The organism is Porphyrobacter sp. MBR-155, from assembly GCF_040547625.1.
In the GTDB taxonomy this organism is placed as follows: Bacteria; Pseudomonadota; Alphaproteobacteria; order Sphingomonadales; family Sphingomonadaceae; genus Erythrobacter.
Genome location: NZ_JBEPQB010000003.1, coordinates 113,149 through 162,500 on the forward strand (window position 1 = coordinate 113,149; position 49,352 = coordinate 162,500).

Here is a 49,352-nt window from a genome sequence, read left to right on the forward strand (position 1 = left end):
TGTGGCAGAGGCCAATCAGGGCGGGGCGATGGTCGAAAGCGTGCTGCGCGCCGCCGATCAGGCGCTGCCGATCAGGCTGGTGCACGCTGCCCGCGGCAAGGTTGCCCGCGCCGAACCCATCGCCGCGCTCTACGCCGCCGGGCGGGTGCGCCACGTGGGGATGTTCGCACGGCTCGAAGACCAATTGTGCGGGCTGCTGGCGGGCGGAACCTACGCCGGCCCCGGCCGCAGCCCCGACCGCGCCGATGCGCTGGTGTGGGGATTGAGCGAATTGATGCTGGGGCGGAGCGCCCGCCCCAGCGTGCGGCCAATCTGACGCGCCGCGACCAAGACAAAGGAAATCCGATGGCATTGCTCGACACTCTCCTCTCCGCCTTCAAGGGCGGGGAGCGCGCCCGTGTGCCTTTGGCGCCCGGCATGATGCAGGGGTGGCACCCGGCGTTTGCGGCTGGGCCTGGGCCGCGCAGCTATGATTATGCCCGCGCGATTGGCGAAGGCTTTCTGGCCAACCCGATTGCCCAGCGATCGGTCAGGATCGTGGCCGAGGCGGTGGGGCAGGCCCCGCTCGCCTGCAATGATCCGCGCCTCGCCGCGCTCGTCACCGCTACCAGCGCCGGGCAATCGCTGATCGAAACGCTGGCCGCGCAATTGCTGCTGCACGGCAATGGCTATGTGCAGATCCTGAAGGATGCGAGCGGCACGCCGGTGGAGTTGTTCGCGCTGCGGCCCGAACGGGTGAAGGTGGCAACCGGGCCGGATGGCTGGCCGTGCGGCTATGATTACACGGTGAATAACCGCACCGCGCGGATCGCGGTGGAGGATGAGGATGGCTGGCCGGGGATCATCGCGATCCGGACGATGCATCCGCTTGACGATCACTGCGGCGCGGGCGCGCTGGAGGCGGCGTGGCAGGCGGTGCTGATCCACAATGCCGCAACCCACTGGAACCGCGCGCTGCTGGAAAACGCGGCGCGGCCTTCGGGCGCGCTGGTTTACGAGCCGGGGGACGGCGCGAGCCTCGCTCATGAACAGTTCGAACGGTTGAAGCGCGAGCTGGATATCGCCTTTTCGGGCGCAGCCAATGCGGGGCGACCGATGTTGCTCGACGGCGGGCTGAAATGGCAGAGCATGGCGCTGACCCCGGCGGACATGGACTTCGCGACGCTGAAAAGCGCGGCGGCGCGCGATATCGCGCTGGCGTTCGGGGTGCCGCCGATGCTGCTCGGCCTGCCGGGCGACAACACCTATGCCAATTACCGTGAGGCCAACCGCGCGCTGTGGCGGCTGACGCTGCTGCCGCTGGCGGAGAAACTGTTTTCCGCGCTGCGTCAGGGCCTCGCTCCGTGGTTCCCCGGTGCCGAAATCGGGGTCGATCTCGACCGGGTCACGGCGCTGTCGGAAGACCGCGAGCGATTGTGGTCGCAGGTGTCCGACGCCGATTTCCTGACCCGCGCGGAAAAACGCCAGATGCTGGGCCTGAGCCCTGAAGAACAGCCAGAGGAGAATACCGCATGAGCCGCGCAGATGTGCTTGCCAGCCTGATGGTGCAGGCCCGCAATGATGGGGCAGCGCTGGTGACTTTACGCGCTATTGTCGAGGAATCGAGCGCGCTCGCCACCGACCGGGTGCTCGAACGGCTCGGGCTGGGCGATGCCGGGGCCGAGAGCGATCTGGTTCAGCTGCGCGAACTGCTGCGGGCGTGGCGCGATACCAAGGCCAGCGCGTGGAAAGCGTTGATGGAATGGATCATCCGCGGCGCACTGGCGTTGCTGCTGATCGGGATCGCGGTGCGCCTTGGCGTGTGGGACCGGCTATGAGCGCGCGGGCCATGCGTTTTGCCGGCTATGCCGCGCTGTTCGATATTCCCGATGCAGCGCGCGACACGATCCGGCGCGGAGCGTTCGCCAAGACGCTGGCGAGCCAGAATGCGCCCTTGCCGCTATACTGGCAGCACCGCCCGGATCAGCCGATCGGCGTGATCGAGCAGGTGTCAGAGGACGCGCGCGGTTTGCGGGTGATCGCCCGGATCGACCGGCCCGATAGCCGCGCGGCGATGCTGCTGGCGCAAGGCGCGGTAAGCGGCCTCAGCTTCGGCTTCCGCACCCGCGCGGCGCGGCAATCCGATCAGGGGCGCGAACTGATCGAGATTGACCTGTTCGAAGTCAGCCTGGTCACCCACCCGCTGCAACATCGAGCCAGGGTGCATTTTGTAAGCTGACCGAGCCGACCAAACCACTTTCCACCGGCCGCCATTGGGGCGGCCTTTTTTCTGCCCAACCGAAAGGCCAATGCCCCATGGAACATACCCAACCTGCGATGACCACCACCGATCCGCTGGACGCCAGCTTTGACATCATTGCCCGGCAGGATCAGGCCGATGCGGCCATTTCCGGCCTGCGCACCGATGTCGACGAGGTGAAAGCGCGGCTCGACAAAGTCGCCCGCGCCGCCACCCGCCCGGCGATGGGCGGCACCCCGGCGAGCGACGCTCCTGAAGTCAAAGGCTTCGTCGATGGCTATCTGCGCCGTGGACGTGAAACCGAACTCAAGTCGATCAGCGGCACCGCCCCCGGCGATGGCGGCTATGCCGTGCCGCGCCAGATCGACGCGGTGATTGCCGCTGAACTCGCCGAAATCAGCCCGATCCGCGCGATTGCTCAGGTGGTGCAGACCGGCACGTCTGGCTATCGCAAGCTGGTTGCTACCGGCGGCACCGCGTCAGGCTGGGTCAGCGAAGCCGCCCCGCGCCCGGAAACCGCAACCCCGCAATTTGCTGAAATCGCCCCGCCATCGGGCGATCTCTACGCCAACCCGGCGGCGAGCCAGGGGATGCTGGATGACGCCGCTTTCGACATCGAAACCTGGCTGGCCAGCGAGATCGCGCTGGAATTCGCGCGCGCCGAAGGCACGGCATTCGTCAACGGAACCGGGATCAACCAGCCCGAAGGCTTCCTCAACGCTCCAACCGCCACTGCCGAAGACGGCGTGCGGGCATTCGGGACGATGCAATATATCGGATCGGGAAGCGCCGCCGGGTTCGACGCGGCGCCCGATGCGCGGCTGATCGACCTGATCCACTCGCTCAAATCGGGCCACCGTCAGGGCGCGGTGTTCGTGATGAATTCGTCAACGCTGGCAACGGTGCGCAAGCTCAAGACCGCCGATGGCGCGTTCCTGTGGCAGCCGGGCATGGTCGAAGGCCAGCCTGACCGCCTGCTGGGCTATCCGGTGATCGAGGCGGAGGATATGCCCGATGTCGCAGGCGGGGCCTTCCCGATCGCGTTCGGCAATTTCCGCCACGGCTATCTGATCGCTGAAAACGGCGCGACCCGGGTGCTGCGCGATCCGTTCACCAACAAGCCCTTCGTGCACTTCTACGCCACCAAGCGGGTGGGCGGCAAAGTGCTCGATTCCAACGCGATCAAGCTGCTGAAGATCGAAGCCTAGGTGTTAACTTAGGCTTCGATCCCCCGGCAAGGTCGAGTCCCCCCTTGCTCCCTTGCCGGTGTCTCGCGCCCGCATCGCTTCAGGCCCCCTTCCCGCCTGACCCAGCGATGCGGGCGCATTTTGTCTCGAACACAGAATTGGAGAACCCGCGATGGAGCGGACTATCTTGCAGCCAGCAGCGCTTGACGGCGCGGCGCTGGCGGAGCTCAAGCACTGGCTCGGGATCAGCCGCCCCAATGACGATGCGGCCCTGATCGGGCTGATCGATGCCAGTCTGGCCATCTGCGAAGCCTTCACCGGCAAGATGCCGCTGGCGCAGACGGTCGAGGAAATCATCGCGCCGCACGCGGGGTGGCAGGAACTGGTATCGCGCCCGGTGCGCGAAATCACTGGCGCGGCATGGATCACTGCCGATGGCACGCGTGAAGCATTGCCGCTGCCAACCGACGCGCTGGAGTGGCGCATCGCGGTCAGCGCATGCGTGCAATTGCTGCGCCCGTTCGAAGGGCGCGGGATCGCCTTGCAACTGGTCGTCGGGATTGCCGATGACTGGGACAGCCTGCCCGCATCGCTGCGTCATGGGATCATCCGGCTGGCCGCGCATCTCTATCGTGAGCGTGACCGCGATGGCAAGGGCGGCGCAGCGGTGCCCGCCAGCGTTACCGCGCTGTGGCGGCCATGGCGCAGCACGAGGCTGGCATGATCCGCGCCGCAGCAGCCAGCGCCCGGCTAGTGCAGCGCCTGCGCGCGCGGGCCGAACAGATCGCCGCCAGCCGCGCAGTTGATCGTCGCAGGGAACGCCGCGCGCCGGGTGCGGAGTGGCGTTCTGCCACCGCGCTGTGGCCCGATTTCACCGCCGATATCGCTTCAACAGACAGAACAGGGAATTGACCACCATGGAAAATGACCTGCGCGCCGCACTGATCGCCTGGCTCAGGGCCGATCCCGCGCTCGCCGCGATCAATGCGATCGAGGAAGAATCCCCGCTCAGCGTCAGCCCGCCGTGGCTCGGCATCGCGGCAAGCGCTTCGATCGATTGGGGCTCCAAAGACCGGCAGGGCCGCGAAACGCGGATCGCGCTGGAGCTGGAAACCCGCATTGATCTCACCGCCGCCGACGCCCCCTTGCTCGCCGCGATTGAACGCCGGGTGCTTGACCTGCCGCCGTTTCAGCCTGGTTTCGAACTCGCCTCAATCCGGTTTCTGCGTTCGCGCAGCGAAGCCCGCGCCGACAATCGCCGGGCCGCGCTGATCGAATTTCGTTTCCGCATCCTTGAACAAAATTAGGAGTAACGCCCATGCCCGCCCAATCCGGCGCCGCCTTCCTGCTCAAGATCACCGATGGGGCCTCACCCCCCGCCTATCAGACCGTCGCAGGCCTTCGCACCACGCAAATGTCGATCAATGGCGACACGGTAGTCATCACCCACAAGGATTCGGGCGGCTGGCGCGACCTTTTGTCCGGCGCGGGCACCCGATCAGTGTCTGTCAGCGCTGCGGGAATCTTCCTCGGCAGTGCAGCGGAAAGCGCGGTGCGCAGCCATGCGCTGGCCGGGACGCTTGCCGGTTATGAATTGTCATTCGAGGATGGCGAGCGGCTGCGCGGACGGTTTCTGGTGCAACGGCTCGATTATGCCGGGGATTTCAATGGGGAGCGCAATTATACGCTCCAGCTCGAAAGCTCCGGGCCGGTCGTGCCAGCATGACCGCCGCCGCCAATCCCCTGCGCGGGGAAAGCGTGCTGATGGTGGCGGGGATGGGCTATGTGCTGCGACCGACCTTTGAAAGCCTGGTGCTGGCCGAAGCCGAACTGGGATCGCTGTTCGCGCTGGTCGAACGCGCGGCGGCGGGCGCGCTGACCCTGACCGAGATGACCGCGCTGCTGTGGCATTGCTTGCCGCCGGAATCGCGGCCTGACCGTGCAGCCGTGGGTCAGGCAGTGCTGGCAATGGGGCTAGTGGCCGCCACCCAGCCGGTGCGCGCAGTGCTGGCGCAGGTGCTTCAGGGTGAGACGTGACCTCGACCTTCGCCGCCTGCGCCGCGCGCTGGTGCAGCCTCTCGGCCCGCCTGCTCGGCTGGCGCCCGGTTGAATTCTGGAACGCCACCCCGGCCGAATTGGCGATGGCGCTGGCCGCGCCTGATGATCCCGCCTGCCCACCCCCACCCAGCCGCGAGATGATCGCCCGCATGATGGAGCGCGACGCTGATGAACGATAATTTCGAAGAACTGGTGATCGACGTGCGCGCCCGCACCGATGGCTTTACCACCGATCTGGAAACCATGCGCCGCTCGCTCGACACGTCGTTGCTCGACGGGTTCGGGCGGGCGGGCAATGTGCTTGAAAACGGACTGCTATCAGCGCTGCGGCGCGGCAGTCTGGGATTTGATGATCTGAAGCGCACAGCGTTCAATGCGCTCAACGAAATCGCCGCCCATGCGCTGCAATCGGGCATCAGCAACCTGTTCGGCGGTGCGAGCAGCGGCGGGGGCGGGGGCGGGGGCCTGGGGGGACTGATCAGCCAGTCACTCGGCGCACTGTTCGGCTTGCCGGGCCGCGCGACCGGCGGCCCGGTCAGCCCCGGGCGGGCGTTTCTGGTGGGTGAGCGCGGGCCGGAAGTGTTCGTCCCCACTTCATCGGGCCGGATCGACAACGGCATCGCCGCACAGGGCCGCGATGTGCGGGTCGCCATTCAACTCGCCGTTCCGCGCGGGGTGGCCGCGCCCACCGCGATGCAACGTTCATCCCGGCAAATCGCCAGCGCGGTGCGCCGCTCCTTGCAACAGGCCTGATCGGGGGAATTATCATGGCATTCTGGCTCGCACGCGAACGCCGCACGCAGGAAAGCAGCTTTATCCAGCGGTTCGACCCGCGGTTCTGGACGGTCAATTTCCCCCGACCTGCGATGGCTTCGGCGGTGACGATTGCGCCTGATGCGCTGCGGGTCGAGGTTGAACTGCACCACGCAGGCGAACTGGTCGGGCTGATCTGGGACAGCGTCGACACGCTCGATCATCCGCTGCTCGCCTATGAAACCGATCGCGATTACGCGCACACCACGCTCAGCTTTCGCTGGCAGTCCGAAGGCGTGATCGCGCTTGATCTGCCCAACGGGCCAACGCTGACGATCGAAGGGCGCGATGCCGCTGGCACGCCCCGGACGTGGTTTGTAAGGCTATGGAATTATGCGCAAGGCACCCCCACCGATGCCCGCATAACCTTGCCGTTCTCCGATCTTCAAGCGGGCTTTGGCCTGCCGGGTGAGCCTGTCCACCCCGGCGACATCGACCGCATGTTCATCTCGCTGGTCGCGCCCGGCCACGTTCCGGGCAGCGCCGCGCCGCTGCCTGCGCGCTTCAATGGTGCGGTGACCGTGTCCGATATCGTCGCCGATGGTGCCCGCGCCATGCTGGAGGTCGGCGATGTTCTGCTGCCGCCGCATGGCACGAGAATCGCTACCGCCTACGACGATGCCTTCAACCAGACCCCGGCCCGCCTGCTGCGCGCGGTGACCGGTCTCGGCTATCGTCAGGATCTGATCCACTATGTCGGCATGAGCCATTTCATGCGGCTCGCGCAGCAGCCGACTGGCAAGGTCAAGGTGACAACCGCAGGAGAACTTAGTGCGCCAGCGGTTGCCTGGCACCGCAATTACTTCGAGCTTGCGCAGGCCGGAGCCTTCGAAGTCATCGCCTCGCTCTCGTATGAATTGTTCGATGCCTATTGCCCGGATGCCTGGAAGCAGCGCACCGCAAGCGGCGCCCCTGCATTAACCGGCTGGGTGCCACCATCGACCTTGCTGTCTCCGGCAAATACGCAAGCGATGGCATGGCTGATGGACGTGGCCCGCGACTTCGTGGCGCTGCTTAGGCAGGCAGGTCTGCCGGTGCGCTTCCAGATAGGCGAGCCGTGGTGGTGGGTGACATCGGCAGGAGAAATCTGCCTGTATGATGACGCTGCAAAGGCAGCATTCGGCGGCACCCCGCCGATAATCACCGATGTCGGCGGCCCACTGACCTTCGCGCAAACCGCCTTGCTCGATGAAGCAGGCGTGCTGCTGGCACAATCGACCGCGAACCTGACCGCCGTCGTTCGCAACGCCGCGCAGGGGCCGTCAGAGGTGCTGCTGCTGACATTCACGCCGACCATTCTCGACCCGAACAGGCCTGAACTGTTTCGGGCGAACCTGCCATCTGGCTGGGCGGCACCGGCGTTCGACCGGCTGCAAATCGAAGACTACGACTGGCTCACCGGCGGAGCGGATGCGGCGCGGCGCGCGGCCTATGCCTTTGTCGATTCCTGGCTCGGCTACCCGTCTGCGCTTCAGGATTATCTCGCCGGTTTCGTGCTCGATCCTGCCGATGCCGAACTTTTCTGGCTGCGGATCGACAATGGGATCGATGAAGCAGCCGAGCGCGGCATCGCCCGCCGCTATGTCTGGGCGCTGCCGCAGGTCAACCGCGATGGCTACACCCGCCTCGCCCCATCCCCGGAGCAAGCCATGGATCCGTTCGACAACGTGCTTTACCCCTTTGCACTGGGGCGTAATGCCTCGGTCGCGCCGGAATTCTCGACCTCGATTGCGGTGACCGCATCGGGGCACGAACGGCGCAATTCGCTGTGGTCGGATGCGCGGCTGCATTTCGATGTCGGCCCCGGCATCCGGTCAGAGACGGAACTGTCCGAACTCGTCGCTTTCTTCCGCGCCCGGCGAGGCCCGGCGCGCGGGTTCCGCATGATGGATCCGTTCGATAACAGCTCCAACGCGATGACCGGCACGCCAACCATGTTCGATCAGTTGATCGGCATTGGCGACGGCGCCACGGCGGATTTCCAGCTGATCAAGTCCTATGGGACAGGCGAGCCGCAAGTGCGCCCAATCACCCGGCCGCGGCCGGAAACGCTGCTGGTCAGCATCGGCGGCGGCGCGAGCACTGGCTGGACGCTGAGCGAGAAAGGCGTGCTTCGGTTCCTCGCCGCACCGCCTCCCGGGGCAGAGGTGCGTGCTGGGTTCCTGTTCGATGTTCCGGTACGATTCGCCGAAGACCGACTTGACGTGTCCGCAGTGGATTTTGCAGCCGGGGAGGCACCATCAATCCCGCTGATCGAACTGCGGGAGACAGCCTGATGCGGGTGTTCTTCGACCGCGAGCTTGATACGGTCGCGACCTTCTGGCGCATTTATCGCCGTGATGGGGCCGCACTCGCCTTTACCAGCCATAACCGCGATCTGACCTTCGGCGGCATAACCCACCGCGCCGCGCCCGGCATGATCCCTGCCGCGATCCGACTCACGGTTGAACTCAGCAACGACAGCGCCGAAGCACAAGGTGCGCTGCACCATGATTCGATCCGCGAAGAAGAACTTGCCGCCGGACTGTTCGATGAAGCCGCGATCGAAATCGGCGCGGTCGACTGGATCACGCTTGATCATTCCACGCTCTATTCAGGGCAAATTGGCCGGATCGAGGACAATCAGACGCAGTTCACCGCCGAGCTGCGATCAAACAAAAGCCTGCTCGAACGCGACCTTGTTCCGCGCACCAGCCCGACCTGCCGGGCCGAGTTCTGTGGCCGGGGATGCGGGCTTTCGGCGGTGCGTTTCACTACCTTCCGCTTGCTTGATGCGATTGACCCCGAAACGAACCGGGTGCGTTTTGCTGGCCTGATCGGGGAAAATTACGTCGACGGTAAATTGCGGTTCCTGTCTGGGCCGCAGACTGGCTTGGATTTCGGTATCATCGATGCGGACGCGGACTGGCTCACACTCGATCGGCCGCTGGTGGCGGGAACCGCTATCGGCACCCGCGCTGAACTGCGCGAAGGATGCGATCATACCTTTGCCACCTGCGTGGGCCGGTTTGCCAATAGTATCAACTTCCGCGGTGAACCGTTCCTGCCGGGCAATGATCTGCTGTCGCGTTACGGCCAACCATGATTGGGGCGGGCGCGCCAAATCCGGGCGTTGCGCTGGCCGAGGCAGCGGCAAAGCTGGTCGGCAGCCCGTTCCGGCTTCACGGACGCGACCCTGCAACTGGTCTCGATTGTGTCGGGCTGGTGGTCGCAGCGCTATCCGCGACCGGAGCAACTCCGCGTGCGCCCAGTGGTTACGGCTTGCGCAACCTGTCGGTGGACCATTGGCTACATTTTGCCGACCGATCAGGACTGACGGCGTCGCCCGGGCCAATCCGCGCGGGCGATGTGCTGTTGATCGCGCTTAGCCATTGCCAGCATCATCTGGCCATCGCCGCGAGCGCGGCCAGCATCATTCATGCCCATGCCGGGCTGCGAAAAGTGGTGTGGCAACCGCTTGATCCCGCTTGGCGGCTCCACATCAAGTGGCAGGTCGCACAACAAATGGAAGGCTGATTTTATGGCAACATTGGTGCTTACAGCCATCGGCACCGCCGTTGGTGGGCCGATTGGCGGATCGATTGGCGCGTTGGTCGGTCAGCAGGTCGATGGGCTCATTTTTGGCGGCGGCACCCGCCAAGGGCCTCGTCTGCGCGAAGTGACGATCAGCACGTCGAGCTATGGCCAGCCAATCGCCCGCCACTTCGGGCGGATGCGGGTGCCCGGTTCGGTGATCTGGTCAACCGACCTGATTGAAAACAGGCGCAAGGAAAAGGGACGCAAGGGCCAGCCATCGACTGTCACCTTCTCCTATACGGCCTCCTTCGCGGTCGCATTGTCCAGCACCCCGATTGCGCGGCTCGGGCGGGTCTGGGCCGATGGCAACCTGCTGCGCGGAAGCCTTGGCGACCTCAAGGCAGGCGGGAGCCTGCGCATCTATAGCGGCCACGGCGACGACCCGGTTGATCCCCTGATCGCGGCCGCCAAAAGCGGTCAGGCACCAGCCTTCCGGGACTGTGCCTATGTGGTGTTCGAAGATCTTGAACTGGGAGATTTTGGCAACCGTATCCCGGCGCTCAGCTTCGAAATCTTCGCCGAAGGGGGCGATGACACTGTTTCTCTGGAACGGTTGGTGCCTGGGGCGGTTCCGGCTGCGATGCCGGTCATGCTGGCCCATGCCCGGGGCTTTGCCGATGAAGGCGGGCCGCTTGCCGCAAGTTTGGCAGCAATTGATCAGGTCATCCCTCTGATCTGCACATCAGGCAAATATGGCCCGATCATTGCCCCTCGGGCGGTCCCAGATGGCGAAATCATAACTCTGCCCGCCCAACTCGCGCTGCGCGACAATGGCACAGACGAAGCCCGGCACAAGCAGCGGTCAGGTGTCCCGACCCAGGAACCGGCGGCCCTGCGCTATTACGATGAAGATCGCGATTACCAGCCGGGCGTTCAGCGCGCGATTGGCACGCGGCAGGTGGGCCGCGAATTGATGGTTGATCTGCCCGCCACCATGAACGCGAGCGGAGCACGGCAGCTGGCCAATGACAGTGCGAATCGTGCACGCTGGCAGCACGAAACGGTGCTCTGGCGCACCAGCGAAATCGACCCGCGCCTATCCCCCGGCACCATCGTGCGCATTCCCGATGCTCCCGGATACTGGCTATTGCGCAGTTGGGAATGGCTCGACCGCGGGATTGAGCTCGAATTGGAACGGCTCGCGCCCGGCCTTACAACGGCCCGCATCAGCGATCCGGGCGAGCCCTTGCCGCCGTCAGATCTGGTGATCCCGAATACGAAGCTGGCCGCCATAGAAGTTCCGGCAGACGGCAATGCCAATCCCGCTGCATCTCTGATTTTCGCAGCCGTTTCGGCCGAAAATAATGCTTGGCGCGGTGCGGCGCTGTTTGCCGTTCAAGGCACCGCGATGGTCGATCTGGGCACCAGCGGATCGCAGCGCGCCATTATTGGCACACTTTTTGAACCCCTGCCCCCTTCGCGGGCTTTACTGTTCGAGCCGGAAGCCAAGGCTGTAATCGAACTCGTCGCAGACGACATCGCCTTCACTGAAACAAGCATTGATGGCCTCGCCGCAGGAGCCAACCGTTTGCTGGTCGGCAGTGAGGTCATCCAGTTTGTGCGGGCCGCCCCCTTGGGCAACCGCCGGTGGGAATTGTCAGGATTGCTTCGCGGACGCGGCGGCACCGAGCACGGCGCGGCGCAGGGCCATCCTGCGCAGACCCTTGCCGTCCTGCTGGATGACAGTCTGGTAGCGCTCGATCAGGAGCTTGTTCCACCGCTGCCGACCACGCGGATCGCGGCAATCGGGAGAGGCGATACCGAAGCGGTGCTCGCCCCGCTCGCCAATCCCGGTCTCTCGCGTCGCCCACCGTGCCCGGTTCACCCGCGTCAACGAATCGATCCGGACCAGACCCGGCATTTCAGCTGGACCCGGCGCGCGCGCGGGCAATGGCGCTGGGACAATGCGGTCGAGGTGCCACTGGTCGAAGAACGCGAACTTTATCAAATCGGCTACGGCCCGACCGCCGCGCCGCACGTCACATGGACGCGCAGCGAACCGCAGCTGTCGCTGACTCAGCCAGAAATTGCGAGCCTGCGGGACACGCATGGCAATGCCGATCTGTGGGTCATGCAGGTCGGAACATTTGACCGCTCACCGGCGCTGTTGCTCGCGTCGCTTTAACCAAGCTCAGGAGTTTTGCATGTCCGAACCTTTTACCTTCACCTCCTCCACGCCGAACATCGGCTTGCCATTGCTGATCGCAGGCCAGGCACAAAAGGAATTCTTCCTCAATCAGTCGCTTGTTATTGTGGATTCGCTGCATCGCCGCTCTGTGATAGCCTCGCAGCCTGCACCGCCGACGAATTCCAACGAAGGCGACTGCTTCCGGATCACTGCCACTGCAACGCAGGAGTGGGAAGGTTGCGAAGACCATATCACCATTCGGATTGGCGGCAGTTGGCACTTCATTGCACCGCGCGAAGGCATGTTCATGTTTGACAGCGCGGCGGATCAGTTCCTGCTTTATCAATCAGGCTGGCGGGTCGCTTCTACACCTGCAATCCCGGCGTCCGGCGCCGTAATTGATGCCGAAGCGCGCGCCGCGATCAGTGAGTTGATCGAAGCTCTGCGTGACATCGGGATTTTTGCACCCGTGACAGACTAAAATGGACGCACATCACCCGGCGATCATAAGTGCATTTTTGGACGCGACCGCCCCATCGCGACATTCTTGCAACACCCTTGTGTGATTGATGGCTTGCCTCAGACATAGGGAAAAGATAGAGACAGTCTGTGCCTCAAGTCTAATATAAAAGGGGAATCTGAGTATGCGCAAACTCGTCATTGGAATGGCGATGGCTTCGACCGCGCTGACAACGCCTGCCATGGCCCGCGACGGCCAATGGTACATTCAGGGCGATGCTGGTGCCATGATTGTCGAAGACCAGGATCTCGATGTCAACGGTGTGAAAGACAATGCAGGCGTCGGCTACGACACTGGGTTCGATTTTGGTGCCGCAGTCGGCTACGACTTTGGGGTTTTCCGCCTCGAAGCCGAAACCAGCTATCGCGCTGCTATCGATCCGGAAGATGTTACCGCCGGCAGCCAAGGCCTCGCGCTCTTTCCTCCCAGCGTCAACACCTTCAATGGGAAGCGTAGTGCGTTTGGGGAAATGAATGCGCTCAGTTTCATGTTGAACGGCCTGGTAGATTTCGGCGACGACGATAGCCTTCAGGCATTTCTCGGCGGCGGCATCGGTGTGGCCCGTGTGGACATGGACGCCAGCGTGGATGTCAGAGGCCCCGGTGTCTGGAACGACTCCGATACAGGTTTGGCTTGGCAAATTCTCGCAGGTGTTCGGCTTCCTGTCAGTAAAGCGTGGGATATCGGTCTGAAATATCGGTACTTCAATGCCCCTGACATGAAACTTGTCGACCCGTTGGGGCGCACCCTCGATACCGAACTTGTCACGCACTCGCTGCTGGGTTCGATCACTTACAACTTCGGTGGTGAAGAACCTGTTGTGGCACCGGTGGCACCGCCGCCTCCGCCTCCGCCACCACCGCCTCCGCCGCCACCTCCGCCGCCGCCGCCACCACCGCCGGTGCCGTGCAACACGGGTCCGTACATCGTGTTCTTCGACTTTGATAAGTCGGACATCACGGCTGAGGCTGCAACCATCCTCAACAGCGCCGTCACTGCCTACGCCAATTGTGGTTCGGCAAACGTGATGCTGGCAGGTCACACTGACCGTGCGGGTAGCGTCAAGTACAACATCGGCTTGGCTGAACGGCGTAACGCATCGGTCCGCAGCTACCTGAACGGTCGCGGGATCCCTGATGGCCGCATCACGGGTGAAGCGTTTGGCGAATCGCAGCCGCGCGTCCCGACCGCCGACGGTGTGCGCGAAGCGCAGAACCGCCGCGTGGAAGTGACTTATGGTCCGGGTTCGGGCATGTAAGTCACCCCACTAAGGGTATTGAAGAGGGGCCGGAGCAATCCGGCCCCTTTTTTGCTGGTGTCTCGTCAAATGAGTGTCGTTGAAGTGGCGAGACCTTGCGCACTCAGGGTCGCCATAGCGAGATCCTGCCTTGTGCTGACATCACAAGTTCGATCGGGGATCAGCTATGTGGTTAAGTCGCCGACGGTAGCTCCACTTCGGCCAGGATCAAATGATTGGCGCGTCATCTGCTCGGCGCTCTTGCTTCCTAACTTGAAGCATATTGCAGCCTAGTGGAAGCAGATGGCTACTCAGAAAACGCAGTGCTTCAAAGACATGAAGTGTTGATTCTGATGAGGTCAGGATGGAATCTTTTCCGCAGCTCCGGTCATCCCGGTTCACCGTTTCTGTGACGGTAAGCCCGATGGCAAGGCGTGAAGTGAAGCGAAGTGAAGCCTCAGGCTAGCCAACGTCGCAACACAGACTAGCAGAGCCTCCACACGCAACCGCTTGGTGGCGGGCAGAATCCGCCCTCCATAACATCTCGGCCTGCACCTGATTGCTATACCCCGGAATGATCGGGGGAAACACTCCCGGTTCTGGTGTTGGCACTCACTCGCCCATTGCTGCCCGGGCGCGCTGCCCGATGGTCGCTTCGGCAACTGGTAGCGCACGGTAAGCGTAGATCAGCAGAATGAGCGATATCGGTGCCACCGCGATCAGCGAAAGAACGCCCATCCGCATGCTTCCGGTCAACTCTGAAATCTGTCCGACCATGTAAGGCCCAATCGCGAGGCCAACCAGCGTGGTCGCAAGAAAGAATGAGGCCGTCGCAGTACCTCGCATCCGCGGGAGGACCAGATCCTGCGTGGTCGCCGCCGCCGCGCCCAGAGCGGTCGCAGCGAACAGGCCAGCGAGGAAATTCATTACATAGAACAGCGCCGCGTTCTCTGTGGTGAAGCCAACCCAGATCGGGATCACCGGGGCGATGATGCCGAACATGATGACGAGAATGCGTCCCGATGGATTTCGGACCCGCAGCCAGTCAGACATGCGCCCGCCCAGGATCACTCCGAGGAAACCGGACACCGCGCCACTGCCGCCGAGCACGAAGGCGAGTTCTTCCTTCGGCAGCTTGAGCACAGTCTCCGCATAGGGCGCAGCCCAGAACGCCAGCGCATAGGCGCCGAGCGATACGAGCCCATATCCCAGAGCCGTGCAAATGAAGGCCGGCGTACCCCAGATCAGGCTGAAGGTAGCAGGATCGTGGCGCCGGAGCGTCGCAGCCCAGGAAAACACCGCATAATAGCCGAACGCCATGGCCGACCATTGTGGCAAATTGTTAGTCAGCTTGGTCATGATCACAGCAAGGATGATCATGGCCGCCGCCATCGCCAGGTTGATCAGCACCGCCATTGGGCCACGGCGCATGGCATGGATCACTGTAAAAGGCGGCAGCAGCATCGACAGGTCGGTGAAGAAATCAAACAACGGATGGCGGCCACTTGCATTTTCTTCGGGCGGTCGTGCGGGTTCACGCAGCGACGCTACCCACAGCGCAAGCAGTAGGCCGGGCAGGCCTACCGCCATGAATGCGGCCTGCCAGCCAACCAACCCACCGATTCCGCCGCCCGGATAGGCCGCGTCCCAGACCTGCGAAATCTTGGCGCCAATAAAAAGTGAGACCCCACCGCCAAGATACAGGCCGGACGAATAGATTGCCAATGCAGTAGCGCGCTGGCGGGTGGGAAAATAATCTGAAATCAGCGAATAAGCGGTCGGGCTCGCGGTTGCTTCGCCAACCCCTACCCCCATCCGTGCCAGTGACAGCGTAAAATAATTGCGCGCAAGCCCGGATAGCGCGGTCATGGTTGACCACAAGACCAAGCCGATAGTCAGCAGGCGGACACGATGCCAACGGTCCGCCAGTCGGCCCAACGGCACACCAAACAACGCATAGAACACCGCAAAGGCAGCCCCGCCCAAGAAACCCAACTGTCCATCGGTCAGGTCGAGGTCGCGCTTGATATCGACAGCGAGGATCGAGAGGATCTGCCGATCGATGAAATTGAGGATATAGACCACAACCAACACGCCCAGGACATACCAGCTATATGCGGACGCTGGCGCATCCTCACGGGCCTGCGCCGCAGTTGCTTCCTCGCTCAAGAATGATCCCCTATCGGTATGGTCTGGTTAAAGGTCGGCCGGATGGCTGCCGTCAGGCGCTGTAAGCCGTGCTATCGACTATTCCGGCTTCGGCAAAACCCTTTTTCCGCAAACGGCACGAATCGCACAATCCGCACGCCGTGCCATCGGGCGTCGGATCGTAGCACGACCAGCTCCACGCCGGGTCAAGTCCGAGCCGTGCGCATTCGCGGGCGATATCGGCTTTGGTCATGTGCTGGAGCGGGGCGTGGATCGTGAAGGGCGCGCCCTCAACCCCGGCCTTGGTGCCGAGCCGCGCCGTTTCGGTAAAGCTGGCGATGAATTCGGGCCGGCAATCGGGGTAGCCGGAATAGTCGAGCGCATTGACCCCGATGAACACGTCGCGAGCACCCGCTGCTTCGGCGCAGGCTGTGGTCAGCGCGAGAAATACGAGATTGCGCGCAGGCACATAGGTGACCGGAATATCGTGTCCCACCCCGCCTTTGGGCACATCAATGGCAGCGGTCAGCGCTGATCCACCAAACGCCCGCAGATCAAGCGCAATGCACGTTTGCCGGGCCAAGCCCAGCCGCTCTGCAATCCGCGCGGCGGATTCCAGCTCCAACCGGTGGCGCTGGCCATAATCCACCGACAGCGCGTGAACCGCAAAGCCGCGTTCCTGCGCCAGTGCGGCGGTCACCATCGAATCCAGCCCGCCGGATAACAGCACCACAGCAATCGGATAGGTGGGATTGTCTTGAGAACCAGTCATGATGCGCGCCCTAACATGGGTGCGCGCAAACGCAATCCGGCCTGCTCAACAGCTGCTGGTGCGGCGTGCCTCAGCCACTAGTTGAAACGGCATTCCATCATGAATGCCCTGGCTTTCGATCTGCACCAGCGCCCCGGTTTCGCGGCGAATGCTGGTGCGGCCATAGCCATTCCCGGGACAGGTGTACTGCACCGTGACGCGCGCGGCTCCATCTTCCACTACGAATTGATTGCAGCCATTTTCCTGGTGCATGATCTGGATCAGCTCCGCCCCTGACCGCAGGCAGATTTTGCGATCAGGCGCGCCATCGCGCTGTTTAATCGTCCATTCGCCCTTGGTCAGCGTGCCCAGCATGGCCAGACCCTTGCCCTGCGCCAGCCCCGGCACGGCCAGCCACAGCGCCGCTCCAGCCGCAAGACTGCCAAGCGCAAACGCGCGCATCCAGCTGATCGAAATGAGCTTCATAATTCCCTCAATATCCGCTGTTAGCTTAACCACGGATGGCACAATTTAGGCATACGCGCATAATATAGCGAATTTTTGACTGGCTGTCAGACGGCCAGCGCAAAGGCGCGCGAACAAAACGCGCAGTCGACCACGATAATGCCGTCGTCATTGCGCATCTCCTGCTGCTCCTCGGGCGGAAAGCGCGCGATGATTGATGCGTAATGTTCGCTGCTGCACCGGCACCCACGCGATAGTGCCGCCCCGGTCTGCACACGCACTTCGTCTTCCTCGTGGAATAATCGCCAGATAATCGCTTCGAGCGACAGCGCAGGATCGAGCAATTCGTCATGGCTGATGGTTCCGGCCAGCACCGCGACATGTTCCCAATCGGGATGGTCAAGCCGCACGTGCAGCCGCTCGCGCCCTTCCTCGCCATCGGCCAGATGCTGCACCAGCAGCCCGGCGGCAGCGCGGCCCTTGGCCCCGGCGCGGCTGGCCACGCGGATTAGTGTCGGGATCTGTTCGGACTGGCTGAAATAGCTCTCGCACGCTTCGGCAAGGCTCGCACCTTCCAGCGGCACGATCCCCTGATACCGCTGATTGCCCTCAGTCTCGAAGGTGATGGCAAGGTAGCCTTCGCCGAACAGAGCCTCAAGCGTGGGGTTAGCCCCAAGGTGTTCAAGCCGCTCTCCATCGAAATCGACGTAGCCGCGCACCGCGCCCGCGCGGTAATCGCACACCAGCAGTTTCACGATCCCGCCGCTGGTCTGCGCCTGGATCGTCATCTGCGCGGTTTCGCCTTTGAGCAATCCGCCCATCAGCGCGCCCAGCACCAGCGCTTCACCCAGCAGATGCGTGATCGGCGCAGGGTAATCATGCGCCGACAGCACCGCATCGAGCACGCCGTCCATCCGCACCACCCGCCCGCGCGCACTGCGGCCGGGAAGGGTGAAGCCCATCAGCTTGTCGGAATAGGTCTCTGTCATTGCGGTCATATCAGCCATGGCGGCGCATATGGGGATTGCGGGCAGCCGAGCCAAGCCCCCCGGGCGGCAGGCTTAATCGTCGCCGATGCGTCCGAAACTCCACAGCAACACCGATTTTTGCGCGTGGATGCGGTTTTCCGCTTCATCGAACACGACCGATTGCGGGCCTTCGAACACATCCTCGCTGACTTCATCGCCAACGTGTGCGGGCAGGCAGTGAAGGAACACCGCGTCGGGCTTTGCCGCAGCCATCAGCGCAGCGTTGATCTGAAACGGCACCATCGCGGACTTCTTTTCCGCAGCATCGGCCTGCCCCATCGAAATCCACGTATCGGTGATCAATACATCGGCCCCGCGCGCCGCAGCTTGCGCATCCTGCGTGAGCGTCACTACCGCCCCGCCTGCCCGCGCCATGGCAACGAAGGCCGGATCGGGTTCATACCCCGCAGGCGTTGCAACCCGCACGTTGAACTTGAACAGGCCTGCCGCTTCAAGGATCGAATGCAGCACGTTGTTGCCATCGCCAAACCACGCGACCTCCAGCCCGGGCAGCGCCTTGCCATGTTCGATCATGGTCAGCAGATCGGCGACGATCTGGCAGGGATGCGATTTGTCGGTCAGGCCGTTGATCACCGGCACGGTCGCATGGCGAGCCATTTCCTCGATCTTGGCATGATCGTCGGTGCGCAGCATGATGGCATCGACCATCCGGCTCAACACGCGGGCGGTATCGGCGATGCTCTCGCCGCGCCCCAGCTGGCTGGAGGCCGAATCGAGGATCAGCACGCTGCCACCCAATTGCCGCATCGCGATGTCAAAGCTGACACGGGTGCGGGTCGAATTCTTCTCGAACACCAGCGCCAGCACATACCCTGCCAGCGGCGCATCGGCATCGGCTGCGCCTTTGGGTCGCCCCGCGCGCGCGGCCTTGCGGTCAATCGCGTCGGCGATCATCGCGGCGACATCATCCGCCCCGGCATCGGTCAGATCGAGAAAGTGGCGGGCCTGTTTGCCTGTCCCCATCATGCAGGCTCCGGCACTGTAAAGCTGGCCGCACCCGCCGACAACTTGTCGAAGAATTCGTCAATCTCGGCATCACCAACCACCAGCGGCGGAATGATGCGGATAGTGTTGTCGCCCGCCGCCACAGTCAGCAGTTGGTGATGATCGCGCAGGTGGACAAAGAACGGGCGGCTTTCCACGGTCATCTTGAGGCCGAGCATCAGCCCCTTGCCGCGCACCAGTTCGAACAGGTTGGGATAATTGCCGATAAACTGTTCGAGCCGGGTGCGCAGCCGCTCGCCCTTTTCGCGCACCGAAGCGAGGAATGCTTCATTGGCGACCGCTTCCATCACCGCCGTCCCCGCCGCCATCGCCAGCGGATTGCCGCCATAGGTTGATCCGTGGGTTCCCAAGGTCATCCCACGCGCCGCCTTTTCGGTGGCGATGCAAGCGCCCAGCGGGAACCCGCCGCCGATGCCCTTGGCGGTCGCCATGATGTCGGGCGTAATCCCGTAATATTCGTGGGCATACAGCTTGCCGGTGCGCGCGACGCCGCATTGCACTTCGTCGAGAATCAGCATCAGATCATGCTCATCCGCCAGCGCGCGCAGGCCCGCCATGAATGCCTGCGATGCGGGACGAATCCCGCCCTCACCCTGAATCGGTTCGACCATGAAGCCCGCAGTGTGCGGCCCGATCAGAGCCCTTGCCGCGTCAAGATCGTCGAACGGGGCATATTTGAACCCTTCGAGCAGTGGCGAAAATCCGTGGTGCATCTTGGTCTGGTTGGATGCGCTGATGGTCGCCATCGTGCGCCCGTGGAAGGCGTTGTGGAAGGTGATGATCTCAAACCGGCTGGCATCGCCCTCATCGCCAGCATTCTGGTGATAGGCGCGCGCGGTCTTGATCGCGGTCTCCACCGCCTCGGCACCCGAATTGGTGAAGAACACCGTGTCACCAAAGGTATTGTCGACCAGCATCTGCGCCAGCCGCTCACCCTGCGGGCTGCCATACAGGTTCGACACATGCATCAGCGTGGCGGCCTGTTGCTGGATCGCACCGATCAGCCCTTCATGCGAATGGCCGAGCAGGTTGACCGCGATGCCGCTCGCAAAATCAAGGTAACGCGTGCCGTCCTCGTCAATCAGGTGGCAATGCTCCCCTCGCACGGGCCGCACGCCGCAACGCGGATAGACGGGCATGAGCGGGGTGATCGACATGGGCAAATTCCTGAATTGAGAAACAACAAGGTCTGAAACACAAATGGCGGCCCCCGAAGAGCCGCCATCTGCAATCGATTAGTCCTGTGCGAACCCGCGGTCAAACCGGGCGGAGCGCAAGGCGTTTTTGGTCAGCCTTCGTGCGGCGAAAGGTTGACGGCCGAGTGCTTGCCCCGTCGGTCAACTTCGAGATCGAACTGATAGCGTTCGCCTTCGTTCAGGGCTGAAAGTCCCGAACGTTCCACCGCGCTGATGTGCACAAACGCATCGGGTTGGCCATCATCACGGACGAGGAAGCCGAAGCCCTTCATCGCGTTGAAGAACTTGACCGTTCCGGTCACACGTTCACCCGTCAATTCCCGCGAAGGAGCGGCAGGCTTGGCCGCCACGGCAATGACATCGCCAACAACCTGAAGATCCTGAGCGGAAACCTTCCCGCCACGATCCACGAGATTGTATTGCAGTTCCTGCCCTTCGGCGAGGCCTTCAAGCCCGGCACGTTCCACCGCGCTGATGTGGACGAAGATGTCTTCGCCGCCACCTTCCTGCTGGATGAAGCCAAAGCCTTTCTGGACGTTGAAGAACTTCACGATGCCCTTGCCGGTGCCGACGATCTGGGCTGGCATACGGCTGAAACCGCCGCCGCCTGCACCGCCGCCCGCGCCGCCGCCAGGGCCGCCGGGGCCACGCGGCCCACCGCCCGAACGTGGCGCACCGCCGCCTCCACCAAACCTGTCACCGCCGCCACCGAAGCGGTCTCCTCCGAATTCGCGCGGCGGCGAAAAACCATCGCCATTGCCGCCAAACGGATCGAAGCTTTCTTCGCCAAAGCCGTCGCGCTTGTCGCGGCCGCGCCGGCGTCCCCTATCGTAACCCATAGATCAGTACGTACCTTGTCACACCGCCCGTCCTCATATGTGCCGGTGACGTGGACAGCGAGCCGCACCGGACACAGACGCGCCGAGCTTGATACCCGGTGCGCACGTAGAGCGCGGTATAGCGCACAAAAAGTCGATTTGCGAACGATTTTACCGGCCTGCGTGGCGGTGTCGCCTCGCGATTGCCACAAGGGCGGTCAGGCTGACTGCACGAACGCTTGTGCGCAGGCGCGTGCTTGGGCATGACACGAGCCGGACACGCACCGGAAAGCAGCAATAGCCATGAGCAATTTTCGCAAACTCACTGAAAATATTATGGTTAGTCAACAACTTGCTCTCTCCGATGTGGCGGACGCAGCGGGATTGGGAGTCGCGCTGATCATCAATAATCGTCCCGACGGCGAAGACCCGGATGCTCCCCAGGGAGATGATATTGCTGCTGCTGCCGCCGCCGCTGGCCTCAATTACGCCGCGATTCCGATCGGCCATTCGGGCTTCAGCGAACCGCAGGTCGATGCAATGATTGCCGCGCTGGAGCAGGCCGAAGGGCCGATTCTCGCCTATTGTCGGTCGGGCACGCGATCGACTTTTCTGTGGGCGTTGGCCGAAGCGAAGCAGGGTGGTGATCCTGCGACCATCGCCCGCACTGCAGCGCAGGCGGGCTATGACGTCAGCCCGATTCGCGCGATGATCGATATGCTCGCCGCGCGCTGAGGTGCTGTGATGGATATTCCCCCACTGCTGCTCCAGACTGCTGGATCGCTGATCGCGATCCTTGCGCTGGCGGGGCTTGCATGGTGGCTTAAGCTGGGCGGCGCTCCGGTGCTGGTCGGGGAAGATGACATTCGCCGGGTGGCAGGCGAAGTTGAGGACGGCTTTGAGCCGCTGGATTGGGCTGTATCGCAGGATCATACCGCCGCAATCCCGTGCTTAACCTCGAAACTGAAACCTCGCTACCGTGAGTTAACATCATAGCACGCATTTTGAAAAAATTGATCGGGTAAATAGTCATAAAAATAGATAATTTTTTTAGAAAGCAGTCGAGTAATAATTATGTTCAAAGAAGAAATAATAGCATCCTATACGATAGATGCGGTTCCGTTAACCTTCGGCGGCGTTACGACGGAGATGGCCGATAGGGCGATGGGCGGCGAATTATATGTGCCAACTTTTGGTTTTTTTAAGCAGGCGAGCCCCAATGATTTTGAACTACAAGGGGAAAAATTTGATAACACAATGCAGCTCTGGCACCATACGCTGCCCTCCGTGCTGGCTCTGCTGAAGACAGGCCAAGAACAGCGGAAGAATCATTTCATTGATCGGGCGCTTGATATTACCGAAAGATATCTAAATTGGCTGTCGTCTCAACCGCTCTCGCACCCCGCTTGGAAAGATGAACATGCTGTTGCAAACAGACTGCGCCTGCTTAATTATTATGTTTCTAAGCAAGATAATGGCCAGATAGCTCTTTCGGCTTCCCTCGCACGCGCCGCCGCCGTTATGGCCCAAAGCCATGCGGATTGGTGTGCCCGCGAGTCCAGTTATGTCTGGAACAACCATGGGTTAATGTCAGACCGAGCTTTGCTCGAGTCTGCTGTGGTTCAGAGGCATGTTCCCGTATGGCAGCGGACTTACTGGGCCGACACAGCCCTGAACCGAGCCCGCAAACTTTTGGACAAAACATTTGACTCATGCGGCTGCTGTACCGAAAACAGCCCTGCATATCACATGCTTAATATGATGTTATTCAGAGACTTCGTAAGCTTCTGCAAAAAGGCAGGTTATGTTTCTGAATTAGATGTTTTCACCGAAAAGCTAGAGTTGGCCGAAATGTTTGCTGGCTTTTTTGTGCGAAAAAATGGCACTTATGCAACAATAGGTGACACGGAACTTCACCCGACCCACTGGATCGATTCAAAGCGTTATGCCCCACAGACGGGAACGACCGTTTCTCCCGAAAGCGGATTTTTTATTCACAAGACTGATAATCTATATTTTACCGCAAAATGCGGTGGATCGACCTTCGTGCATCGGCATGTCGATGAAACGAGCATTACATTACAACATCAAGACGTTGATTTCATTTTGGATGCGGGACTCTACAAATTTTCGACCCAGACGGATCAGCAAGCGCGTTGGTTCAGATCCAGCAGGGCCCATAGCGGTGTCTTCACTGAGGATTGCGACAACATTCGCTTTGCGAATTTCGAGGGGCCAACGCACTTGGGTGCGATTTCCGAGATTTGGTACGAGGGTGAAGATGCTCATTGCGAGATGAAAAGCTTCCTTTCTGAAAGAGCTATGATTACGCGCACAGTGATTATTGTGTCTGGAGATCAAGAAATACAAATATCAGACAAAGTACAATCACGTGATAATGAGGAAATTAACTGGTTTGTTACATTTATCATTCCCGGAGAAGCTACGATTCAAAAAGAAGATGATGCATATCAGATCACGTGCGGAGAAGAGAGTATAAAATTGTATTTTTCAGTAAATTCAAATATTTCAATATTTAAAACTCTGATGTCCAAGCAGTTTGGCGTTTGCGAAGATGCCTACGCGCTCGTTGTAAGCGGCCGTGATAACTCGAAAAATCTCAAAACACGTATAGTGTTGGGAGGTTAATTGTTAACTTCAATAAACGATTGCCTTCGTTTTTTGGAAAGCTCTGGCTGGTCAGCGCGTCGAAAAGTCTCGGAAGTAATACCGCTATTTATGACCACCGTGCGGGGCAAAATGGTTTGGAATAAATCGCGCTGCGACAAAGCTGGACTGGCGCGCTGACCTTTGGTTTCGTGTTCACGCTACCACTGGTGTTGCTGGGCTTTCACCCGGTGATGATCGCGATCTGCAGCGGGTTCAACCTCATCTATCAGTTCTGGATCCATACCGAGGCGATCAAGCGGATGCCGCGCTGGTTCGAAGCGGTGATGAACACGCCGAGCCACCACCGCGTCCACCACGCCACCAACCCGCGCTATCTCGACCGCAATTACGCGGGCGTGTTCATCATCTGGGACCGGATGTTCGGCACCTTTGAACCCGAAGTGGATGACGAGGCGATCCGTTACGGCATCGTCAAACAGCTTGGCAGTTTCAACCTGTTGTGGGCGGTGTTCCACGAATGGATCGGGATGCTGTCTGACATCTGGCGCGCGCCGTTGCGGCACAAGCTCAGCTACCTGCTGCGCGAACCCGGCTGGAGCCATGATGGCAGCCGCGAAACATCGAACATGATCCGCGCACGGTGGAAAACACGGGTTGGGCAGGCGCGCGTCGAGGATGAGGTTACACCTGCCGCCGCATCAGTTGCGACTCGAAACCCGATTGCAGCGGGCAGCGAACCTGCCTAGTCTCCCCCGCCAAAGGGAGAGATCATGGAAAGTTTCGATTACATCGTCATTGGCGGTGGCAGCGCGGGCAGTGCCGTTGCAGGACGGCTGGCGGTGGATGGCACGCGCCGGGTGTGTCTGATCGAGGCGGGCGGGCGCAACGACAATGTCTGGATCAAGACGCCGGGCTTCATGCCCTTCATCCCCGAAAAATCGAACTACCGCTATGAAACTGTGTCGCAAAAAGGCCTGAACGGGCGCACCGGATATCAGCCGCGCGGGCGGGGCCTGGGCGGATCGTCAGCGATCAATGCGATGGTCTATATCCGCGGGGGCCGCTGGGATTACGACAATTGGGCGGCACAGGGCTGCACCGGCTGGGCCTATGACGATGTGCTGCCATACTTCAAACGCGCAGAGGCAAACGAACGCGGCGGCGATGATTATCACGGCGCAGGCGGGCCGCTGTTCGTGTCTGACCAGACCGCCGCCAACCCGGCAAGCCACGCCTTTGTCGAAGCCGCCGCCGCGCTGCAATTGCGCACCAGTGCCGATTTCAATGGCGAACGGCAGGATGGGTTCGGCCTGTATCAGGTGACGCAGCGCAAGGGCGAACGCTGGTCTGCCGCGCGCGCTTACGTTGAACCGATCCGCGAACAGGGCAATTTCGCGGTGCGCACTGATACGCTGGTTGAAAAGCTGGTGATCGAAGGCGGGCGCGTGACCGGGGTGCAGGTGCGGCGCGGAGGCCAACCCGAAACGCTGCTGGCGCGGCGCGGGGTGGTGCTGTCAGCAGGCGCGTTCAACAGCCCGCAGGTCCTGATGCTGTCAGGCATCGGCCCGGCAGATCACCTGAAGGCGCATGGGATCGACGTGGTGCTGGATCGCGCAAGCGTGGGCGGCAACCTGCAGGATCATATCGACTATGTCTCCGGCTGGGAGACAGTCAGCGACGTTCCGATTGGCAGCACTTTGAAGGGCAGCCTGCGGATGGTGGCGGCGATGATCGAGCATCGGCGCAAGCGCACCGGCGTGATGACCACCCCCTATGCCGAAGCCGGCGGTTTCTGGACGGTAATGCCCGATAGCCCAGCGCCCGATGTGCAGTGGCACTTTGTCCCCGCCGTGTTGGAAGATCACGGGCGTGAGAAGGTCAAGGCGCACGGCTTTTCGCTCCACGCCTGCGTGCTGCGCCCCGAAAGCCGGGGAACGGTGCGGTTGGGCAGCGCGGATGCGGCGGCCGCGCCGGTGATTGATCCCAACTTTCTTGATGACGAACGCGATATGGCAACCTTGCGCGCCGGGGTGCGCCTTTCACACCGCATTGCCGAAGCGCCGCCGTTGCAGGCATTCGGCCCAACTGATCGCCACCCGGTTGATTTGAATGATGACGCCGCGCTCGACGCGCTGATCCGCAGCCGCGCTGACACGGTCTACCACCCGGTCGGCACCTGCCGGATGGGCGCAGACGCCGATGCGGTGGTCGATCCGTCGCTAAGGCTGAACGGGCTGGACGGGCTGTGGGTGGCGGACGCCAGTGTGATGCCCAAGATCGTCAGCGGCAACACCAACGCGCCCAGCATCATGATCGGCGAAAGGTGCGCGGATTTCGTGATGGAGGCCGAAAGAGCGTAGTTTGTTTCGCCCTCAAGCGCCGGGCGCAGCGCATCTGCGCTGCTTGGCTTTCGCGCCATAGGGCGCGGCGGCCGGTCGGCCTTGCGGTCGCTGCGCGACCGATTCAGCGCGCGCCATTTAAGTCCCAAACGGCCCAAAGGGCCGCGAGCGCACGCGCGCGAGCCGCAGGCGCTCCGGTGCGCAGCGCCGGACACGCGCCAAGGACGACCACGCGGAGGCGCGGTCGTAATACAAAAAAAGGCCGGAGGGTTTTCACCGCTCCGGCCATTGCAAGTTTGTTCGTTCGCAGGAGGAACGGATTGAGGCGGGGGGAGAGGAGAGGGAGAGAGCCTCCCCCCGCCAAACTGGTTGAGAAGGTTTAGTTGTAGGCGCGCTCCCCGTGTTCAGAGATGTCGAGCCCGTTGACTTCGGCTTCTTCATCGACCCGCAGGCCAATGGTCAGCTTCACAAGGACGGCAGCGATCAAGGTGCCGATCCCGGCCCAGCCGATGGTGATCAGAACGCTTTTGATCTGGATGCCGAGCTGCACACCAAGCGCGGTCGAACCATCGCCGGGGCCGCCGAGGAACGGCTGGTATACCACCGCCGTGCCAATCGCGCCGACGATGCCGCCGATCCCGTGGATGCCGAAAGCATCGAGCGAATCGTCGTAGCCAAACTTGGCCTTCACCTTGGCAACGAAGACATAGCAGACCGCCGAGGCAACAATGCCGAGCAGGATCGCACCAAACGGGCCAGAGTTACCCGCCGCCGGAGTGACCGCCACAAGCCCGGCAATCACACCCGAACAAAAGCCCAGCGCCGAACCCTTGTGGCCCGCAGCGCGCTCAATCACCATCCAGGTCAGCGCGCCCGCTGCGGTGGCGACGAAGGTGTTGATCATGGCGAGCCCCGCCGACCCATCAGCCTCAAGCGCCGACCCTGCGTTGAACCCGAACCAGCCCACCCACAGCAGGCCGGTGCCGATCATCGTCATCACCAGGCTGTGCGGCGGCATTGGTTCCGACGGATAGCCGCGACGCTTGCCCAGCAGATAGGCCAGCACGAGGCCCGAAACACCGGCGTTGATGTGCACCACGGTGCCGCCAGCGAAATCGAGCGCGCCGTCTTCGAACATCAGCCCGCCGCCTGCCCACACCATGTGTGCGATCGGGAAATAGACGATCGTCAGCCAGATCGGCACGAAGGCCATCACCGCGCTGAACTTCATCCGCTCCGCCGTCGCGCCAAGGATCAGCGCAGCGGTGATCGCGGCAAAGGTCATCTGGAAACTGATGAAGACATATTTGCTGATGACTTCATCGGTGAAAGTCGCCGCCGTGCTGCTGGCGTCAGTGCCAGACAGGAAATAGCTGCCCCCGCTGACGAACAGGCCCAGCGTACCTTCGTAAACCGTATCGCCAAACGCGAGGCTGTAGCCCCACATCACCCAGATCAGCATGGCGAGACAGGCAGTCGCGCCGATTTGCGTCATGGTCGATAGCATGTTCTTCGACCGGGTGAGCCCGCCGTAGAACAGCGCGAGGCCCGGCAGGATCATCAGCAGCACGAGGATGGTCGCGGTCATCATCCAGGCGTTATTGCCAGGGTTGGGAACGGCAGGCGCGGCTTCGGCAGCGGCTGCGGCGGCCTCCGCCACCGGAGCGGCAAACGCCGGTGCGGCCAGCACGACCGCACCGGTCAGCAACGCCGCCAAATTGAGGAAAATACGCTTCATCGCTTGGTCCCTTTACAGCGCGGTTTCGCCGGTTTCGCCGGTGCGGATGCGGGTGACGGAGGCGAGATCGAACACAAAGATCTTGCCGTCGCCGATTGCGCCGGTGTTGGCGGTTTGCTGGATGGTTTCGACCACCTGCGCGGCGATATCGTCGCTCGCAGCGATCTCGAGCTTCACTTTGGGAAGCATGTTGGTGGAATATTCGGCCCCGCGGTAGATTTCGGTCTGGCCCTTCTGGCGACCAAACCCCTTGACCTCGGTCACGGTCATTCCGGCGATACCAATCCCGCCCAGCGCCTCACGAACGCTGTCGAGCTTGAATGGTTTGATGATGGCGATGATGAACTTCATCTGTGGCCCCTGTTGCACCGGATCGTTCCGGCCAATCAGGACACAGCAACAAGCGTGCCATATTTGCTTAGTGGGGCTGATGCAGCGGAATCAGCTGGTTTCTTCGCACCTGCGGAAAAATGCCTGCCTAATAATTAGGCGCATGTATATTTCTTAGGCACAAATTGCGAATCGATCACAAAAAATCGCGCAAAGTGGCGATGAAGCGGTCGAACTGATCGTGATGCAGCCAGTGGCCGGCTTGTTCGAACTCGATCACTCTGGCCGTCTGAAAATGCCCGATCCGCCCGTCCTTCGCCGGGTTGGAGGCCCAACTATCAGCGCCGTAGAGCAGCAACGTCGGGCAAGTGATCGCACCCCACAGCGCCTCGACGAATTCGTCGGCAATTTCCTCGACCGGCCAGACATTGAGGTGCGGGTCGAACTTCCAGCTATAGGTGCCGTCCTCGTTGCGGTTGACGCCGTGGACGGTCAGATGCCGCGCCTGTTCCTCGGTGAGGTAGGCGTTTTCCTCGATCATCCGCGCGAACGCGGCTTCGATGCTGTCATACTTACGCGGGGTGCGCCCGGCGGCCTTGCGCTTCTTCTCGATCCATTCGGCGAGACGTTCGGGATAAGGCACTGCGCGCTGTTTCGCGCGCGCTTCAGGCGAGGGGCCAAGCCCTTCGATGGCGACCAGCTTGCTCAGCATGTCGGGGAAGGCGCCGGCGTAACGCAGCGCGACATTGCCGCCCATCGAATGCGCCACCATCCGCACCGGGCCGACACCCAGCTGATGGATCAGCTGCGCCAGATCATAGACCATGTCGCCCGCTGAATAGACCCCGTCGGACACCCAATCGCTATCGCCATGCCCGCGATGATCCATCGCGATGACGTGGTAATCCTCGCGCAGCGCCTCCGCCGTCCAGTGCCACGAACGTGCATGATCACGCCCGCCGTGCACCAGCACCAAGGGAGGTTTTCCCCTGCCGCCCCAATCGAGGTAATTCAACCGAAGGCGCTGAGAGATGAAGGTCTGCGATGTAGGGCCAGTGTGGTGCATGGGTTATGCTTTGGCCAAATGGGCGCGATTGGGCAAGACCCGGCCCCAATACCGGTTCGTCCTGAGCTTGCCGAAGGGCCGTCTTTCTTGAGGATCACGCCGAACGCAGGCAAAACAGTGCTTCGACCCCGGCCTGCGCCGGGGCAGGCAAGCTCAGGGCAAGCGGGGAAAGGTTTTCACCGCTCCTTGGTGGCCGAAAAGGTCAGCTCGGGATTCTTTTCGACCTGATAGCTCACGTCCCACGGGCTTTTCGCCATGAACACGTAATCGCCATCGCGATCCCGCGCGAGGTTGGCGCGGTTGAACCCGGCGAATTCCTCCAAGGCCTTTTCATCGCCCTTGATCCATCGCGCGGTGGCGAAGGGCGATGGTTCGAGCACGGCTTCGACCTTGTATTCGGCCTCAAGCCGCGAAATCAGCACTTCCAATTGCAACTGCCCGACCACGCCGACAATGTGCTGCGATCCGATGTCGGGATGAAACACCTGGATCACGCCTTCTTCAGAAAGATCGTCGAGCGCTTTGCGCAATTGCTTGGTCTTGGTCGGATCGCGCAATTGCACCCGGCGCAAGATTTCGGGCGCGAAATTGGGCAGGCCAGTGAAGCGCACCTGATTGCGTTCTGACAGCGTATCACCCACCCGCAAGGTGCCGTGGTTGGGGATGCCGATGATGTCGCCCGCCTCTGCGGTATCGGCGATTTCACGATCCTGCGCGAAAAACAGGATCGGCGAATGCACCGCAATCGGTTTGCCCAGCCCTGACGGGGTCAGCTTCATGCCGCGTTTGAAGGTGCCCGATACCTGCCGCATGAAGGCGATACGGTCACGGTGGTTGGGGTCCATATTGGCCTGCACCTTGAAGATGAAGCCGGTAACTTCGTCGCGGTCCGGGCTGATCTGCTCCTCCCCCGCAGGCTGCGGGCGCGGCGGCGGGGCATAGCGGGCGATCGCATCGATCAATTCGATGATGCCGAAATCCTTGAGCGCCGATCCGAAATAGACCGGGGTCAAGTCGCCGTGGCGAAAGGCCTCAAGGTCAAATTCAGGATAGCCGCCGCGCGCCAATTCAATCTCGTCAGCGAAGCGTTCCGGGATCACGGCATCCGCCTCACGCTTGCCCAGAAATTCGCGGCTGGGGCCTTCGGGGCGGCTCACTTCGCCACTGGCGAAATCGAGAATGCCCTCAAATTCGCCGCCCATCCCGATTGGCCACATCTGCGGGGAGACATCGAGCGCCAGCATATCTGCCACTTCGTCGAGCGTTTCGAACGGATCGCGGCCTTCGCGGTCAACCTTGTTAACGAAGGTGATGATCGGCACGCTCCGCAATCGGCACACCTCGAACAGTTTGCGGGTCTGCGGTTCGATCCCCTTGGCTGCGTCGATCACCATCACGGCGGAATCCACGGCGGTCAGCGTGCGGTAGGTATCTTCCGAGAAATCCTCGTGCCCCGGCGTGTCGAGCAGGTTGAAGACGATGCCCCCCAGATCATCGAAGGCGCGCTCGAACGTCATCACCGACGACGTGACCGAGATGCCGCGCTGCTGTTCGATCTTCATCCAGTCCGACCGCGCCCGCCGCGCCGCGCCGCGCGCCTTGACCTCACCGGCAAGATGGATCGCGCCGCCCTGCAGCAGCAGCTTTTCGGTGAGCGTGGTTTTCCCGGCGTCAGGGTGCGAAATGATCGCGAAGGTGCGGCGGTTAGATGTCATACGGGATCGCGTGCGACGCGGAAGCCCGCGAAGTCCTGGTTGACCGGCATCAGTTCGATCCGGTTGATGTTGAGATGCGGCGGCAGGCTGGCGATCCACAGGATCGTGTCGGCGATGTCCTGTCCGGTCATCGGATTGACACCGCGATAAAGGCTGTCCGAAGCCTCCTGACTGCCGGTGCGCACCACGGTGAATTCGGTCTCGACCATGCCGGGTTCGATGCTGGTGACGCGCACCCCGGTGCCGTGCAGATCGGCCCGCAGGGCGAGCGTGAAGTGGTTGGCGAAGGCTTTTGACCCCGCATAGACATTGCCGCCCGGATAGACGTAACTCCCCGCAACCGAACCGATCGCGATGATCGCACCCTTGCGCGCGATCAGACCGGGCAGCAGCTTGCGGGTCAGCACCACCATCGCGGTGATGTTGGTGTCGATCATGGTGTGCCAATCATCCAGATCGGCATTCTGAGCAGGTGCGAGGCCTTGGGCGAGGCCGGCATTGTTGACCAGCAGATCAATGTCGCGGAAATCCTCGGGCAAGCCTGCCAGGGCAGCGTCGAGCGCGGCGGTATCGCGCACGTCAAAGCAGGCGGGGTGGACCTTGTCAGCCCCCAACTCTGCCACCAACGCATCCAGTCGCTCCTTCCGCCGACCGGTCGCGACGCAGCGCCAGCCGTTCGCGACCAGCGTGCGGACCGTGGCAAGGCCGATTCCGGCGGTGGCACCGGTGACAAACGCCGTTTTCATCCGCGCAACTCCCCACCCAGCTTGGCGGCGGCAGCGATCACCTTTTCGGCGATGGCTTTCAGTTCCGCATCCTTGAAGCTGGTCTCACCCGGTTGCAGCGTGACTTCGATGGCGAGCGACTTGTGGCCTTCGGGCACGCCCGCACCTGCGAACACGTCGAACACCCGCACGGCTGTGATTGCCGCCTTGTCCGCGCCCTGCACGCTGCGCACCAGATCGCCCGCGGCCAGCGCCTCAGGCACCAGAAAAGCAAAATCGCGCGTCACTGCCTGCAAGGCGAGCGGAGTGAAGCCGGGTCGGGCGAAGGCCGCGTTTTTTCGCGCCGGGATCGCATCAAGGAACAGTTCGACCGCGGCAATCGGCCCATCAACGTCAAACGCCTTCAGGGTTGCCGGATGCACCATCCCGAACCGCGCCAGCACGGTTTTGGGGCCGAGCCGCAGAGTGGCCGACTGGCCGGGGTGGAACTGCGGCCCCGGCCCAAGGGAATCAGGGCCCATCACCATCAGATTGGCGGTAGGAGCGCCCGCCGCTTCGAGCAATTCGAGCGCCAGTGCCTTGGCATCATAAGCGTCGAAGCTCTGCGCCTTGCCCGTCTTCCATCCGCGCGGCGTTTTCTCGCCCGCCAGCACGATGCCCAATGTCGGCCTTTCATCGCTGAGGCCATCCTGCGCATGGAAATAGCGCCGCCCGATTTCGAACAGGCGCGAGCCGGGCGCGCCGCGATCGGCGTTGCGCTTGGCAGCGATCAGCAGGCCGGGCAGCAAGGAAGGACGCATCGCCTTCAGGTCTTCGCTGATCGGATTGGCGAGCACCCACAGCGCCTGATCATCAATGGCGAAATGTTCCGCCGCCCATTCGGGCAGGAAGCTCCACGTGACCGCTTCGTTCAACCCGCTCGCCGCCGCGGCTCGGCGCAAGCCCCGTTCCAGCTTTTGCTGCGGAGTCGCGGTCGGTCTTGCCACACCCTCGGTGCGCGGTAGGGGCACGCTTGCCACTGTGTCGAGCCCGTGGATGCGCACCACTTCTTCGACCAGATCGGCAGCGCCTTCGATATCATGGCGGCGCAGCGGGCAGGTGACCTGCCAGCCCGCGCTGACAGTGAAGCCGAGCCTTTCGAGGATGCGGCGTTGTTCGCCCACAGCCACATCCACCCCGCCGAGGCGCAGCGTCAAGCCCGGATCAAAGGCGATCACCTTCGCGGCGCTCGGCGGTGAACCGGCGCGCACGGTCTCGGTTGGAGTTCCGCCCGCCAGTTCGACGATCAACCCGGTGAGCAGGTCAAGCCCATCGTCCAGAAAATCCGGGTCGACCCCGCGTTCAAACCGGATGCGCGCGTCCGACGCCAGCCCCAGCTTACGCCCCGTTGCGCCAATACGCACCGGATCGAAATAAGCGATTTCGAGCAGCACGTCTGTGGTCGTTTCCGATACCCCCGAATCCTCACCGCCCATGATCCCGGCGACATCGTGGACTTGGGCGTCGTCGGCGATCACCACCATGCTGTCATCAAGCGTGTAGGTTTTCTCGTTGAGCGCCAGCACCTGTTCGCCCGCGCGGGCGCGCCGCGCCACCACCGAGCCCGAAAGCTTGGCAAGATCATAGATGTGCGCCGGACGGCCAAAGGCGAGCATCAGGTAGTTGGTGAGGTCAACCAGCAGCGAAATCGGGCGCTGGCCCGCGCTTTTCAGGCGCGCCTGCAACCAATCGGGCGAGGGGCCATTGGTGACGCCGGTAATCACCCGGCCATAGAACGCCGGGCAGCCTTCCGGATCGTCAGTGCGGATTTCCACCGGGCAATCACCGCGCTCTGAAAACGCAGGGATCGCAATCGGCTTCAGCGTCCCCAGCCCCTTCGCCGCAAGATCGCGGGCGATGCCGTAAACACCCATGCAATCGGGCCGGTTGGGTGTCACCGCGGCCTCGATCACCGGGGACGCACCATGGTAATCGGCAAAGCTCTTCCCTACCGGCGCGTCGTCCGGCAATTCGATGATCCCGTCGTGGTCCTCGCCCAGTTCCAACTCGCGGACCGAGCACATCATGCCATTGGATTCGACCCCGCGGATCGCGCTCTTGCGCAGCACCATGCCGTTGGCCGGGACAACCGCTCCGGGCAGGCCTAGCACGCCCTTCATCCCCGCGCGGGCATTGGGCGCGCCGCACACGACCTGCAACGGATCGCCCTCTCCGGTATCGACGGTGAGCACCTGCAGCTTGTCAGCATCGGGGTGGCGCGCGGCGGTCAGCACGTGGGCGACGCGGAAACCGGCGAGCTTGTCCCCCGGGTCTTCGACGCCTTCAACCTCAAGCCCGATGGCGTTCAGCGCATCGCAGATTTCCGCGACCGTGGCGGTGGTTTCAAGGTGATCCTTAAGCCAGGTGAGCGAGAACTTCATGCGCGCGCTCCTACACCGGCGGACAGCGTCGGCTGATCGAACGGGCTGAAACCGTAATGCGCCAGCCAGCGCGGGTCGCCATCGAAGAAGGCGCGCAGATCATTCATTCCGTATTTCAGCATCGCAATCCGATCGATCCCGAGGCCGAAGGCAAAGCCCTGATATTCATCGGGATCAATTCCGGCAAATTCTAGCACACGGCGGTTCACCATCCCGCTGCCGCCCAATTCCATCCACGCATGGCCCGGCGCATCGCCGTGCCCACCGACCACGCGGCGGTCTCCTTCGGTGGAGTAACCGACATCAACCTCGACGCTTGGCTCGGTGAAGGGGAAGTATGACGGGCGCAGCCGCAGCACGATATCCTCGCGCTCAAAGAACGCCTTGAAAAAGGTCTCCAGCGTCCATTTGAGGTGGCCCAAGTGAATGTCGCGGCCCACGACCAGCCCTTCGACCTGATGGAACATCGGCGTATGGGTGGCATCGCTGTCGCTGCGATAGACCCGCCCCGGCGCAATCAGACGGATCGGCGCGCCCTGTGCCAGCATTGAACGGATCTGCACCGGCGAGGTGTGCGTACGCAGCAGAATCTCCCGGCCTTCGCTCGTTCGGTCCGGGAAATAGAATGTATCGTGCATCGCCCGCGCCGGATGCGTTTCGTCCATGTTGAGCGCGGTGAAATTGTGCCAGTCGTCCTCGATTTCCGGCCCGGTGGCGACCGCAAAGCCGAGATCAGCGAAGATTTCGGCAAGCTCATCCATCACCTGGCTGACCGGATGCACCGAACCGCGCGGCGCAGGCGCGGCGGGCAGCGTCAGATCAATTGTCTCGCGCGCTAGCCGGGCTTCAAGCTCCGCAGTCTCCAACGCCGCCTTGCGCGCATCCAGCGCCGCAGCAATGTCCGTACGCGCAGTCTGGATCGCAGGCGCAGCCGCAGTGCGCTCTTCCGGGCTCATCCCGCCCAGCGTCTTGAGCGCGAGGCTGACCCAGCCCTTTTTGCCGAGCGTGTCGAGCCGCTGCGCCTCAAGCGCGTCAAGGCTCGTCGCTGCAGCAATCGCGGCCAGCGCGGCCTGTGTCTGGTTGGTGATGTCGGTCATGGCCCTAAGAGTTTTCGCAAGCGGAGTTTTCCCCCGGCCCGCTAGCCGCAAATCGCACGTTTTGCAAAGAACCTGTCGCGGTTGACGTCAGGGCGGCGGCGCGGCGTCCAGCGTTTGGGCCGCGCTGCCCCACATCCGCGCGCGGGCTTCCATGAACGATTTCAGAATCGGGTGGTCAAGCGCGGCATATTCACTTGGGTTCATGGTCATGAATTCGTGGAACTCGCGGGTGAATTGCGCCTGATCGTGGTAATGTGCATCCATTACCTCGGTCCAGTGGCTACCGTGATGGAGCATATAAGTGGTGAGGCTGCGCATGAACCGCTGGCGGCGCATCAGCAGCTTGGGCGAAAAGCCGAAATATTTCGTCGACAACCGTTCCAGCATGCGAATACTCATCGCGCAGGAATCGGCCAGATCGCGCACGGAGGCGTGCTCGCTATTGACCAACTCGCGGTGCACGCGGGCAATGCGGGCATCGTCGCGGGTGGGGCGCATCATCTGCGTCATGGCGTTGACGATCGCATCGAACTGTTCGTCCATGCTGGCCTGCGGATTGCATAGCGTATCGGTCAGTCCGGCAAAGTGCTGAAAGGCGAAATGCGCCGCGCCGTCGCAGATGATGTTAGCACAGCTGCGCGCATCGGATCGCATGAACCGCGCCCATCCCAGCGGAAGGAAGCCCACACCCCACATCCGCACCGGCCCCAGTGTAAACCGGCATGGCAGCGCGCTTGGCCCCGTCGCAACGAAGGGGGCACCGCTGACGCGAATTGCGCCAATCTCGGCATCAGGTGCACTGCCACAGAAGAAACGGATATTGCCCCATTCGGGCTGGAGGTAATCGGTAAGGGGAGAGGCCGGATCATCCAGATCCAAGGCAAGATGGTAGAAGGTGGTAAAACACCCCTCGAACTGCGCGGGCGGTTCGCGGAATTCCGCGTGCAGCCGGTAACCTGCAAGCGGCAGACGGCCTCCTATCACGCGTGAATCAAACCTATCCCCCATGAATTACAGATTGCGCGTAATAGCGCAGTCTAACAAGGCTGTTGGCGCATTTCTACAAGTGGACACGAAAAAGGCGAGCCTTTTCACAGGCTCGCCATAATTCGATTCTACTCTAGGCGGGCTAGTCAGTCCGCCTTGCGACCAATCAGGCGGGCAGCGCGGCCTTGGCCTGCTGGATCACGGCCTTGAACGCGCCGCCTTCGTTCATGGCAAGATCGGCCATCGCCTTGCGGTCGAGTTCGATCCCGGCCAGCTTGATGCCGTGCATGAACTGCGAATAGGTCAGGCCTTCCATGCGGACAGCCGCATTGATGCGCTGGATCCACAGGGCGCGGAACGTGCGCTTCTTAACCTTGCGGTCGCGGTAGGCGTATTGCCCGGCCTTTTCGACCGCCTGACGGGCGACCCGGATGGTATTCTTGCGGCGACCGCGATAGCCCTTGGCCTGGTCGAGAATCCGCTTGTGTTTGGCGCGGGTGGTAACACCGCGTTTGATGCGAGACATATCAGTATATCCTTATCTTGAGGACGCGCTGGCCATCAGGCCTGCAGCATCAATCCAGCCCGTAGGGCGCCCATTTCTTGATCGTCGGCGTGTCGTGCGACGACAGTACCGATGTCCCGCGATTCTGGCGGATATACTTCGCATTGTGGCTGATCAGACGGTGACGCTTGCCAGCGACGCCGTGCTTGACCTTGCCGGTGGCGGTGATTTTGAAGCGTTTCTTCACACCGCTCTTGGTCTTCAGCTTGGGCATTTTCATCTCCTGTAAGAGACACGTCGGAACCGGCCATGGCAGCCCTTGTCGCCAGGCTGGCTGATTGATTCGTGTCAGTGAAGTGCGCGCGGATAGGCGGGAAGGGGTGGAAAGGCAAGGGTGTTGAGGCAGAATCAAACCCGCTCTTGGACGCTTGGACCCAGGGCAATAGCACTCCGCGCCAGAATCCTCATAAAGCTGCCAGCATTTGTTGGGCAAGAATTGTCTTGAACAATCGTTCCAGACATACTATCTGCCTGCCATGCCTTGGGAAAAGAACTTCGATGTTGAAACGACGCTGACCCGGGCGATGCAGGTGTTTTGGGCGCGTGGGTACGAAGCTACCTCGATGCAGGATCTGGTAACGGCCACCGGGGTGAACCGGGCCAGCATCTACGCGACTTACGGCGATAAGCGGGCGCTATTTCTCAGTGCACTCAAGAAATATGACATCGATATTAGGCGCCGGATGTTTGAACAGCTCGGCGCATCCCAACCGCCTGCCGAAGCGATTACGACGGTGTTTGACCGGTTCATTGATCAGACCAAGGTGCCGCAGGGCAATTGGGGTTGCTTCATCGTCAACACCGCGCTTGAACTGGCAGCACATGACAGCGAAATCGCCGAACTGGTCAACGCCGCCCAGGACGATATCGAAGCCTTCTTCCTCGCGATGATCCGCAAGGGACAGCAAGATGGCGCGTTTGCTGCCGATCGGGATGCTGGGCAGCTCGCGCATCAGGCGCTCGCAGCAATGCTGGGCATGCTGGTGATGATCCGCAGCCGCCCTGACGCCGATACCCTAACCACCATTCGCGACGGCGTTTTGAAATCACTGATCTGATCGAGATTTATTGCTGCCTCGTTTGGAACGATCATTCCTAATGCCTCGCGCCGCTCAACCTGACGAAAGGAAATACAATGCCCGACACATTCAAGACCAGCTTGCCCCTGCGCGGGACGGATGATGCCGATCCTGCGATCAGCGCTCCCTTGACACAAATCGAAGCAAAAATGGGCATGTTGCCCAACATGTACCGAGCGATGGTCAACCTGCCCGCGCTGCTGGACACCTATAGCCACGGCTATACACTGTTCCGCGCCGAAGCGGGCTTCACCCCTGTCGAACAGGAAGTGGTTCTGCTGGCGATCAGCCGCTTCAATGGCTGCCATTATTGCGTCGCGGCGCATAGCTTTGTCGCCGACAAGATGTCCAAGGTGCCAGCCGAAGTGACCGATGCGATCCGCGATGGCCGTCCGATTGCCGATGCCAAGCTCGAAGCCTTGCGTGAATTTGCGCATATCATGACCGAAAGCCGCGGCAATCCGACCACCGATCAGGCGCAGGCCTTTCTCGCCGCGGGATATACCGAGCAGCACATTCTCGGTATTATTCTGGCAATCAGTGCCAAGGTTATTTCGAACTATTCCAACCATATATTCCACACCGAACTCGATGCAGCTTTTGCCAATCGCGCGTGGACGCCAGCGTTGTAACCTATTGCCGGTTTATAGCGAACGTTCCAGTTAACCAGCAGCTACCCCCCCAACCCCTGCTGCTGGTCGGGGCCGCGCCGCTTACAAGATCGCAAGATCGGGCGGCGCGGCGCCATTATTGTTCGGTATCAGAGCGCTCAGCGAATTGCCGGACGCGGCGCTGTCGTAGCGGGCACCGGATCAGCGACCGGAGCAACATTTCGCCGCCGTGATGAGGGCACGGGGTCGCATGACGAAAAGGCCCGCTGGCGGCCTACCCCATCGCCTCAAGCACATCTTCGAGCCGCGCCGGATCGCCCAGTGCGATCACCGTGCCGTCGCTTGCCGCATCCAAGGGGTTGCCCTGCCAGTCGGCCATTATCCCTCCCGCGCCTTCGACCACCGGAACGAGCGCGGCGTAGTCATAAAGCTTCAGCCCCGCCTCGATCACCACGTCGATATGGCCGGATGCGACGAGGCCGTAATTGTAGCAGTCCCCGCCGTAGATAATCTTCTTTTCCGCCACCTGCTTGGCGACCGCCATGAAAGCGTCAGCCTCCTCATTGGTGAACAGGTGCGGGCTGGTGGTAGCGAGCACCGCGTCGGACAGTTCCTTGAGCGGGCGGGCCTGAGCGGGCTTGCCGTTGAACAGAGTCGGCTGGCCGATCCTCCCGACCCAGCGCTCACCCGCAATCGGCTGGTCAATGATGCCCAGCACCGGCCAGCCATCTTGCAACAGCGCGATCAGCGTGCCGAAGATCGGGCGTCCGGCGATGAAGCTGGTGGTGCCGTCGATCGGATCGAGCACCCATTGACGGCCTGCGCCTTCGTTGCGGATGCCATATTCCTCGCCGATGATGCCGTCGCGGGGGAATTCGGCCTCGATCAGCCGCCGCATCGCGGCTTCGGCAGCGCGGTCGGCTTCGGTGACGAAGGAGCGGTCGGCTTTGCGCTCCTCGCTCCACTGGCCGCGAAACAGCGGACGGATCGCCGCCCCGGCAAGATCGGCGAGGCGCAGGGCGAGGGCGAGGTCGTTATCGGTCATTTACAATGCCAGCCATGGGGTTCCTTATCCGTCATTGCGAGGCGCGAAGCGACGCGGCAATCCATGAACCGCCGCCGCATCTGCCGCGATGTCTGGCCATGGATTGCTTCGCCTTCGGCTCGCAATGACGAACTAATCAAACAGGCTCGACACACTGCTTTCATCCGCAATCCGCCGGATCGCTTCGCCCACCAGTGGGGCGATCGGCAGGATGCGGATGCGGTCTGATGCTTCGGCGGCTTCGGTTGGCCGGATCGAATCGGTAATCACCAGCTCTTTAAGGCGCGACCCGTTGATCCGCGCCACCGCGCCGCCCGACAACACCCCGTGGGTGATATAGGCCGCGACCGACTTTGCACCGTTTTCGAGCAGCGCCTCGGCCGCGTTGCACAGGGTGCCGCCCGAATCGACCATATCGTCGATCAGGATGCAGTGCCGGCCTGAAACGTCGCCGATGATGTTCATCACCTCGCTTTCGCCCGGCCGGTCACGGCGCTTGTCGACGATCGCCAGCGGCGCGTTGTCGAGCCGTTTGGCGAGCGAGCGCGCGCGCACCACCCCGCCGACATCGGGCGACACCACCATCAGATCCTGATCGCCATACCGCGCCTGAATATCCGCTGCCATCACTGGCGCAGCATAGAGGTTATCGGTCGGAATATCGAAAAAACCCTGAATCTGCCCCGCATGCAGATCGACCGCCAGCATCCGGTCTGCCCCTGCCTCGGTAATCAGGTTCGCCACCAACTTGGCCGAAATCGGCGTGCGTGGCCCCGGCTTGCGATCCTGCCGGGCGTAACCGAAATAGGGCACCACCGCCGTGATCCGCTTGGCCGAGGCGCGGCGCAGCGCGTCGATGCAGATCAGCAATTCCATCAGATTATCATTGGCCGGAAAACTGGTCGGCTGGACGACAAACACGTCTTCACCGCGCACGTTTTCATGGATTTCAACGAATATTTCTTCGTCTGAGAACCGCCGCACACTGGCATCGGTGAGCGGCATTTCGAGATAGGCCGCGATGGCCCGGGCGAGCGGCAGGTTCGAATTGCCGGACATGATCTTCATGGCGCGCGAATCCCCGATGGCAGGTGATCCGCCTCGCCTAGCGACACGTCATAGGAATGCAACAGACCGAACGGTGGTTGTCGTCAGGTGTGAACGAAAGCGCTTGCGCGGGTGCGCTGTATTGCGCAAGTAAACCACCATGGATAAATCATCTGCGCCAACCCCTGTCGATCAGCCGTCCGATGACGAGGGCGAGCTTACCAGACTGCACCCCAATTACGCTCACGCGCTGCGGGTGCAGGCAGCACTGGCCGCGATTCCGTTTCTGATAGGATCGCTGGTGCTGGAGACGGCCTTTCGCGATCAGGCGGCCTTCCCCAGCGGGATCATTGCCGGACCGGTGCTGCTGATTGCACTGGCGTTGATCATCCGCATCCCGGCGCGGCGTTACCATGCGCGCGGGTATCAGATCAGCGCGGACCGGCTGCGGGTGGTGCGCGGCTTGCTGTGGCGTTCGGACACGGTAGTCCCGTTCAGCCGGGTGCAGCATATCGACGTGCATCAAGGCCCGCTCGAACGGTTTTTCGGCATCGCCACGCTGACGCTTCACACTGCGGGCAATCACAATGCCAGCGTGGCATTGCCCGGACTGGAAGAGGCGCGCGCAAGGGAAATGCGCGAAGAGATCCGCGCCCATATCCGGCGGGAGAGCCTGTGATCCAGCCGCATAGAACCGCGCCGATCAGCGTTGTTTTGGGCGCAATCGGAAGCATCCGCAGCGCGATTATTCCGGCGATCGCGGTTGCGTTTTCCGGGATTGGCGGTGCGGGCCGGATGCTGGTCGCCATCGGGGTTGTTGTGGCGGCGGCGATTATCGGGACGCTGTTCAGCTATATCGCCTGGCGGCGGCTGACCTATACCATCGGCGAACAGGATATCCGGGTGGAAAGCGGCGTGCTGAGCCGTTCGGCGCGTTCGGTTCCCTATGAGCGGATTCAGGATGTCAGCCTGGAAGCCAAGCTGCTTCCACGTCTGCTGGGCCTGGTCGCGGTCAAATTTGAAACCGGAGCGGGTGGGAGCGAAGACCTCGCGCTAACATACCTCACCGCCGCCGAGGGCGAGCGCCTGCGCCACTTGGTGCGCGAACGCCGCGATGATGGGCAACAGGCTGCTACGAGCACCAACCCAGCGGCATCTTCATCGGGCGACGCGGATGAAGGCGCGGATGAAGGCGACGTGCTGTTCGCAATGGGGCCAAGGCGGTTATTGCGCTTTGGCCTGTTTGAATTCTCGCTCGCGGTGTTCGCGGTGCTGGGCGGCCTGCTGCAATATGCCGACATGGTCACCGATATTGACATCTGGAACGGCGATCTGTGGCGCGGTTGGCTGGAGGAACAGGGCAGCACCATTGCCAGCCTTGGCCCTTACGCGCAGGCGGCGGGCGCGACCGCCGGGCTGTTCGGATTGGCGCTGATCGGTCTGGCAACCGGCATCCTGCGAACCTTTGCGCGCGATTGGGGGTTCACCCTTACCCGCAGCGCACGCGGATTCCGGCGACAGCGCGGCTTGTTCACCCGCACCGATGTGGTGATGCCAGCGCACCGGGTGCAGGCGCTGGTGATCGGCACCGGGTTTATGCGCTATCGGTTTGGCTGGCACGGTTTGAGCTTCGTGAGCCTGGCGCAGGATGCCGGCCATGAAAGCCACGTCGTCGCCCCGTTTGCGCAGATGGACGAGATCGCGCCAATCGTAGCGGCGGCAGGGTTCCACTTGCCTGATGAGCGGATCGACTGGCACCGCGCCAGCCGACGTCACCGCGATGACACGGCGATCATCAGCGCGCTGCCGTTTGTCGTGGCGGCGATTCTAGGGGCGGTCTTGGCGCCTCTTAGTGTGGCCTTGATCCCGCTTGGCCTGGCGGTAGTGATGGCCGGGGCGCAACTTTATGCGTGGGAGTTCCGGCGTCATGCGATTGATCCAGAACAGATTTTCTCCACCACCGGGCTCATGTCACCCACCAGCCGGATTTCGACCCGGCAAAAACTGCACTCGGTGGAAATCGCGCAGGGACCGCTGGCCCGCTGGCGTGGCTATGCCACTATGCATCTGGGACTGGCTGGCGGCAGTTTTTCAATTCCCGGCATGCCATTGAAAACGGCTCGAATATTGCGCGCCAGCATTCTCGATACCATCGCCGCGACTGATTATTCGCAGATCGATGCGCCGCTTGATCAGGCTTTCAACACGGACCAATCGGGGTTGGCGGCAAATTTGGCGGCGACATAGGAACAATCCGGACGGATCAGGAAACCCTGCCGCCGTGCATCCGCGACCATTCGCATCACCAGCGCAGCCGCCACCCCGCGCCCGCCGATCGCGCGCGGCACCACGGTATGCGCGGCGATACGCACTTCCTTGCCCGCCTGCACGCCGCCTGGTTCCCACTGAAGATAGGCCTCGTGCGAAGAATTGCGCACCACCGCTAAATAGCATCCACCCTGCCCTTGAACATGATGGGTGATGGTGAGTTCTGTGGTTTCCTCGACCACTGGCCGTTTCTCCCGCTTGCGTTGACCGTATGTCTGGCCGCTTGCCATGGCCGCGTGGCACATTAGAGGCGTTGTCCCATGACCCTTGCCAAGCCCTTCCTGTCGGACAATGCCGCCGCCGTCCACCCCCGATTGTGGGAGGCGATGCGTGCAGCCGACCATCCGGATAATCCCTATGATGGCGATTCGCTGTCAGGAGAATTCGACGCACGCTTTACGGCGCTGTTCGGGCGTGAATGCGCCGCGCTGTGGGTGGCGACCGGGACAGCAGCCAACTGCCTTGCGCTGGCGACGATGTGCGCCCCCCACGGCGGGGTGGTGTGCCACCGCGAGGCACATATCGAGGTCGATGAAGGCGGCGCGCCGGGATTTTTTCTCCACGGTGCCAAGCTGATGCTGGCAGACGGCGATGGCGCAAAGCTGACGCCGGAAGGCATAGCCGCGCTGATCGATCCGATCCGCAATGATGTGCATCAAGTGCAGCCGCACGCCATCGCGATCACGCAGGCGAGCGAATATGGTCGCACCTACACGGCTGCCGAACTGGCGGCGCTGGGTGTGTTTACGAAGGAACGGCGGCTTGGTCTGCACATGGACGGAGCGCGCTTTGCCAATGCGGCAGCTTTCCTTGGCGGCAGCGCAGAAGATGCGGCACGCGCAGCTAGCGGCCCGGTCGACAGTCTTTCCTTCGGGTTCATCAAGAACGGCGGGATGGGCGCGGAGGCGGTGGTGCTGTTCGAACCCGAAGCCGCCATGCAAGTTCGCTATCGCCGCAAGCGCGCGGGGCACCTGCAATGCAAGGGCCGCTATCTCGCCGCGCAGATCCTTGCGATGCTGGATGGTGACTTGTGGCTTGCCAATGCCGTGCACGCCAATGCCGCTGCACAGGAAGTGGCGGCAGGTTGCGGCGACCGGCTGCTTCACCCGGTTGAGGCTAATGAACTGTTCGTGCGATTGAGCGAGGCTGAACGCGCCGCTCTGCGCGCGCAGGATTTCGCCTTTTACGATTGGGGCGCCGATTCCGCCCGCTTCGTCACCGCGTGGAATACTCGAACTGAGGACGCGCAGGCGCTTGGCAAGGCCATCGCCTCACTATGACGTCAGCCCCCGCGCCGACGACTTTCGGCCCCTCAATACTCAGCCCCAAGGTGCTGATCCCGTTCATGCTGACCGGCACGATCTGGGGATCGACATGGTTTGTGATTACGGGACAGATCGACGGAGTGCCTGCGGCGTGGAGCGTATTCTACCGCTTCCTGCTGGCGACCCCAGCGCTGTTTTTGCTGGCTATGGTGATGTGCAACCGACTGAGGCTGGGCCGGGCCGAACATCTGTTGGCGCTCGGTGTCGGCATCGCGCAGTTCAGCGGCAATTTCCTGTTCGTCTACCATGCCGAAGCGCACATCACCTCGGGCATCGTCGCGGTGATGTTCGCGCTGCTGATGGTGCCCAACGCGGTGTTTGCGCGGGTGTTCATCGGCGAAAAGGTGCAAGGCGGCTTTATCGGCGGTAGCCTTGTCGCGATTGCTGGGGTGGCAATGTTGTTGGTGCACGAATGGCGCGCGGCTCCGCTGGACGGCAATGTCGGCCTTGGGATCATGCTGGCGATTGGCGGGATGCTGGCAGCATCAATTGCCAATGTGGTGCAGGCCAATACCACCGGACGCGCAGTGCCGATGGTCAGCCTGCTGGCCTGGGCGATGCTTTATGGCACGATCTTCGATCTTGGATTTGCACTGCTGACCGCTGGCCCTCCTCCGGCGGTGCCGCAGGCTTGGCAGTTCTGGGCGGGGACAGCCTATCTGGCGCTGATCGGGTCGGTGGTGACCTTCCCACTGCACTATAATCTGGTGCGCGAGATCGGCGCGGGGCGCACGGCCTATAATGCCATTGTTACCGTGTGCGTGGCGATGCTGCTGTCGACTTTGTTCGAAGGCTATCGCTGGACGTGGCTAACCGCGAGCGGCGCGGCGCTGGCGTTGCTGGGCATGGGTCTGGCGCTCAGGTCGAAGCAAAAACGCTAGGGCCCGGTCCCCGAGGCCAATCAGCCCCTCGACATAAGCAGGACACATCCGCGCCCGGTGCCGATCTGTCGCTGGCAGATTAAAATGCCCCAGAAGTGACATTTGAAAATTCCCCACTTCGTTTGTTTGACCCTGTCCGGGGCGCGCCCCGGACAGGGTCAAATTGGAAACATCGGGCATAGTGAGGTGGTCCCGCCTTCTTGGACAGTTTGGCGGCTGAGTTAAGCTAATCCCGGTTGTCTTTCATGCCGCCTGTTTGATCATCAGATCATGGGGGGCATGCCCCCCCATGATCTGATTGCCCGATCCGCCGATAGGCCTCGACCGGGGTTCGCCCGGCCAGGCCCGAGTGCGGACGCTGGGTGTTGTAATAGGTGATCCACCGGCCAAGGCCAGCCCGCAGCTCGGAACCGGTCTCGAAGGCATGCAGGTAGACGCACTCGTACTTCAGAGAGCGCCAGAGTCGCTCGATGAAGACATTGTCCATCCACCGGCCCCGGCCATCCATGCTGATGCGGACCTCGGCCTCGCGCAGCACGCTTGTGAAGGCAAAGCTGGTAAACTGGCTGCCCTGATCCGTATTGAAGATTTCCGGCCTGCCGAACCGGGCCAGTGCCTCCTCCAGCGCTGCGACGCAGAAGCCAGCGTCCCCAGGTTTTCTGGCATCGTGTTCGACAGGTGCCAGGCCTGCACCTTGCGGGTCGCCCAGTCCATGATCGCCACCAGGTAGAGGAAGCCCCGACGCATGGGGATGTATGTCACATCGGCGCACCACACGTGGTTCGGCCGCTCGATCGTCAGCTTGCGCAGCAAGTATGGATAGATCCGGTGCTGCGGGTGCGGATCGCTCGTGCGCGGCCGCTGGTAGATCGGCGTCAGCCCCATCTTCGCCATCAACCGCCGCACCCTACGACGACCAACATCACGGCCATTGCGCCGAAGATGCCGCGCCATCTGGCGGCTGCCATACCATGGGCAGTCCAGGAACGTCGTGTCGATCACCGTCATCAGCGCCAGCGTTTCGTCCGTTTCCGGCACCGGCGCATAGTAATAAGATGAGCGGCTGATCCGCAGCAGGCGGCACTGAGCCGAGATCGACAGGCGGTGGTGAGCAGGTTCGACCATCGCCCGCCTCCGGTCCACGCTCATCGACCGAAGGCCTTCGCTAAAAAATCCCGCTCCACCACCAGTTGCCCGATCTTGGCGTGCAACTTTTCCACCTCGCTCTCGCTGGCAACCCTGGCAGGATCGCCAGCCCCGGAGAACGTGCTCGCCATCCCATCGATGGCTTGCCGCTTCCAGAACGCGATCATCGTGTGGTGCACGCCATGCTTGGCTGCCAAGCTCCGCCAGCGTCAGGTCACCCCGGATCGCCTCCAGCGCCACCTTGGCTTTGAAATCGGCGCTGTAGCGCTTTCTCGTCGTCTTCATTCCCGTACCAATCCATCAGGTCGGGATTAGCTTACCATCCTGTCCAGAAAATCGGCACCACCTCACCCTTTAACCGGGCGTGGAAACTCGGCGCTTCACATCAACCGCGCAAGGTGGGCTCGGGACATCGCTTACGTTTCACCGGATGGATACACTGTGAATTGCTGGGCATTCTTATTTTTTACTGACCCAAATTTGATCCAAAAATAAAAATAAGGCCTCAGCGTTTCTGCTAAGGCCTTGATTTATTTGGTTGCGGGAGTTGGATTTGAACCAACGACCTTCAGGTTATGAGCCTGACGAGCTACCGGGCTGCTCCATCCCGCGATAAACCGTTTGTCTGGCGTCCCTCGCGCTAAGCGCTGTGGGCGGCCGGTCGGCCTTGCGGATCCTGTGGATCCGTTTGGCGCGCGTCCCAGATTAAAACTCTAGAGACGCCAAAAGGGCCGCCCTTGCAGGACAGCCCTATGACTTGTGAATGGGTTATACCCGCTCCCACTGGCTTCAATGCCTGGCGACGACCTACTCTTCCGTGCCTTAAGACACAGTACCATCGGCGCTGTCTGGTTTCACGGCCGAGTTCGAGATGGGATCGGGTGGGTCACAGACGCTATGGCCACCAAGCAATGGGGCCAGTGGATGCGGGTTTTTAAATCGATGCACACTCACTTGGGTGAGTGGTAAAGGGCGTATCTGGCTGGAGGTATTCTCCACCACAAAGACTTGCTTACCCATAGGGCAGGCCTGTCGTTGACAGTGCGAACTCTCAAGCATGATATGAACTATTAGGACCGGTTAGCTCCATGCATTACTGCACTTCCACACCCGGCCTATCAACGTGATGGTCTATCACGGTTCAAAGATACCTAATCTCAAGGGAGGCTTCCCGCTTAGATGCTTTCAGCGGTTATCCCGTCCATACATAGCTACCCTGCGGCACCCTTGGCAGGATGACAGGTACACCAGAGGTATGTTCACCCCGGTCCTCTCGTACTAGGGGCAACTCCTTTCAAGTATCGACGCCCACGGCAGATAGGGACCAAACTGTCTCGCGACGTTCTGAACCCAGCTCACGTACCACTTTAATTGGCGAACAGCCAAACCCTTGGGACCTGCTCCAGCCCCAGGATGTGATGAGCCGACATCGAGGTGCCAAACGATTCCGTCGATATGAGCTCTTGGGAATCATCAGCCTGTTATCCCCGGCGTACCTTTTATCCGTTGAGCGATGGCCCTTCCACGAGGGACCACCGGATCACTATGACCGACTTTCGTCTCTGCTCGACTCGTCAGTCTCGCAGTCAGGCAGGCTTATGCCATTGCACTCTAACAGACGGTTTCCAACCGTCCTGAGCCTACCATCGCGCGCCTCCGTTACTCTTTAGGAGGCGACCGCCCCAGTCAAACTACCCGCCACAGAGGGTCCCTACACCGGATAACGGTGCGAGGTTAGATATCAGAAAACAGCAGGGTGGTATTTCACCTATGGCTCCACGGCAGCTGACGCCGTCGCTTCAAAGCCTCCCACCTATGCTACACAACTCTTTCCTAATACCACTCTGAAGCTGCAGTAAAGGTGCACGGGGTCTTTCCGTCTAACCGCGGGTACTCCGCATCTTCACGGAGAATTCAATTTCGCTGAGCATATCCTGGAGACAGTGGGGAAGTCGTTACGCCATTCGTGCAGGTCGGAACTTACCCGACAAGGAATTTCGCTACCTTAGGACCGTTATAGTTACGGCCGCCGTTTACTGGGGCTTCAATTCGGAGCTTGCACTCCTCCTCTTAACCTTCCAGCACCGGGCAGGCGTCAGACCCTATACGTCGTCTTGAAGCCGACTTAGCAGAGTCCTGTGTTTTTGATAAACAGTCGCTACCCCCTGGCCTGTGCCCCCCACCAAAAGTTGCCTTAAGATGGGGCCTCCTTCTTCCGAAGGTACGGAGGCAATTTGCCGAGTTCCTTCAGGATACTTCTCTCAAGCGCCTTGGTATACTCTACCTGACCACCTGTGTCGGTTTCGGGTACGGTCTATATGAAGAGGCTATTTCCTGGAACCGCTTGGCTGCATGACCAATCCAATAAGGCCACACAACTTCCACGATCCGTCACACATCTTCAGGCCCACGAATATTAACGTGGTTCCCATCGACTACCCCCTTCGGGCTCGTCTTAGGGGCCGGCTCACCCTACGCTGATTAGCATTGCGTAGGAACCCTTGGTCTTTCGGCGACAGGGTATCTCACCCTGTTTGTCGCTACTCATGTCAGCATTCGCACTTCCGATACGTCCACGGTCGGTTACCCTCCCGCTTCACTCGCCTACGGAACGCTCCGCTACCGCTGCAGTAAACTGCAACCCTAAGCTTCGGTGCATATCTTTAGCCCCGTTACATCTTCGCCGCAGGAACCCTTATTTAGACCAGTGAGCTGTTACGCTTTCTTTAAAGGATGGCTGCTTCTAAGCCAACCTCCTGGTTGTTTTGGGATTCCCACATGCTTTCCCACTTAGATATGACTTGGGGACCTTAGCTGTAGGTTAGGGCTGTTTCCCTTTTGACGACGGACCTTAGCACCCGCCGTCTGTCTGCCAGACAAGACTCGATGGTATTCGGAGTTTGGTTAGGTTTGGTACCGCTCGCGCAGCCCTAGCCCATCCAGTGCTCTACCCCCATCGGCATACATCTGACGCTCTACCTCAATAGATTTCGCGGAGAACCAGCTATTTCCCGGCTTGATTGGCCTTTCACCCCTAAACACAAGTCATCCGATAATTTTTCAACATTAAACGGTTCGGTCCTCCAG

Annotated in this window: 48 protein-coding genes, 1 tRNA gene, 2 rRNA genes and 2 pseudogenes (2 of these 53 only partly in view); 29 read left to right on the forward strand and 24 right to left on the reverse strand. The window is 61.6% G+C overall.

Annotation, left to right across the window (positions count from 1 at the left end):
- The 18 genes from ABIE62_RS04020 to ABIE62_RS04105 form a co-directional block, all read left to right on the forward strand.
- Window positions 1–316, forward strand: partial view of a DNA-packaging protein gene (locus tag ABIE62_RS04020; RefSeq protein ID WP_354323768.1) — the 3' end only. The gene continues 1,013 nt to the left of window position 1, outside the view; 316 of the gene's 1,329 nt are visible here — the last part of the coding sequence; its start codon lies beyond the left edge, outside the window; it ends in the stop codon at window positions 314–316.
- Between the two features lie 29 nt (window positions 317–345).
- On the forward strand, window positions 346–1,515 hold the full coding sequence (locus ABIE62_RS04025; protein ID WP_354323770.1) for a phage portal protein: 1,170 nt from the start codon (window positions 346–348) through the stop codon (window positions 1,513–1,515).
- Window positions 1,512–1,817, forward strand: coding sequence for a DUF6127 family protein (locus ABIE62_RS04030; RefSeq protein WP_354323773.1), 306 nt, complete (start codon window positions 1,512–1,514; stop codon window positions 1,815–1,817). The genes ABIE62_RS04025 and ABIE62_RS04030 overlap by 4 nt, the downstream gene beginning before the upstream one ends.
- Window positions 1,814–2,218, forward strand: a complete 405-nt coding sequence (locus tag ABIE62_RS04035) for an HK97 family phage prohead protease (RefSeq protein WP_354323775.1) — start codon at window positions 1,814–1,816, stop codon at window positions 2,216–2,218. Before ABIE62_RS04030 ends, ABIE62_RS04035 begins: the two co-directional genes overlap by 4 nt.
- Before the next feature lie 77 nt (window positions 2,219–2,295).
- Window positions 2,296–3,447 (forward strand): phage major capsid protein, encoded by a 1,152-nt coding sequence (locus ABIE62_RS04040; protein WP_354323776.1) that lies wholly within the window; start codon window positions 2,296–2,298, stop codon window positions 3,445–3,447.
- A 151-nt stretch (window positions 3,448–3,598) separates the two neighbouring features.
- On the forward strand, window positions 3,599–4,150 hold the full coding sequence (locus ABIE62_RS04045; RefSeq protein WP_354323778.1) for a head-tail connector protein: 552 nt from the start codon (window positions 3,599–3,601) through the stop codon (window positions 4,148–4,150).
- Window positions 4,147–4,338 (forward strand): hypothetical protein, encoded by a 192-nt coding sequence (locus ABIE62_RS04050; protein ID WP_354323780.1) that lies wholly within the window; start codon window positions 4,147–4,149, stop codon window positions 4,336–4,338. Before ABIE62_RS04045 ends, ABIE62_RS04050 begins: the two co-directional genes overlap by 4 nt.
- A gap of 5 nt (window positions 4,339–4,343) precedes the next feature.
- Window positions 4,344–4,733 carry a DUF3168 domain-containing protein gene (locus ABIE62_RS04055; RefSeq protein WP_354323782.1) on the forward strand — a complete coding sequence of 130 codons (390 nt, stop codon included), beginning with the start codon at window positions 4,344–4,346 and terminating at the stop codon, window positions 4,731–4,733.
- A gap of 11 nt (window positions 4,734–4,744) precedes the next feature.
- The gene (locus ABIE62_RS04060) at window positions 4,745–5,152 is read left to right on the forward strand and encodes a phage major tail protein, TP901-1 family (protein WP_354323784.1); all 408 of its coding nucleotides are present in this window, start codon (window positions 4,745–4,747) and stop codon (window positions 5,150–5,152) included.
- Entirely contained in the window at window positions 5,149–5,463 is a 315-nt protein-coding gene (locus ABIE62_RS04065) for a GTA-gp10 family protein (RefSeq protein ID WP_354323785.1), read from the forward strand. Before ABIE62_RS04060 ends, ABIE62_RS04065 begins: the two co-directional genes overlap by 4 nt.
- The gene (locus tag ABIE62_RS04070) at window positions 5,460–5,663 is read left to right on the forward strand and encodes a phage tail assembly chaperone (RefSeq protein ID WP_354323787.1); all 204 of its coding nucleotides are present in this window, start codon (window positions 5,460–5,462) and stop codon (window positions 5,661–5,663) included. Before ABIE62_RS04065 ends, ABIE62_RS04070 begins: the two co-directional genes overlap by 4 nt.
- A complete protein-coding gene (locus ABIE62_RS04075) occupies window positions 5,653–6,237 on the forward strand; it encodes a tail tape measure protein (RefSeq protein ID WP_354323789.1) in 585 nt (194 codons plus the stop codon). The genes ABIE62_RS04070 and ABIE62_RS04075 overlap by 11 nt, the downstream gene beginning before the upstream one ends.
- A 14-nt stretch (window positions 6,238–6,251) precedes the next feature.
- Window positions 6,252–8,573 carry a DUF2460 domain-containing protein gene (locus ABIE62_RS04080; protein WP_354323790.1) on the forward strand — a complete coding sequence of 774 codons (2,322 nt, stop codon included), beginning with the start codon at window positions 6,252–6,254 and terminating at the stop codon, window positions 8,571–8,573.
- Window positions 8,573–9,382 carry a phage/gene transfer agent baseplate hub protein gene (locus ABIE62_RS04085; RefSeq protein ID WP_354323792.1) on the forward strand — a complete coding sequence of 270 codons (810 nt, stop codon included), beginning with the start codon at window positions 8,573–8,575 and terminating at the stop codon, window positions 9,380–9,382. Before ABIE62_RS04080 ends, ABIE62_RS04085 begins: the two co-directional genes overlap by 1 nt.
- The gene (locus ABIE62_RS04090; protein ID WP_354323793.1) at window positions 9,379–9,813 is read left to right on the forward strand and encodes an NlpC/P60 family protein; all 435 of its coding nucleotides are present in this window, start codon (window positions 9,379–9,381) and stop codon (window positions 9,811–9,813) included. The genes ABIE62_RS04085 and ABIE62_RS04090 overlap by 4 nt, the downstream gene beginning before the upstream one ends.
- A 4-nt stretch (window positions 9,814–9,817) precedes the next feature.
- The gene (locus tag ABIE62_RS04095) at window positions 9,818–11,998 is read left to right on the forward strand and encodes a GTA baseplate fiber-binding domain-containing protein (RefSeq protein WP_354323795.1); all 2,181 of its coding nucleotides are present in this window, start codon (window positions 9,818–9,820) and stop codon (window positions 11,996–11,998) included.
- A 19-nt stretch (window positions 11,999–12,017) separates the two neighbouring features.
- Window positions 12,018–12,482 (forward strand): DUF2793 domain-containing protein, encoded by a 465-nt coding sequence (locus ABIE62_RS04100; RefSeq protein ID WP_354323796.1) that lies wholly within the window; start codon window positions 12,018–12,020, stop codon window positions 12,480–12,482.
- 163 nt (window positions 12,483–12,645) lie between these two features.
- Complete coding sequence (locus ABIE62_RS04105; protein WP_354323798.1) at window positions 12,646–13,779, forward strand: OmpA family protein; 1,134 nt, start codon at window positions 12,646–12,648, stop codon at window positions 13,777–13,779.
- Between the two features lie 591 nt (window positions 13,780–14,370).
- Here the strand turns inward: ABIE62_RS04105 and ABIE62_RS04110 are convergent.
- The 7 genes from ABIE62_RS04110 to ABIE62_RS04140 all read right to left on the reverse strand — a co-directional run bounded on the left by ABIE62_RS04110 (window position 14,371) and on the right by ABIE62_RS04140 (window position 21,211).
- The gene (locus ABIE62_RS04110; RefSeq protein ID WP_354323800.1) at window positions 14,371–15,927 is read right to left on the reverse strand and encodes a spinster family MFS transporter; all 1,557 of its coding nucleotides are present in this window, start codon (window positions 15,925–15,927) and stop codon (window positions 14,371–14,373) included.
- 52 nt (window positions 15,928–15,979) lie between these two features.
- Entirely contained in the window at window positions 15,980–16,678 is a 699-nt protein-coding gene (gene queC, locus ABIE62_RS04115) for a 7-cyano-7-deazaguanine synthase QueC (RefSeq protein ID WP_354323803.1), read from the reverse strand.
- Window positions 16,679–16,723: 45 nt separating this feature from the next.
- Complete coding sequence (locus ABIE62_RS04120) at window positions 16,724–17,143, reverse strand: hypothetical protein (protein WP_354323805.1); 420 nt, start codon at window positions 17,141–17,143, stop codon at window positions 16,724–16,726.
- An 86-nt stretch (window positions 17,144–17,229) separates the two neighbouring features.
- Window positions 17,230–18,129, reverse strand: a complete 900-nt coding sequence (gene hslO / locus ABIE62_RS04125; protein ID WP_354323807.1) for an Hsp33 family molecular chaperone HslO — start codon at window positions 18,127–18,129, stop codon at window positions 17,230–17,232.
- Between the two features lie 54 nt (window positions 18,130–18,183).
- Window positions 18,184–19,134 (reverse strand): ornithine carbamoyltransferase, encoded by a 951-nt coding sequence (gene argF / locus ABIE62_RS04130; RefSeq protein ID WP_354324093.1) that lies wholly within the window; start codon window positions 19,132–19,134, stop codon window positions 18,184–18,186.
- Window positions 19,134–20,333 carry an aspartate aminotransferase family protein gene (locus ABIE62_RS04135; RefSeq protein ID WP_354323809.1) on the reverse strand — a complete coding sequence of 400 codons (1,200 nt, stop codon included), beginning with the start codon at window positions 20,331–20,333 and terminating at the stop codon, window positions 19,134–19,136. The genes argF and ABIE62_RS04135 overlap by 1 nt, the downstream gene beginning before the upstream one ends.
- 131 nt (window positions 20,334–20,464) lie before the next feature.
- Window positions 20,465–21,211 (reverse strand): cold-shock protein, encoded by a 747-nt coding sequence (locus tag ABIE62_RS04140; RefSeq protein ID WP_354323811.1) that lies wholly within the window; start codon window positions 21,209–21,211, stop codon window positions 20,465–20,467.
- Between the two features lie 282 nt (window positions 21,212–21,493).
- On the opposite strand from ABIE62_RS04140, the gene ABIE62_RS04145 reads away from it, so the two are divergent.
- From ABIE62_RS04145 to ABIE62_RS04165, 5 genes and pseudogenes are all read left to right on the forward strand, one after another.
- A complete protein-coding gene (locus tag ABIE62_RS04145) occupies window positions 21,494–21,925 on the forward strand; it encodes a protein tyrosine phosphatase family protein (RefSeq protein ID WP_354323813.1) in 432 nt (143 codons plus the stop codon).
- Window positions 21,926–21,934: 9 nt separating this feature from the next.
- The gene (locus tag ABIE62_RS04150) at window positions 21,935–22,186 is read left to right on the forward strand and encodes a hypothetical protein (RefSeq protein ID WP_354323815.1); all 252 of its coding nucleotides are present in this window, start codon (window positions 21,935–21,937) and stop codon (window positions 22,184–22,186) included.
- A gap of 78 nt (window positions 22,187–22,264) precedes the next feature.
- Window positions 22,265–23,839 carry a heparinase II/III domain-containing protein gene (locus tag ABIE62_RS04155; protein WP_354323817.1) on the forward strand — a complete coding sequence of 525 codons (1,575 nt, stop codon included), beginning with the start codon at window positions 22,265–22,267 and terminating at the stop codon, window positions 23,837–23,839.
- A gap of 128 nt (window positions 23,840–23,967) precedes the next feature.
- Window positions 23,968–24,567, forward strand: a pseudogene (locus ABIE62_RS04160) (sterol desaturase family protein); the annotation flags it as partial.
- Window positions 24,568–24,591: 24 nt separating this feature from the next.
- Complete coding sequence (locus tag ABIE62_RS04165; RefSeq protein ID WP_354323819.1) at window positions 24,592–26,181, forward strand: GMC family oxidoreductase; 1,590 nt, start codon at window positions 24,592–24,594, stop codon at window positions 26,179–26,181.
- Between the two features lie 358 nt (window positions 26,182–26,539).
- On the opposite strand, the gene ABIE62_RS04170 is transcribed toward ABIE62_RS04165, so the two are convergent.
- The 10 genes from ABIE62_RS04170 to rpmI all read right to left on the reverse strand — a co-directional run bounded on the left by ABIE62_RS04170 (window position 26,540) and on the right by rpmI (window position 37,017).
- A complete protein-coding gene (locus ABIE62_RS04170; protein WP_354323821.1) occupies window positions 26,540–27,898 on the reverse strand; it encodes an ammonium transporter in 1,359 nt (452 codons plus the stop codon).
- Between the two features lie 12 nt (window positions 27,899–27,910).
- The gene (locus ABIE62_RS04175) at window positions 27,911–28,249 is read right to left on the reverse strand and encodes a P-II family nitrogen regulator (RefSeq protein ID WP_354323823.1); all 339 of its coding nucleotides are present in this window, start codon (window positions 28,247–28,249) and stop codon (window positions 27,911–27,913) included.
- Window positions 28,250–28,424: 175 nt separating this feature from the next.
- Window positions 28,425–29,294, reverse strand: coding sequence for an alpha/beta fold hydrolase (locus ABIE62_RS04180; RefSeq protein WP_354323825.1), 870 nt, complete (start codon window positions 29,292–29,294; stop codon window positions 28,425–28,427).
- Between the two features lie 176 nt (window positions 29,295–29,470).
- Window positions 29,471–31,009, reverse strand: a complete 1,539-nt coding sequence (locus ABIE62_RS04185) for a peptide chain release factor 3 (RefSeq protein WP_354323827.1) — start codon at window positions 31,007–31,009, stop codon at window positions 29,471–29,473.
- On the reverse strand, window positions 31,006–31,755 hold the full coding sequence (locus ABIE62_RS04190; RefSeq protein WP_354323829.1) for an SDR family NAD(P)-dependent oxidoreductase: 750 nt from the start codon (window positions 31,753–31,755) through the stop codon (window positions 31,006–31,008). Before ABIE62_RS04190 ends, ABIE62_RS04185 begins: the two co-directional genes overlap by 4 nt.
- Window positions 31,752–34,154, reverse strand: a complete 2,403-nt coding sequence (pheT, locus tag ABIE62_RS04195; RefSeq protein ID WP_354323831.1) for a phenylalanine--tRNA ligase subunit beta — start codon at window positions 34,152–34,154, stop codon at window positions 31,752–31,754. The genes ABIE62_RS04190 and pheT overlap by 4 nt, the downstream gene beginning before the upstream one ends.
- A complete protein-coding gene (pheS, locus tag ABIE62_RS04200; protein WP_354323832.1) occupies window positions 34,151–35,251 on the reverse strand; it encodes a phenylalanine--tRNA ligase subunit alpha in 1,101 nt (366 codons plus the stop codon). Before pheS ends, pheT begins: the two co-directional genes overlap by 4 nt.
- A gap of 87 nt (window positions 35,252–35,338) precedes the next feature.
- On the reverse strand, window positions 35,339–36,259 hold the full coding sequence (locus ABIE62_RS04205) for a helix-turn-helix domain-containing protein (RefSeq protein WP_354323834.1): 921 nt from the start codon (window positions 36,257–36,259) through the stop codon (window positions 35,339–35,341).
- A 145-nt stretch (window positions 36,260–36,404) separates the two neighbouring features.
- Window positions 36,405–36,764, reverse strand: coding sequence for a 50S ribosomal protein L20 (gene rplT, locus ABIE62_RS04210; protein WP_354323836.1), 360 nt, complete (start codon window positions 36,762–36,764; stop codon window positions 36,405–36,407).
- Between the two features lie 49 nt (window positions 36,765–36,813).
- On the reverse strand, window positions 36,814–37,017 hold the full coding sequence (gene rpmI, locus ABIE62_RS04215; RefSeq protein WP_354324094.1) for a 50S ribosomal protein L35: 204 nt from the start codon (window positions 37,015–37,017) through the stop codon (window positions 36,814–36,816).
- A gap of 262 nt (window positions 37,018–37,279) precedes the next feature.
- Between rpmI and ABIE62_RS04220 the strand changes: the two genes are divergently transcribed.
- Together ABIE62_RS04220 and ABIE62_RS04225 are read left to right on the forward strand one after the other, a co-directional pair.
- A complete protein-coding gene (locus tag ABIE62_RS04220; RefSeq protein ID WP_354323838.1) occupies window positions 37,280–37,861 on the forward strand; it encodes a TetR/AcrR family transcriptional regulator in 582 nt (193 codons plus the stop codon).
- A gap of 77 nt (window positions 37,862–37,938) precedes the next feature.
- A complete protein-coding gene (locus ABIE62_RS04225; protein WP_354323840.1) occupies window positions 37,939–38,514 on the forward strand; it encodes a carboxymuconolactone decarboxylase family protein in 576 nt (191 codons plus the stop codon).
- A 253-nt stretch (window positions 38,515–38,767) separates the two neighbouring features.
- Here the strand turns inward: ABIE62_RS04225 and hisN are convergent, their stop codons facing one another.
- Entirely contained in the window at window positions 38,768–39,538 is a 771-nt protein-coding gene (gene hisN, locus ABIE62_RS04230) for a histidinol-phosphatase (protein ID WP_354323841.1), read from the reverse strand.
- Between the two features lie 132 nt (window positions 39,539–39,670).
- A complete protein-coding gene (locus tag ABIE62_RS04235) occupies window positions 39,671–40,606 on the reverse strand; it encodes a ribose-phosphate pyrophosphokinase (protein ID WP_354323843.1) in 936 nt (311 codons plus the stop codon).
- A 139-nt stretch (window positions 40,607–40,745) separates the two neighbouring features.
- Between ABIE62_RS04235 and ABIE62_RS04240 the strand changes: the two genes are divergently transcribed.
- Window positions 40,746–41,264, forward strand: a complete 519-nt coding sequence (locus ABIE62_RS04240) for a PH domain-containing protein (protein WP_354323845.1) — start codon at window positions 40,746–40,748, stop codon at window positions 41,262–41,264.
- On the forward strand, window positions 41,261–42,832 hold the full coding sequence (locus ABIE62_RS04245; RefSeq protein ID WP_354323846.1) for a PH domain-containing protein: 1,572 nt from the start codon (window positions 41,261–41,263) through the stop codon (window positions 42,830–42,832). Before ABIE62_RS04240 ends, ABIE62_RS04245 begins: the two co-directional genes overlap by 4 nt.
- Here the strand turns inward: ABIE62_RS04245 and ABIE62_RS04250 are convergent.
- The gene (locus ABIE62_RS04250; protein ID WP_354323848.1) at window positions 42,778–43,143 is read right to left on the reverse strand and encodes a GNAT family N-acetyltransferase; all 366 of its coding nucleotides are present in this window, start codon (window positions 43,141–43,143) and stop codon (window positions 42,778–42,780) included. The genes ABIE62_RS04245 and ABIE62_RS04250 overlap by 55 nt on opposite strands.
- A gap of 30 nt (window positions 43,144–43,173) precedes the next feature.
- Here ABIE62_RS04250 and ABIE62_RS04255 point away from each other — a divergent pair, with 30 nt between their 5' ends.
- Window positions 43,174–44,193, forward strand: coding sequence for a threonine aldolase family protein (locus tag ABIE62_RS04255; protein ID WP_354323850.1), 1,020 nt, complete (start codon window positions 43,174–43,176; stop codon window positions 44,191–44,193).
- The gene (locus tag ABIE62_RS04260) at window positions 44,190–45,119 is read left to right on the forward strand and encodes a DMT family transporter (protein ID WP_354323852.1); all 930 of its coding nucleotides are present in this window, start codon (window positions 44,190–44,192) and stop codon (window positions 45,117–45,119) included. The genes ABIE62_RS04255 and ABIE62_RS04260 overlap by 4 nt, the downstream gene beginning before the upstream one ends.
- A gap of 243 nt (window positions 45,120–45,362) precedes the next feature.
- Here ABIE62_RS04260 and ABIE62_RS04265 read toward each other — a convergent pair.
- The 4 genes and pseudogenes from ABIE62_RS04265 to ABIE62_RS04280 form a co-directional block, all read right to left on the reverse strand.
- Window positions 45,363–46,550, reverse strand: a pseudogene (locus tag ABIE62_RS04265) (IS3 family transposase).
- 250 nt (window positions 46,551–46,800) lie between these two features.
- A tRNA-Met gene (locus tag ABIE62_RS04270) sits at window positions 46,801–46,877 on the reverse strand.
- Between the two features lie 182 nt (window positions 46,878–47,059).
- Window positions 47,060–47,174: ribosomal RNA gene (gene rrf, locus ABIE62_RS04275) — 5S ribosomal RNA — on the reverse strand.
- 141 nt (window positions 47,175–47,315) lie between these two features.
- Window positions 47,316–49,352: ribosomal RNA gene (locus ABIE62_RS04280) — 23S ribosomal RNA — on the reverse strand (it continues 753 nt past the right edge of the window).

Excerpts from the sequence above, each read along its gene's own strand:
- ABIE62_RS04025 (WP_354323770.1), top strand. The coding sequence starts at position 346 with ATGGCATTGCTCGACACTCTCCTCTCCGCCTTCAAGGGCGGGGAGCGC.
- ABIE62_RS04030 (WP_354323773.1), top strand. The coding sequence starts at position 1,512 with ATGAGCCGCGCAGATGTGCTTGCCAGCCTGATGGTGCAGGCCCGCAAT.
- ABIE62_RS04035 (WP_354323775.1), top strand. The coding sequence starts at position 1,814 with ATGAGCGCGCGGGCCATGCGTTTTGCCGGCTATGCCGCGCTGTTCGAT.
- ABIE62_RS04040 (WP_354323776.1), top strand. The coding sequence starts at position 2,296 with ATGGAACATACCCAACCTGCGATGACCACCACCGATCCGCTGGACGCC.
- ABIE62_RS04045 (WP_354323778.1), top strand. The coding sequence starts at position 3,599 with ATGGAGCGGACTATCTTGCAGCCAGCAGCGCTTGACGGCGCGGCGCTG.
- ABIE62_RS04050 (WP_354323780.1), top strand. The coding sequence starts at position 4,147 with ATGATCCGCGCCGCAGCAGCCAGCGCCCGGCTAGTGCAGCGCCTGCGC.
- ABIE62_RS04055 (WP_354323782.1), top strand. The coding sequence starts at position 4,344 with ATGGAAAATGACCTGCGCGCCGCACTGATCGCCTGGCTCAGGGCCGAT.
- ABIE62_RS04060 (WP_354323784.1), top strand. The coding sequence starts at position 4,745 with ATGCCCGCCCAATCCGGCGCCGCCTTCCTGCTCAAGATCACCGATGGG.
- ABIE62_RS04065 (WP_354323785.1), top strand. The coding sequence starts at position 5,149 with ATGACCGCCGCCGCCAATCCCCTGCGCGGGGAAAGCGTGCTGATGGTG.
- ABIE62_RS04075 (WP_354323789.1), top strand. The coding sequence starts at position 5,653 with ATGAACGATAATTTCGAAGAACTGGTGATCGACGTGCGCGCCCGCACC.
- ABIE62_RS04080 (WP_354323790.1), top strand. The coding sequence starts at position 6,252 with ATGGCATTCTGGCTCGCACGCGAACGCCGCACGCAGGAAAGCAGCTTT.
- ABIE62_RS04085 (WP_354323792.1), top strand. The coding sequence starts at position 8,573 with ATGCGGGTGTTCTTCGACCGCGAGCTTGATACGGTCGCGACCTTCTGG.
- ABIE62_RS04090 (WP_354323793.1), top strand. The coding sequence starts at position 9,379 with ATGATTGGGGCGGGCGCGCCAAATCCGGGCGTTGCGCTGGCCGAGGCA.
- ABIE62_RS04095 (WP_354323795.1), top strand. The coding sequence starts at position 9,818 with ATGGCAACATTGGTGCTTACAGCCATCGGCACCGCCGTTGGTGGGCCG.
- ABIE62_RS04100 (WP_354323796.1), top strand. The coding sequence starts at position 12,018 with ATGTCCGAACCTTTTACCTTCACCTCCTCCACGCCGAACATCGGCTTG.
- ABIE62_RS04105 (WP_354323798.1), top strand. The coding sequence starts at position 12,646 with ATGCGCAAACTCGTCATTGGAATGGCGATGGCTTCGACCGCGCTGACA.
- queC (WP_354323803.1), bottom strand. The coding sequence starts at position 16,678 with ATGACTGGTTCTCAAGACAATCCCACCTATCCGATTGCTGTGGTGCTG.
- ABIE62_RS04120 (WP_354323805.1), bottom strand. The coding sequence starts at position 17,143 with ATGAAGCTCATTTCGATCAGCTGGATGCGCGCGTTTGCGCTTGGCAGT.
- hslO (WP_354323807.1), bottom strand. The coding sequence starts at position 18,129 with ATGGCTGATATGACCGCAATGACAGAGACCTATTCCGACAAGCTGATG.
- argF (WP_354324093.1), bottom strand. The coding sequence starts at position 19,134 with ATGGGGACAGGCAAACAGGCCCGCCACTTTCTCGATCTGACCGATGCC.
- ABIE62_RS04135 (WP_354323809.1), bottom strand. The coding sequence starts at position 20,333 with ATGTCGATCACCCCGCTCATGCCCGTCTATCCGCGTTGCGGCGTGCGG.
- ABIE62_RS04140 (WP_354323811.1), bottom strand. The coding sequence starts at position 21,211 with ATGGGTTACGATAGGGGACGCCGGCGCGGCCGCGACAAGCGCGACGGC.
- ABIE62_RS04145 (WP_354323813.1), top strand. The coding sequence starts at position 21,494 with ATGAGCAATTTTCGCAAACTCACTGAAAATATTATGGTTAGTCAACAA.
- ABIE62_RS04150 (WP_354323815.1), top strand. The coding sequence starts at position 21,935 with ATGGATATTCCCCCACTGCTGCTCCAGACTGCTGGATCGCTGATCGCG.
- ABIE62_RS04155 (WP_354323817.1), top strand. The coding sequence starts at position 22,265 with ATGTTCAAAGAAGAAATAATAGCATCCTATACGATAGATGCGGTTCCG.
- ABIE62_RS04165 (WP_354323819.1), top strand. The coding sequence starts at position 24,592 with ATGGAAAGTTTCGATTACATCGTCATTGGCGGTGGCAGCGCGGGCAGT.
- ABIE62_RS04170 (WP_354323821.1), bottom strand. The coding sequence starts at position 27,898 with ATGAAGCGTATTTTCCTCAATTTGGCGGCGTTGCTGACCGGTGCGGTC.
- ABIE62_RS04175 (WP_354323823.1), bottom strand. The coding sequence starts at position 28,249 with ATGAAGTTCATCATCGCCATCATCAAACCATTCAAGCTCGACAGCGTT.
- ABIE62_RS04180 (WP_354323825.1), bottom strand. The coding sequence starts at position 29,294 with ATGCACCACACTGGCCCTACATCGCAGACCTTCATCTCTCAGCGCCTT.
- ABIE62_RS04185 (WP_354323827.1), bottom strand. The coding sequence starts at position 31,009 with ATGACATCTAACCGCCGCACCTTCGCGATCATTTCGCACCCTGACGCC.
- ABIE62_RS04190 (WP_354323829.1), bottom strand. The coding sequence starts at position 31,755 with ATGAAAACGGCGTTTGTCACCGGTGCCACCGCCGGAATCGGCCTTGCC.
- pheT (WP_354323831.1), bottom strand. The coding sequence starts at position 34,154 with ATGAAGTTCTCGCTCACCTGGCTTAAGGATCACCTTGAAACCACCGCC.
- pheS (WP_354323832.1), bottom strand. The coding sequence starts at position 35,251 with ATGACCGACATCACCAACCAGACACAGGCCGCGCTGGCCGCGATTGCT.
- ABIE62_RS04205 (WP_354323834.1), bottom strand. The coding sequence starts at position 36,259 with ATGGGGGATAGGTTTGATTCACGCGTGATAGGAGGCCGTCTGCCGCTT.
- rplT (WP_354323836.1), bottom strand. The coding sequence starts at position 36,764 with ATGTCTCGCATCAAACGCGGTGTTACCACCCGCGCCAAACACAAGCGG.
- rpmI (WP_354324094.1), bottom strand. The coding sequence starts at position 37,017 with ATGCCCAAGCTGAAGACCAAGAGCGGTGTGAAGAAACGCTTCAAAATC.
- ABIE62_RS04220 (WP_354323838.1), top strand. The coding sequence starts at position 37,280 with ATGCCTTGGGAAAAGAACTTCGATGTTGAAACGACGCTGACCCGGGCG.
- ABIE62_RS04225 (WP_354323840.1), top strand. The coding sequence starts at position 37,939 with ATGCCCGACACATTCAAGACCAGCTTGCCCCTGCGCGGGACGGATGAT.
- hisN (WP_354323841.1), bottom strand. The coding sequence starts at position 39,538 with ATGACCGATAACGACCTCGCCCTCGCCCTGCGCCTCGCCGATCTTGCC.
- ABIE62_RS04235 (WP_354323843.1), bottom strand. The coding sequence starts at position 40,606 with ATGAAGATCATGTCCGGCAATTCGAACCTGCCGCTCGCCCGGGCCATC.
- ABIE62_RS04240 (WP_354323845.1), top strand. The coding sequence starts at position 40,746 with ATGGATAAATCATCTGCGCCAACCCCTGTCGATCAGCCGTCCGATGAC.
- ABIE62_RS04250 (WP_354323848.1), bottom strand. The coding sequence starts at position 43,143 with ATGGCAAGCGGCCAGACATACGGTCAACGCAAGCGGGAGAAACGGCCA.
- ABIE62_RS04255 (WP_354323850.1), top strand. The coding sequence starts at position 43,174 with ATGACCCTTGCCAAGCCCTTCCTGTCGGACAATGCCGCCGCCGTCCAC.
- ABIE62_RS04260 (WP_354323852.1), top strand. The coding sequence starts at position 44,190 with ATGACGTCAGCCCCCGCGCCGACGACTTTCGGCCCCTCAATACTCAGC.